The sequence below is a fragment of the Thalassobacillus sp. CUG 92003 genome (assembly GCF_013618635.1).
Lineage (GTDB): Bacteria > Bacillota > Bacilli > Bacillales > Halobacillaceae > CUG-92003.
The window spans coordinates 115,344-173,014 of the sequence record NZ_JABLSJ010000004.1 but is presented as its reverse complement, the minus strand read 5'-3'; the positions used below and the strand labels follow the sequence as shown (position 1 = coordinate 173,014).

The following is a 57,671-nucleotide window of genomic DNA, read 5'->3' as shown; positions in this document are numbered from 1 at the left end:
TTTTTTTACGTCACAGGCATTAGCGAAATTGGAGCAGATCATCGACCAATTCCGCGTTGATGAGTCGTTTGGGAATGCACGAACGGTACGAAACATTATCCTGCAAACGATTTTTAACAAGGGAGCAAAAGAATCAGACAGAGAGCCAAAACACTGGCTGGATCATATGCGAATCCAACCGAATGATCTTTTGATCGAACCTGCCTCTGAAAAAGAGGGTTCTTCACTCTCTCAATTGGATGACTTGATCGGTCTGCACAATGTTAAAGAAGAAGTCAAAAAACTGTCTTCATTTGTGGAGATTCAGCAGGCTCGAAAATCAAAAGGGCTCCCCGTGATGCCCATCGAACTCCATGCTGTATTTTCAGGTAACCCCGGAACAGGAAAATCAACGGTTGCCACCTTATATGCCGGAATCTTGAACGATTGTGGCTTACTGAAACGCGGCCACCTCATCATCGCTTCCAGAAGTGACCTGGTGGCAGGCTATACAGGACAAACTGCGATTAAAACGAAGAAAAAAATCCGTGAGGCACTGGGCGGTGTGCTTTTTATTGATGAAGCGTACGCCCTTTACAATGGAGGACGTGATGATTTCGGGATCGAAGCAATCGAAACGTTGGTTGATGAAATGTCGAAGCACCAGGAGAATCTTGTCGTGATCCTTGCCGGCTACCGGAAAAAAATGCAGGAGCTTATCAACCGCAATCCGGGCTTAAGTTCCCGATTTAAAAAGTATCTCCATTTCCCGGATTATACAGCCTCTGAGCTGCTTGAGATGAGCAAACTGCATGCAACACGTTATGGCTATTGGCTAGGTGAGGAGAGCCAGCAATTTTTGACCGAACGATTTGAAATGAATGCGATAGCGGGAAATGGACGTTTCGTCACGAATTTAGTAAACGAAGCGGTTCAGTACCAGGCGTTACGGCTTATGGAAGAGCAGGGTGAAGATCTGAATGAATTAACGAAACATGATCTTGCTCTAGCCTGGGATGCGATCAGGAGGGAGACATGAGATGAAGGTGACCGAAACCCCGATACAAGTTCGTTATCAAGAGACAGATCAAATGGGTGTGGTCTATCATGCAAACTATCTCGTTTGGTTTGAAATAGGACGCACCGCTTTTATTGAAGCGTTAGGTTTCCAATATCACGAAATAGAATCACAGGGGATTGTCTCCCCGGTAGTCGATGCTGATATTCATTTTGCCAAACCGATCAGATATGGCGAAGAAGTGCGGGTGAAGACATGGATAAAAGATTATGATGGTTTGCGTGTCACATATGGATACGCCATTTTAAATGAACAGGATGAAGCGACTGTGACAGGGAGTACGAAACATGTGATTGTAAAAAAAGCCAATTTCCGTCCGGTATCCATTAGACGAGCCTATCCTGATTGGCATCATGCGTATGTGCAAGCGATGGAGGCAGACGTATAATGGCTTTTGGGATAACACGTGCGGAATTACGTGACTGGCAAAAACGGGTGAAGTCGGGAGAGGTTGCGTTTCTGACACATTTTTGGCTGGATGAACGGTTTCCTGGCTGTGACACTGTAACAAAAGTGGGATGCAGTCAGCTGCCTGTTTTGAAACAATGGGGAGCGAAGTATGGATTAAAACCTGAATGGATTCATCACGACCCGCGCTATCCTCATTTTGATCTGTTTGGTTCAACACAAAGCAGAATTATGCGAGCGGAGGAACAGTGGGAGCAAATTGAACGATTCAACTTATAATCGTAAAGGCAGACAAATGAATGAGGCGGGATCTATTCTGATAAAACAAAAAAATGCCGAACAATTCACCTGATTGTTCGGCATTTTTTTGTTTTAAGGAAGGTTTATTAATCCCTCCATCCAAAACCTCCACTTTTTGCGTTCGGGGAAGTTTCCTCGCTTATGTACGATAGTCAACAGTGTATCACGTCGTTCCTGTCTCATTTAACCGCTGTATGGGGTGAACTAATTAACTTCTGCTGCGATGTTCTATAAGGGAGGTGTTTACTGGGTGTAAGCAACATGGTCCTCTATACAAGTTGCGTAAGCTTTTTCTGTAGTAGGGTCCGTTCACTAAAATGAAATGGGTTGGCTGGGAAATGACGAGACTCCCGTGGGAGAAGGAACTAGGGGAGACCCCGCAAGGAGTGTTAACGACTGAGGAGGCTTATCGTTCCCCACAGGAAAGCGAGTTATTTCCCAGCCAACCCAAACTCACATACACATAGGATCTAGATTATTACCATTGCTACGCATTATATTCAAAGTCAGGTTCTTCTAAGGTGTCATTATACACAACATGCATATCATAATCATCAAAATACCAAATATCTTTCGATTCGATAAAGAAGTAAACCTCATCTTGCGAGACTTCTACAGCTGGTTCATGAGGTTCATCGAGCATGATGCCTAATGAAAATCCCGATTTTAGACCCCCGCTGCCACCATAACGCACGTAAAAGCGGACTCCGGTCGGTTGTTGGGGGTTTAATTCATCTTTGAACCATTGTAAAGCTTGATCCGTTATCGTCAGATTCATCGTCTCACTCCTAACCGTTACTATGGTCATTGCTGCGACCGATTTAGCAGTGTTTCTCTACTGAGTGTGTTACCTTAACGTTCATCGATTAAACGTCCTGTGCTTCGATTGCTTGTAATCCGGTACGGGGTCAAAACCGCCGCGATGAAAAGGGTGACACTTGACGATACGTTTGATGAACAAATATATGCCCTTGAAAAATCCGAAGCGTCGCACTGCTATAAGGCCGTACTCTGAACACGTAGGTTGGAAGCGGCAGCTAGGCGGCGTGAAGGGGCTGATTGCTTTTCGATAAAACTGTATCAATAAAATGACCAGTTGTTTCACGCCTCATCCTCCTCTTACCTTTCTTGACTTTTATCGTAACTTAAAGAGGCCACAGCATCGTGTAAATGAATGGATTCTTCGTTACGACACGTGACTTGGAATTTTTCCACAAAGTCAAACTCATATAAGTCAGCAGCAACGAGCCGGACAATATCCTCGACAAATCGCGGGTTCTCGTAAGCTTGCTCTGTGACCATTTTCTCGTCAGGGCGTTTTAAGACCGGATGAATACGAGCGCTGGCATTGCTTTCAGCCGCTTCAAGCAGCGCTTTTTTCCAATCCAGATCGTTTTCATTATAGTCATCGGCCAGTTTGACATCCATTGTGACCATGCCCCGTTGGTTGTGAGCGCTGTATTCACTTATTTCTTTCGAGCATGGGCATAGGGTCGTAATTCTCCCAGCCAGTGACACGTTGAGATCAAAACCTTCTTCTTCATGATATTTCACGTTCATCGTAGCATCGGCATGATTCATGCCGGCCAAATCTGAATACGGCCCTTTACGTTCAAAGAACCAGGGGAAAGAGACGGTCACTTCCGCGTCCTTTTGTTTTAATCGTTCAGCCAATTCTTGCGTAAATGATTTCAACGTGACGATATCAAGGGCAAAACCTTCATTATGGTATTTGTCCAATTGCTCTGTGAAACGGCTCATATTCGTCCCTTTACTGCCTTGGCCAATCGACGAGGTGAACTCGAATGTGCCGATGGTTGTCTGAATTTCCGGTGTCATCTGGCTTCCGATCGTAATGGGATGTTTGACATTAGAAATGCCGACTGCATCTATATTAAAGAAAAAATCCATTTGTGCATTTTGTAAATCCGCCATATCGTCTTTATCGGAAGGTTTGGTACGTGGACCCGGGTCTACTGAACCGAACCTCTTATGACGTTCTTTTTTAGGGGGGAGTTGTTTGTTGTTGTGCAATTCAGTTTTATTCATAGCTAAGACTCCTTTCAAGCCGATTCGATAGCATCAGGCGATATTTCAAAGTATACAACATGCTATAAGAGATATACAATTTTATGCTCTCAGTGATCCGACCATAATATATGTTTTTATTTAACGTTATAGGTAGTGTAAACGATTGGTGACGAAACATGCTGAAAAAGGTGAGCGAACGGAATTTGGGCACGACGTTTTCGTGCATTATCGCAATCCATATCTGTGATCGTTGGATGGCACTCTCTAATGGCGAGCTCAATCAAAAAAGACAGGCTGGATGTGCCCGTCTTCCTTTTACATCCATGTGATTTTCGGTTCGGTCTTATTTACAATGCGTTTAATATTTGTGCGGTGACGATAAATGACGATAGCCGTCATCAATGATAGCACAAGCGTTAAACCATAATTTTGTTGGATAAGGGTCACTACGATGGTGACAAGCCCGGTTACCATAGAAGACAGTGATACATATTTGGACACGTACAGCATCAGGAAGAAGGTTGTCAGCATAATGGCGAACAATAAAGGGCTTACGCCTAATATGACGCCTCCTGATGTGGCAACCGCTTTGCCTCCTTTAAAGTTTGCGAAGACAGGATACATATGCCCGACTACAGCGAATAGCCCGATGATGAGTAAGTAAACATCGGCTCCGAAGAGTAACGGAAAGACAGTTGCAAGCGTTCCTTTCAGAATATCGGAACTGGTGACAATCAAGCCTGCCTTTATTCCGAGAACCCGGAATGTATTAGTGCCGCCTAAATTACCGCTTCCATGCTCGCGGATATCAATTCCATATGCTAATTTTCCTACCAGCAGACCTGATGGGATGGAGCCTATGAGATAAGCAACAATAGCAAAAATAATATAAGTCATGGATAAAAACTCCTTCAACGTCAGTTCCTTTATCTTATTCTATCATGAACCATTCTTCATAAGAACGCGTATGTTCATTTTTCTTTGATATCGTTTTTCATTGCGTGCTAAATTCGATAAGATACGAAAGGGAGGGATTATGATCGCGGCCGCAAGAAAACAACGCAAGGTGCTTATTTCCGTTTTTGTTTTGTTTCTCATAGCAGGCGGAATTGTGTTTTTATTGAGATATCCGTTTGCTTCAAATGAACAGATTGAATATTTTCCAGATGCGTACTCCATTCTATATAATGATGAACAAACAGAGGCTGTTGATGTACATAAAGCGGGAGAGCAGACGTATGTGCCCTTTTCGTTCGTTCAGAATCAGATAGATTCAACTATTTTGTATGATCAAGCTTCTTCTTCTGTCATCGTTACGCGAGAGCAAGCGGTGTATCAGGCTCCGTTAAATGACCGGCAGTTTTACAAAGATCATGAAGCTCGCAAGCTGGCATACCCAGCTGTGAAAACTAATGGTGAGACTAAGATGATTGCCCTCGATTGGATTTCGGACGTGTATGACCTTCAACTGAAGACTAATCAACAAACAGAGGTCATTCATCTGTTTTCTGATGGGTACGAACGGCAAAAAGGGATAATTAAAGAAGACGTACAGGCGGTCCACCGCAAACTACGCGAACAGCCGACAGTCTCTTCGCCTTATTACAAGGAACTCGAGACTGGAACGACGCTATTCATTTCAGGGCAAAAGGACAGCTATTACCACATCGTGACCGCATCAGGTGTCGCTGGGTATATCCCCACAAATGCAGTCATGCAGACGGATACCCAGAAAATTTCGGTGAACAACAAAAGTAACGCTAAACAGCAGGAGGTCACCACGTTCAATGAACCTTTCCACATGACATGGGATGCAATCTACCAGCCTGATGCTAATCCGGATGAAGTGAACGATTTGCCTGGTGTTGATGTGTTTGCCCCTACCTGGTTTACGTTAGCAAATGAACAAGGGAACGTGGCCGACATAGCATCCAAACGCTATGTAAAGTCTGCCCATGATAACGGGGATCACGTTTGGGCGCTTTTCTCGAATGATTTCGACCCCGATTTGACCACCGCTGTAATCGATCAATACCAGAAGCGGAAGCATATGATTCAACAATTGTTGGCGTATGCTGAGACGTATAATTTAGATGGCATCAATATTGATTTTGAGAATGTTTATCAAGAAGATGGGCGTTATGTCACACAATTTTTGCGAGAATTGACCCCATTAGCCCATGATGCGGGGCTGGTTATCTCAGTGGATACGACGTTCATTTCCGCTAGCGGGCAATGGTCTGGATTTTACGAACGGAAAGAAATAGCCGAGGTCGCGGACTATGTGATGGTCATGGCTTATGATGAACATTGGGCGAACGCCTCAGAAGCGGGTAGTGTAGCCAGTCTTCCGTGGGTGGAAAACAACCTTCAGAGGATTCTCGATGTCATACCGAACGAGAAACTTGTGCTGGGTGCACCTCTTTACACGCGCCTATGGACCATCGACGAATCACAAAACGGCCCCCCGCAAGTCAGTTCTCAGTCGATGTCGATGCAAGAGGCTGAACAATGGATGAAGGAGCATGATGTGACCAAGCAATTTGATGAAACGACAGGTCAGCATTACGTGGAGCATGAGGAAAATGGCACGCGCTATCAAATGTGGCTGGAAGACGCCCGATCTATAGAGTCGCGGGTAAATATGATGAAACAATATGATTTACAAGGCCTGGCTACGTGGAGCAAAGGATTTGGCCAACACGAGACTTTCCAAAACATCGAGACGTTTTTTGCTGAATAAGGTCTAATCAGTCCGTTCGGTCTAACCGGGCGGATTCATCCTATCAGCGTGCGTTCCTAAGAGTTTTTAAACGCCATATAAGGGGTATAGAGTGTTAGTTTGGCAAGAACAGGAGGAAGAAGATGATCACGTTTGCTGATATTTCGAAAACATTTCCAGATGGGACAGAGGCTTTGAAACACATTGATTTACAGGTCCGAGAAGGTGAAATGCTGACCTTAATCGGCCCCAGTGGCTGTGGTAAAACGACGTTGATGAAAATGGTGAACCGATTGATTGAACCATCGGACGGCACCATTTCGATACATAATAAAGATATAAGGGAATACAGCATCCATGAACTGCGTTGGAACATCGGATATGTATTACAGGAAATTGCTCTATTTCCGCATATGACAGTAGAAGAAAATATTTCGATTGTTCCGGAAATGAAGAAATGGAAGAAAAAAGAGCTTTCAGAACGGATCGATCACCTGATGGAGATGGTTGGGCTTGAGCCGGATACCCATAGGAAGCGAAAACCGAGTGAATTATCGGGTGGGCAGCAGCAACGTGTCGGCGTTATTAGAGCCCTGGCAGCGGACCCCGATATCATTTTAATGGATGAACCGTTCAGTGCGCTCGACCCGATCAGTAGGGAACAGCTGCAAAGCGATATTCGAGACTTGCAGCAAAAGATTAAAAAGACAATCGTGTTCGTTACGCATGATATGGATGAAGCGCTTGCCTTAGGGGACCGTGTCTGTTTAATGCGGGAAGGGGAAATCTTACAATTGGACACCCCGCAAAATTTAATCCTGCAGCCAGCTAATGCGTTTGTGAAAGATTTTATCGGTGAACGGAAATCACCATGGCAGACAGCAGTAGATGTCATGGTCGATCAAACGGAGGACCGGATTTTAACGCAAAAAGAAGGCGAGGAAGCTGCGTATCCGAGCACAGGGCTGTTTGTTCTGAGGAATGAACAGCAGCAATATGCAGGCGCGATTCAAGACGGACAAATGATCGAATTGCCTTCCCTTTCAAATGATATGACATTGAAAGAAGCAGCCGATGTGTTTGAGCAGCAAGATTTTTTTCTATTACCCGTGGTCAAAGGCGAGACGTTGATCGGAACACTCTCCTATAAAGATATTCTCCGCCATCTCAAAGCGAACATGAAAACAGACAATGGGGTGGTGAGCTCATGAGTGCGTTTATGCAAGTGTTTGAAGCAAGACAAAGTGAGCTCATGGTGAAAATATGGGAGCATTTTCAAATCTCCATTATTGCGCTGGTGATCGCAACGTTGATATCCGTTCCTGTAGCGCTTGTGCTGACACGCTATCAACGGGTTGCCGAGCCGATTATAGGTGTGGCCGCTATCACGCAAACCATTCCGAGCTTAGCTGTCCTGGCCTTTTTAATCCCGTTTTTCGGAATCGGTCAAACACCGGCTGTTATTGCCCTTACAGCTTATGGGTTGCTTCCGATCTTAAGAAACACATATACAGGGATCAAAGAGGTGGATCCTGCTTTGAAGGAAGCAGCGACCGGTATGGGAATGAACTCGTTTCGCAGGCTATCCAAAGTAGAGCTGCCGATCGCCATGCCTGTCATTATGGCAGGGATCCGCACCTCTATGGTGTTGATTGTTGGGACGACGACCATTGCAGCCTTGATAGGTGCCGGTGGATTAGGTGAATTAATTCTATTAGGACTTGACCGCGGCGGCGATATCAATTTGATTATACTGGGCGCGATACCGGCTGCTTTATTGGCGATTCTGCTGGATGTGATTTTGCGTATGTTTGAACGGACATCTGCTAAATCAGGTTTTCGATCCCTCGTATCGCTGCTTGTAATTGCGGCCTTGATTGCTGTCGGTCCTTTGGCTTTTCAAGGCGAAAAACGAGCTGATCTCGTACTGGGGGCCAAACTAGGTTCAGAACCCACAATTTTGATCAACATGTACAAGTTGTTGATCGAAGAAGAATCTGACTTAACGGTGAGCTTAGAGCCGAATCTCGGGAAGACCGATCTCGTGTTCAGCGCCCTTCAGCAGGGGAGCATTGACATTTACCCTGAATTTACGGGTACGGCTTTGGTTACATTATTAGAAGAACAGGCAGATAGCAATGAATCGCAGGCTGTTTATCAACAAGCACAAGAGGGGATGCAAGCGGAATACAATATGGCCTATCTTGAACCAATGGAATTTAACAACACGTATGCCATAGCTACTACCCAGAAGTTCGCAGAGCAGTACAATTTACAATCAATCGGTGATTTACAGACTATTCAAGATCAAGTGACAGCCGGATTTACGTTGGAGTTCCGCGATCGCGAAGATGGTTACCAAGGTATGAAAGAATTATACAATATCGAGTTAGGTACGGTAGAAACGATGGATCCTGGCCTTCGTCAAGGGGCAATTGAAAAAGGCAACGTGGATATCATTGATGCTTATGCCACGGCCAGTTACATGAATGAACTGAATCTGACCGTGTTAGATGATCCTAAAAACTTGTTCCCGCCATACCAGGGTGCACCGTTGATGCGTCAGGAAACGTTGGATGAACATCCAGAATTAAAAGAGATTTTGAATCAATTGGGTGGAAAAATATCCGGTGACGAGATGAGGGCAATGAATTACCAGGCTGATTATGAAGATGAAGATCCTGAAGACATTGCACGTGAATACCTTGTAGAAGAAGGCTTAATTGAAGGATAGGAGGCAGGTTATGCACATTCAGAATCCCGATAAGAACACAATCCGAAACGGGCTGCAGGCATCTAAAATCATCGCGGTTATCGGGTTGTCCGATAAACCACATCGGACATCCTATCAGATATCAAAGGCGATGCAGGAGGCAGGTTATCGCATCATTCCTGTTAACCCCAACGTTGATCAAGTGCTCGGGCAGCGCGCTTATCTCAGTTTGTTGGACGTCGAGGACCCGATCGATATTATCAATGTTTTCCGACGCTCAGAATTCCTGCCGGAGATTGCTAATGAAGCTAAAGCGATCGATGCCAAAATGTTTTGGGCTCAGCAAGGCGTGAGCAATGAAGAAGCCTGGGCAAATTTACAGGACTCTGGTATGATTGTAGTCATGGACATGTGCATTAAAGTTGCTCATTCCGTTTTAGATGTAAAATGAATTTCAAGGTAAAATCCCTGTCATGACAGGGATTTTTTCATGTGGGTCTGAACTGTATATTTGCTAAATCCTATAAACAAGCTAAAATAAGACAAGCGACGATTATGATGGAACGTTTACATATACGAACATTCGTTCTAATATAGAGAGTAGAATGTGTCGTATTTGAAAGGAGATAGAGGCGAAGATGGCAAAGCTAACTGAGCAATATTATTCTGATGATTCTATCCAGGTACTTGAAGGGCTTGAGGCCGTTAGAAAACGTCCCGGGATGTATATCGGGTCGACTGATCATCGCGGGCTGCACCATCTTATTTTTGAAATTGTCGATAACGCCGTAGATGAAGCGCTAGCCGGTTACGGATCCAGTCTATCTGTGGTGGTCCATAAAGATGGCAGCGTATCAATCAAGGACGAGGGGCGCGGAATGCCCACGGGGATCCATAGCTCTGGCAAACCAACACCGGAAGTCATTTTAACTGTATTGCACGCAGGAGGAAAATTCGGCCAGGGCGGTTATAAGTCGAGCGGCGGTCTTCACGGTGTCGGCGCGTCTGTGGTCAATGCTTTATCCGAATGGCTGGAAGTCACCATTTATCGTGACGGGCACATATTTAAACAGCGGTTTGAGAATGGCGGTGTGCCTGTTACGTCACTCGACCAAATCGGCACGACTCGTAAATCAGGCACGACGATACGCTTCAAACCTGATCCGGCTATCTTTTCTATGATCACCTTTAATTTTGAAACCTTGTCAGAACGATTGCGGGAAGCTGCATTTTTGCTGAAAGGATTTGAAATTAAGCTGACGGATGAACGGGAAAACCTGCACGACAGTTTCAAATACGATGACGGCATCGAATCCTTTGTCAGTTATTTGAATGAAGAAAAAGACACGCTTCATCCTGTTGTGTCGTTTGAGGGGAACCATGCTGGTATTGAAGTCGATTTTGCTTTTCAGTTCAACGATGGATTTGCCGAGAGCATGCTTTCCTTCGTCAATAATGTCAGAACGAAAGACGGCGGCACGCATGAATCTGGTTCCAAAACAGCCATCACGCGTGTTTTTAATGATTACGCTAGGAAAACGGCCCAATTGAAGGAAAAAGATAAAAACCTTGATGGTAGTGATATACGAGAAGGTTTTACGGCTATCATCTCGGTGCGAATTCCAGAGGATTTACTGCAGTTTGAGGGACAGACCAAGAGTAAGCTTGGTACGTCAGAAGCCAGATCGGCTGTAGATTCGATTGTTTCCGAACAACTTTCTTATTTTCTTGAAGAAAACCCGGATATCGCTGGGATGTTGATCCGAAAAGCCATCAAAGCGAAAGAAGCACGCGATGCTGCCCGTAAAGCTCGGGAAGAAGCGCGTACAGGAAAGAAAAAGAAACGTAAGGATACGATGTTAAGCGGCAAATTGACACCTGCCCAGTCAAAGGACTCCAAAAAGAATGAGTTGTATCTCGTAGAGGGCGACTCGGCGGGAGGGTCTGCCAAACAAGGCCGTGACCGCAAGTTTCAGGCTGTGCTGCCGCTTAGAGGGAAGGTCATCAATACAGAAAAAGCGAAACTTGCCGATATATTTAAAAACGAAGAAATTTCGACCATTATCCATACGATTGGAGCGGGTGTCGGCGGTGACTTTAACCTTGAAGATTGCAATTATAGCAAAATCATCATTATGACGGATGCCGATACGGATGGCGCTCACATCCAGGTATTGCTGCTCACCTTTTTTTACCGGTATATGAGACCACTGGTTGAAGAAGGTCGTGTATTCATCGCTCTGCCGCCTCTTTACAAAATTTCCAAAGGTAAAGGAAAAAAGGAGCAATCTGAATACGCCTGGGATGATGAAGGCATGAAAGAAGCGTGCCAACGATTTAAAAACGGCTATGCCGTTCAGAGATACAAAGGGTTAGGCGAAATGAATGCTGAACAACTCTGGGAGACAACCATGAGCCCGGAAACACGAACGTTGATCCGCGTTACGATTGACGATTTGGCTCAAGCGGAGCGTCGTGTCACCACGCTTATGGGCGATAAGGTTGAGCCTCGGAGAAAGTGGATAGAATCTCATGTCGCTTTCGGACTTGAAGACGCAGCTAATATACTAGAAAACGATAAAATTCAGACATAGAGGAGGACGCGCTTTTGGCTGAACAAGAACGTTATTTAGACTTGCCGCTTGAAGAGGTCATGGGGGACCGCTTCGGCCGTTATAGTAAATATATCATCCAGGATCGGGCGCTCCCGGACGTTCGTGACGGTCTTAAACCTGTACAACGGCGGATTCTTTACGCCATGCATCAAGAACGTAACACCTACGAAAAGCCGTACCGGAAATCGGCAAAAACGGTCGGAACGGTCATAGGTAACTACCACCCCCACGGGGATACCTCTGTTTATGACGCAATGGTCCGGTTAAGCCAGGATTGGAAAGTACGACATGGATTGGTAGAAATGCACGGCAACAATGGCAGTGTGGATGGCGATCCTCCTGCCGCCATGCGTTATACCGAAGCTCGTCTCGCGAGCATCTCAAGCGAGTTGCTCCAGAACATAGAGAAAGAAACGGTCGACTTTATACCGAATTTCGATGACACCATCGAAGAACCGGTCGTCTTACCGGCTAAATTCCCTAATCTGCTCGTCAATGGATCAACGGGAATATCTGCCGGATACGCGACGGATATTCCGCCTCATAATATAAGTGAAGTCATTGACGCCGTGATCATGAGTATTGATAAACCTGATGTATCGGTTGATGAATTGATGACGAAGATGAAGGGTCCGGATTTTCCGACAGGTGGCATTATTCAGGGCGTTGACGGCATCAAGAGTGCTTATGAGACAGGAAAAGGAAAAGTGGTAGTCAGAAGTCGGGCTGACATTGAGCAATTGCGCGGCAATAAAGCGCAGATTGTTATTGATGAAATTCCGTATGAGGTCAACAAAGCAAGCCTTGTCAAGAAAATGGACGAATTACGCATAGACCGCAAAGTGGAAGGGATTGCTGAAGTTAGAGACGAGACGGATCGGACAGGCATGCGCATTGTCATCGAGTTGAAGAAAGATGCCAATAGCGAAGGTGTACTGAATTACTTGTATAAAAATACCGATCTGCAAGTGACGTATCACTTCAATATGGTCGCGATTCATGGCCGGACCCCTAAACTGTTGAATCTGAAGATGATGATAGAATCTTATGTTGAGCATCAAAAAGAAGTGGTGACGAGACAATCGGTCTATGATTTGAATAAAGCTCAGGAGCGTGCCCACATTGTCGAAGGCTTAATTAAAGCTATTTCGATACTTGACGATGTAATTGCAACCATCAGAGCATCACAGGACAAACAGGATGCGAAAAACCGACTCGTTGAGCAGTATGAATTTACAGAAAAACAAGCAGAGGCCATTGTAACGCTGCAATTGTACCGCTTGACGAACACAGACATTACCGCCTTAGAAAAGGAAGCGGAAGAATTGAGAGAACGCATCGCCTATTTAGAAAAACTGCTTGGTGATGAAAATGAATTGCTTAAGGTGATCAAACGGGATTTGCGCAAAATCAAGAAGCAGTATCAAGACCCGAGACGAACCGAAATCGAAGCAGAAATATCTGAATTGAAAGTCGACCTCGAAGTGACTGTGGCCAGTGAAGATGTGCTGCTTTCTGTTACGCGAGACGGCTATATTAAAAGGACGAGCCTAAGGTCGTACGCAGCTTCAAACGGGGAGGGCTTCGCCATAAAAGACGGCGACCATCTGTTGAGGCTAGTTGAAATCAATACGACAGATACCTTGCTGCTATTTACGGATAAAGGGAACTATTTATATTTACCGGTGCATGAAATCCCTGATATCAGGTGGAAAGACTTAGGTCAGCATGTGGCGAACCTTATCCCGATCGATAAGGATGAGCGCTTAGTGAAAGCCATTCCGATACGCGAGTTTGATGAGTCGCGCTATTTATTGTTCTTTACGAAAAGAGGGACAGTCAAAAAAACAGAACTCGCTGCCTATTATGCCCAGCGTAATTCTAAGCCGTTAATGGCAATAAAATTGAAGTCTGACGATGAAGTAGTGGATGTGCATTTGACTTCTGGGCATTCAGATATATTTATTGCGTCCAACAAGGCGTTTGGTCTCTGGTATCATGAAAGCGAAGTCAATACGGTCGGTCAGCGTGCCGGCGGAGTTAAAGCCATTCAATTGAAAGAGGATGAGTATGTGGTATCCGGCCAAGTGTTCGATGATCTGGCTGACCCTTCAATTGTCATTACGACACACCGTGGTGCTGTGAAACGGATGAGGTTGAAGGAATTCGAGCAAACGTCGCGGGCTAAGCGGGGCGTCGTGATGCTAAGAGAGTTGAAAAAGCATCCGCACCGTCTTGTGGATATGCATGTGGTCACGCGTAACGAAACGGTCGTGCTGAAAACTGAAAAGGGCGAATTGGCAACTGTGGCGCCGATGAGCTTAAAAGCCAACGACCGCTATAGTAACGGCTCATATATTTTAGATGTCGACTCAAGTGGAGTGGTCGTCCATTCATGGCTGCAGCCGGAGTACGAAGCCCCTTTTCAAGTAACTGAAGAAGATCTGTAATCACTGATCATTCAATAAGAGGACAGCCAGCTGAAAAGAACGCTGAGAAAAACAGAATAAAACACAAAAATGCCGAATGATTCGCTGAAATGTTCGGTATTTTTGTGTTTTCTGGGAGGCGTGCCATGAACGCTCCGTCAAAATATGTCGTTTCATACGTGGGTATCAAAAAATGAAATCGCTTTCCTGTAATCATTTGTCTTTTCCAAAAAATATGATACTATTATGATAACTTGGAATTGAAAAAGGAGATGGTGGATGGAAGTGTCTGACCTTAGGGATACGATCATACGGACTTCACTGGATTTGTTTGATCATTACGGCTTTCATGGGGTGACCGTGAATCAACTCGTTCGCGAAGCCAAAACCTCAAAAGGAGGTTTTTATCACCATTTCACCTCAAAAGATGAATTGCTCTTTGTCATCCATGATACATTCATTACATATGTTCTGAAGGAGGCCAAGCAGGCAATCAACATTTATCAGTCACCGACTGATAAAATTCAATCCATCATACGAGCTTTCGTTAAGGTGTTTGATCTTTATAAACCCCATATTTCGGTGTTCTATCAGGAGAGCAACTATTTAAAGCCTGAATATGAAGAGCAAATCAAACGGAAACGTGATGAATTCAAAGAGCTTATCTTCCAGGTCATTAAGGAAGGGCAGCAGGAAGGCCATTTTCGCAAGGAGCTCCCGTGTGACATAACAGGGATGGCGATTCTTGGTATGGTCAACTGGATTTACAAGTGGTATCGGCGTGATGGAGAATATTCGATTGAAGAAATCGCTGACGTGTATGTCGATCTTGTCCTTCATTTTTTACTGCCCGTTCAAGAACCACAGGAGGATTGTTACCGAAAACAGTTATTGGAAACACCTTTTTTTTATTCGAATGCGTAACCGCTTTCATTTTTTATGCTTCATACCGACCAACCAGTCGGTTTCAAGCCAATAAAAGGGGGATTTATATGAACTTTGAATTGACAAAAGAACAGGAAATGACACGGAAAATGGTGCGTGATTTTGCGGTCGAGACCATCCAGCCCCGGGCAATTGATATCGACAAAAACGGCGAGTTTCCCGAAGATATTTTTAAAGAAATGGGTAAACTCGGATTGCTGGGCATCCCATTTCCAGAAGAATATGGAGGAGCCGGAGGCGATACGGTCACTTATGCGCTCGCAGCGGAAGAAATCGGCAGGGTCTGCGGCTCTACCGGGTTGAGTTATGCTGCTGCCGTATCACTTGGGGCTAGCCCGCTCTATTATTTCGGCACCGAAGAACAAAAACAGGAATATCTCGTGCCTTTGGCGAAAGGAGAAGCATTAGGATCGTTTGGATTGACCGAGCCCAACGCAGGATCCGATGCAGGCGGTACGAAAACCACGGCAAAGCTCGAAGGTGATCATTACGTCATTAACGGTGAGAAATGCTGGATTACGAATGCGGAATATGCCCGCTCGATTACCGTTACGGCCGTATCAGGCAAGCGGGAAGACGGCAAAAACATCATTTCTGCTTTTATCATTCCGCAAGATACTCCAGGAATGAGCATTAAGAGTGACTATGACAAAATGGGTGTACGTGGTTCTAACACGTCAGAGATTGTGTTGGAAGACGTCAAAGTTCCAAAAGAGAACATTTTAGGCGACCCTGAAGGCGGATTCAAGCAATTTCTTCACACGCTGGATGGCGGGAGAATTTCGATTGCGTCACTAGCTGTCGGAATTGCTCAAGCCTCGCTGGATCGCGCGCTTGAGTACGCTAAGGAACGTAAGCAGTTCGGGCAAGCAATCTCCAATTTCCAAGCGATTCAGTTCAAGCTGGCTGACATGGCCATGGAAGTTGAGCTCGCCAGAAACATGGTGTTGAAAGCAGCCTGGTTAAAGGACCAGGGCAAACCGTTTACGAAAGAGTCCGCTTATGCTAAATTATTTGCTTCAGAAACGGCCTTTCGTTCGGCCAACCAGGCGATTCAGATTCACGGGGGATACGGTTATATGCGGGAGTATGAAGTTGAGCGTTACTTACGGGATGCCAAATTGCTTGAAATAGGAGAAGGTACTTCGGAAATCCAACGCTTAGTGATTGCACGGCAATTAGGTTGCTAAATCCACTTTTAGGAGGTTCGTGATGTCTTTATTAGAAATGACAGTAGGTGAATTGTTAGAAGATAAGGCGAACAAATATCCAGATCACGAAGCATTTGTCTATCCTGAACATAATTTAAGAAAAACATACCGTGAGTTCAATGATATGGCTGATGATGCAGCCAAAGGATTGATGGCGCTCGGCATTGAGAAAGGCGAACATGTCGCAATTTGGTCGGATAATAAACCAGAATGGCTCGTAACCCAGTTTGCCACGGGGAAAATGGGCGCGGTACTTGTTACGGTGAACACTAATTACCGGGCACAGGAATTGGAATACCTTCTAAAACAGTCCGATGCTACGACGCTCATTTTATCAGAAACGTTCAAAGGCGCATCGTATATAGATATTCTAAAGGAAATCTGCCCTGAAATGGAGACGTCCGCTAAAGGCGATGTTTATTGTGAGCGCTTACCCATGCTGAAAAACATTATTGTCTTAAGCGACAACGCCTATAACGGGTGCTTCACCTGGCAGGAAATCATTAGAAACGGATCACAGGTCAGGGATGCACAGCTGCAGGAACGACATGCGGCGCTTTCTTATCAAGATGTAATCAACATGCAATACACCTCTGGCACGACAGGTTTTCCTAAAGGTGTCATGTTAAGTCACTACAATATCGTCAATAACGGCAATCAAGTGGCGGATTGTATGAAATTGACGCAAGAAGACCGTCTCTGTATCCCTGTTCCCTTCTTTCACTGTTTTGGGTGTGTACTCGGTACCATGGCTGCTGTTTCAAAAGGGGCCACTATGGTGATACTCGAGCAGTTTGATGCGAAAAAAGTGCTAAGAGCTGTGCAGGATGAGCAATGTACAGGTCTGCATGGCGTGCCGACCATGTTTATCGCAGAATTGAACGATCCAGATTTTGCCGAATTTAGCTCTGATCATTTGCGCACCGGAATCATGGCAGGATCAACGTGTCCGATGGAAGTGATGAAAAGTGTCATGGATAAAATGGGGGCAAATGAAATCACGATCGCCTATGGTCAAACAGAATCATCACCCGTGATCACTCAGACACGAACCGATGACCCTATTGAAGCTAGAGTCCGCACAGTGGGGAAAGCTCATCCTAACGTCGAAGTTAAAGTTGTTGATCCGGCAACAGGAAACGAAGCGGAAGCAGGTATCCCAGGGGAATTGTGTACACGCGGATACCTCGTCATGGCCGGGTATTACAAGAATGAAGAAGCGACTCAAGCGGCAATTGACGCCGAAGGATGGCTCCATACCGGTGACTTAGCGGTGATGGATGAAGCGGGCTATATCGAAATTACCGGTCGGATGAAAGACATGATTATTCGCGGAGGCGAAAATATTTACCCAAGGGAAATTGAAGAGTTTCTTTATCAGCACCCCGATATTCAAGACGTGCAAGTCATCGGCGTCCCCGATGCTAAGTATGGGGAAGAAATTCTAGCCTGGATTATTCCCAAAGAAGGCACATCTCCTTCTGAAGATGAGATCAGTGCCTTTTGTGAAGGTCAGATTTCTCATCATAAAATACCGAAATACATCAGGTTTACAGATGAATATCCGATGACGGCCAGCGGAAAAATTCAAAAATTCAAGCTGCGTGAGAGCGCGTTGCAGCTCATTCAATCCGACCAATAGGTATCAGTTTTAAAGGGGGAAGTGTGAACGGTGTTTAACAAAGTATTAATCGCCAATCGAGGGGAAATAGCAGCAAGGGTGATCCGAACATGTCAGAAACTCGGTATTGCTACAGTGGCCGTTTATTCTGAGGCAGATCAAGCATTGCCATTTGTTCAGTTAGCTGATGAAAGCTATTTAATCGGAAAGCCACGCGTGAATGAATCGTATTTGAATATAGACAAATTGATTAAAGCAGCCAAAGATACAGGGGCAGAGGCGATTCACCCAGGATACGGACTATTAAGTGAAAATGCCGAATTTGCCCGAGCTTGTCGCAAAGAAGGCATTGCGTTTATTGGGCCATCGGCAGACGTTATGGCCAAGATGGGGGATAAAGTTGAAGCAAGACGCGTCATGACTGATGCAGGCGTGCCGGTGGTGCCAGGAACGGAAGAAGCCGTTCAGGATATTGCGGAAGCGAAGGCGTTCGCCCAGGATTATGGTTATCCAATTATGGTGAAAGCGGCAGCAGGGGGCGGCGGAATTGGCATGCAAGCCGTCTATAACGATGAAGAGTTGGCCAAGGCGTATGAAAGTAATGCCAAACGTGCCCAAACCTTTTTTGGCAATGGCGCCTTGTTTGTTGAGAAGCTCATTACCAATCCGCGCCATATCGAAATTCAAGTGCTGGCGGATGAACATGGTCACGCTATCCACTTATTTGAGCGGGAATGCTCGATTCAACGCCGCCATCAAAAAGTAGTGGAGGAAGCCCCTTCGCCATTTTTGCAGGAAAAGACTCGCAAGCAGATGGGTGAAACAGCACTGAAAGCGGTGCACGCTTTGGGATACAGCAATGCCGGCACGATCGAGTTTTTAGTGGATGAGGATGAACAATACTATTTCATCGAGATGAATACCAGATTGCAAGTTGAGCATCCTGTCACAGAAGAAATTACTGGGGTGGATCTCGTCGAGCAGCAATTAAGAATTGCTGCTGGTGAAGAGCTGTCCCTTCGTCAAGATGATATACGTATTCAGGGTCATGCGATTGAAGTAAGGATTTACGCAGAGGATCCGAATACATTCTTTCCATCCCCTGGGCAGATAACGAAACTTTTATTGCCTGAAGGTGAGGGAATCCGGCATGAATTGGCCGTAAATGAAACGAGCCAAGTCACGCCATTTTATGACCCCATGATTGCTAAGTTAGTCGTGTCTGCTGAATCAAGGGAAGCAGCAATTGAAAAAATGACAAAAGCGCTGCACGGCTATGAAATCGAAGGCATCAAGTCGAACTTGATGATGTTAAAACGGATCATCACCCACGAGCAATTTAAAGCGGGTCACACTCAAACATCATTTATCGAAAACTACTATTTACCTACGATCACGAATCAATAAAGGAGGAAAAGGTATGAGTGAAGTAACAGCATCAATGGCAGGAAGCGTTTGGAAGATTAACGTTCTAGAAGGAGATCAGGTGACGAGCGGTCAGGATATTGTCATTTTAGAATCGATGAAAATGGAGATCCCGCTTCCGGCAGAATCGGACGGAACGTTGAAAGAATTGAAAGTGAAAGAAGGCGATTTCGTCAACGAAGGCGATACAATTGCGATTATTGAATAAAACAGGAGAGATAGCATGAACAGTTTACCGAATGCCGTGACCATTAAAGAAGTCGGTCCGCGAGACGGGCTGCAAAACGAGCAGGAAAACGTGAGCACGGCGGATAAAATTGCCTGGATCAATCAACTGTCACGCTCAGGTTATTCTTATATTGAAGTCAGTTCGTTTGTTCACCCTAAATGGATTCCGCAGCTGGCAGACGCCAAAGAGGTAGCTGAGTCGATCGAGCGGTATCCGGGGGTGACGTATGCGGCTTTAACACCCAACATGAAGGGATTAGAGCGCGCGATTGAAGCCGATATCGACGAAGTGTCTATCTTTATGTCGGCAAGTGATACGCATAACAGGAAAAATATTAATAAATCGATTGCAGACACGTATCCCATCTTGCAGGAAGTCGTTGATGAAGCCAAACAAGCCGGCAAAACAGTTCGCGGCTATGTTTCGACTGTATTCGGCTGCCCATATGAAGGACACGTTCCGGTTTCGCAGGTTATCGATGTGTGTCAGCGGTTACTCAACATGGGCATCGATGAATTATCGTTAGGCGATACGATAGGGGTTGCCAACCCTAAGCAGGTAGATTCGGCACTTTCGCAAATTCAACAGGAACTCTCATTTGATCATTTAGCCATGCATTTTCATAACACACGCGGGATGGCCCTTGCTAATGTACTGGTCTCCTTAGAACATGGCATTACGACATTTGACGGGGCGCTCGGCGGGCTGGGAGGCTGTCCTTATGCTAAAGGCGCCTCGGGCAACCTGGCTACGGATGACCTGGTGCACATGTTTCATGAAATGGGACTCGATACAGGCATCTCCATGGAAGGGCTGATGGAGGCAGGCGGGTTTATCCAGTCTAAGCTGGGGAAAGCTTTGCCGAGTCATCACATGCAAATTCAAAATCGAAATCAGTGAATCGGAGGGTTGAAAAGTGGCGGTTGAGGATGTCGTACTTGAACGACTATCAGATTATACGATGAAACTGACATTGAACCGTGAGCACGCTGCGAATGCGTTGTCTCGTGATATGCTGGACTCACTTAACGTAAAAATCGATGAACTTGAAAAGGATGAACAGCTGCGCGCCTTGATTATTACAGGGAGCGGTGAAAAGGCATTTTGTGCTGGAGCTGATTTGAAAGAGCGATCCGGGATGAGTGAGCATGAGGTAGTCAAAACAGTGGAATGGATCGGCCAAACGATTTCCCGGATTGAAAAGCTGCCGATGCCCACGATTGCCATGATCAACGGAGTGGCGTTTGGCGGCGGCCTGGAACTCGCCTTAGCTTGTGACATCCGTATGATGAACGAATCGGCGAAACTCGGATTGACGGAAACATCTTTAGGGATCATACCCGGTGCAGGAGGCACACAACGATTGTCCCGCTTAATCGGATTGGGCAAAGCGAAAGAATTGATTTTCACAGCCAAGCCTGTAACAGCTAAGCAAGCTTTTTCCATCGGACTTGTCGAATATACCTTTCCGCCTGAAGTCCTTGCTGAGGAAACAGAAAAGCTTGCGTTTACAATCGGGAAAAATGCCCCTATTGCCTTAAGACAAGCTAAAAAAGCCATTCAGTATGGGGCTCAAAGTGATTTGGATACAGCTCTGAATATAGAACGATTGTGCTATCAAGCAACGATACCGACGCAGGATCGATTAGAAGGAATAAACGCGTTCAAAGAAAAACGAACGCCGGTTTATCGCGGCGAATAAAACAGGAGGGGTTTTAGTGACACTAGATCGAACATTAGAAGAACGTTCAGAACGCATCGCTAAAGGCGGCGGTGAAAAATATCAGCAAAAGAATGAGGCGAAAGGCAAATTATTTGTACGGGAGCGCCTGAGGCAATTATTTGATGATGACATCGATATTGAAGATGCATTTTTCGCCAATTGCATGGATGAGTCGTTACCATCCGATGGTGTTGTGACAGGCGTAGGAAAGATAAACGGCCAAAATGTTTGCGTTATGGCCAATGACTCGACTGTCAAAGCTGGGTCGTGGGGGGCACGAACCGTAGAGAAAATCATCCGGATACAAGAAACTGCACTGAAATTAGAAATACCCATGCTTTATCTCGTTGATTCCGCTGGTGCTAGAATTACAGATCAAGTTGAGATGTTTCCGAACAGACGCGGGGCCGGCCGGATTTTCCAGAATCAAATTAAGCTCTCGGGACGCGTTCCGCAAGTCTGCTTATTATTCGGTCCATCAGCTGCAGGTGGTGCATACATACCCGCATTTTGCGATATCGTCGTAATGGTAGATGGGAACGCCTCCATGTATTTAGGCTCTCCGCGTATGGCTGAAAAAGTGATCGGTGAAAAAGTAAGCCTGGAAGAAATGGGCGGCGCAAAAATGCACTGTTCTGAATCAGGCTGCGGAGATGTCCTCGTTAGCGATGAACATGAAGCAATTGATTTTGCCAGACGCTATTTAACGTATTTTCCAGCCAATTTCAGAACGCGCCCGCCAGAAAATCCTGTTCAAGATCCTGCTGAGTTTGAGAAGACGCTGGGCGATCTCATCCCTGAAAATCAAAATGCGCCATTTGATATGTATCAACTCATCGAACGCATCATTGATGAAGACTCATTCTGTGAGATTAAGAAACTATTTGCCCCAGAGATTATTACCGGCCTTGCCAGAATCGATGGGCAGTCGGTTGGCATCATAGCCAATCAACCTCGTGCTAAGGGTGGCGTGCTGTTTCCGGATTCAGCCGATAAAGCAGCAAAGTTCATGCAATTGTGTGATGCCTTTAATATCCCGTTGTTATTCCTTGCTGATATTCCAGGTTTCATGATTGGGACCCGTGTAGAAAAAGCAGGGATTATCCGCCACGGCGCCAAGATGCTATCAGCCATGAGTGAAGCGACAGTGCCTAAAATTTCAGTCATTGTCCGCAAAGCTTACGGGGCAGGTCTCTATGCTATGGCAGGACCAGCGTTTGAACCGGATTGCTGTTTAGCTTTGCCAAGCGCTCAAATTGCTGTAATGGGACCTGAAGCTGCGGTGAATGCGGTGTATGCGAATCGGATAGCTGAATTGTCTGAAGAAGAACGACCTGCGTTTATCAAAGAAAAACATGAAGAATATAAAGAAAATATTGATATTTACCGCTTGGCTTCAGAAATGGTGATAGATGATATCGTTCAACCTGATCGCTTGCGAAACGAGTTAAGTAATCGTTTCGAGGTCTATCGTTCTAAAAATGTGCAATTTACAGAAAGAAAACATGGGGTCTATCCAGTTTAATGAAATGATTGGGCAAGAAATTCGAACTTGAGGATTGAGAGGTTCGTTATCGTATAAAGGATGGGGTGGCTTTGAAACAACTCGCTTTCCTGCGGGGACCCTGCAAGTCTCCTCGCTCGCTTCGCTCCCTGTGGGGTCTTGCCGAGCTCCTTCTCCCGCTATTAACTGGGAATTTACTTACCATGTTAGAGAGTTGACCTGCGGTATTTGACCTATCCAGCTCCGTCGTCTAGCGGCTAGAGAGACTTCCTTCGCTTCTGTACGATAAGTCAACATCGAATCACGTCGTTCTTCGTGTTTCCTTTATCTCCTCCAGCTCAGTCCAGTCCATACGCCGCTGATCGAGACGCCTCCGCTTTCAGAGGGGAGTCTCGTCGTTTCAAAGCCCCCCCGTTTGAGATGGAATCGAACGAACCAATGTCTAAAGGAATGCCCCTTATCTATGCTAGAGAAGGAAGCATTGGAAACGTTAAATCAATGCTGCTCATGAGCGTAGTCAAAACACATGCGAGAACAGCACGAGCCGAAGATCCCGCAGCAAAGCGGAGTGTTTTGACGGAGCAGTTATGGAATGCCTTCCTTGAAACAAAAAAAGTTCCGAACAATTTCGTTGAGATTGTTCGGAACTTTTTTTGTTTTATTCAGATTTGTCCCAGCCTCGTTCAGGTGTTATGAAGAAATATGAGAAGAGCGGCCGTGCTCGCGAATTTCTTCAACGGCTTCGGGGTTCTCTAATGCGCTTAGATCGCCGGCATCCTTATTGAGGTATGCTGTCTTAATGGCTCGGCGCATAACCTTGGCATTTCTCGTTTTAGGCAAATCGCTGACTGCAAATAATTTAGAGGGAGCTAGCGCTTTCCCTAATTTATGATCGAGGTGCTGTTTTATCTCTGATTTCAAATTCTCCGTCATCGTGACATCAGACCGGAGTACAATGAAACCCACGGCATCCTCTCCTTTAACTTCATGGGGAATACCGATGACACCTGATTCTACAACGGAAGGATGGTCCACGAGGACGGACTCCACTTCGGCAGGCCCGAGTCGTTTACCGGCCACATTCAGCACATCATCAGAGCGCCCGGTAATCGTATAATAGCCATCATCATCCTGTACTACCCAGTCTCCATGGACCCAGGTATCTTTAAAACGGTTCCAGTATGTTTGTTCATAACGGTCATTTTCTTTATAGAATCCTTGTGTCATGCCGACCCAGGGCTGGCGAAGTACTAGTTCTCCGACATCATGCCGCAATGATTCACCATGTTCATCGAATATGGCAACATCCATCCCCGGCAGTGCTGCATTGAACGTAACCGGTTCGATAGGCTTAACGAGAACATTACCGAATATTCCACCGGAAATCTCTGTCCCGCCTGAGTAATTAAAAATGGGGACACGGGAATGACCGATATGTTCGAATAACCAATACCAAGGCTCAGGGTTCCAGGGTTCTCCTGTCGAACCGATCAATTTCAAGCTCGAGAGGTCGTGTTTCTCCGGCCAGCTCTCACCGTGCTTCATCATGGCCCTGATCAATGTTGGTGATATGCCGAGATGCGTGACGTGATAGGTGTCAACGAGCTGCCACAATCGGTCTGGTTCCGGATAGTCAGGCGTTCCTTCAAACATGACGATCGAAGCACCATTAACCAGCCCGCCATAGACGAGAAATGGTCCCATCATCCACCCCATATCGGTGTACCAAAAGAGTGTATCGTCTGACGTTACATCCATACAGATTCCAGCGTCAAAAGCTGATTTAACTGGGAAGCCGTCGTGGGAATGAACGGCGCCTTTCGGTTTCCCGGTAGTTCCTGATGTGTAAATGATCATGAATGGGTCATAACCGAGTGTCTTCACCGTTTCAAACTCATCATTTTGAGCTATCATATTTTCCCAGGTCACATCGCGCTCGTCGTTCCAGTTGACATCTTGCTTTGTACGTTCCACCATCACGACGTGTTCAAGGGAAGGGGCCTGATCAGCGGCTAGATCAGCTTCGTTCTTCATTGGATTTTCTTTGCCTCGTCTATAAAACCCGTCGACAGTTATCAGCACTTTAGCATCGGCCGCCTTAATGCGGGTGGCAACAGCATCCGCTTTATAGCCTGAAAAAGCCGGGGAAAACACAGCGCCTATTTTTGAGACGGCTAACATGGCGATCAGTGTTTCCGGAAGCATCGGCATATAAATGGTGACCACATCGCCTTTTTGCACCCCTAGATTCCTCAAGCCATTTGCCGCTTGATTAACGTCCTCATATAATTGTCGGAACGTGAACTGGCGGCGATCGCCATTATCTCCCTCCCAAAATAAAGCCGTGTGATGCTGTTTCTCATCACTTAGCGCCCACTTATCTAGGGCGTTATGAACAACATTCATTTTGCCTCCTACAAACCAGTGAGGATATTGAATGCCTTTTGATAAATCCAGTGTTTCCTCATAGTCTTCATACCATTCGATGCCGATCTCTTTCACGGCTTCATGCCAAAACCATTCGATGTCTGTGATGGACTCTTTTTGAAATTGATCATAATCATGGAAACCAAGCTTTCTCATCCATTGATATAAGCGCGTTTGATTTTTAAAGGACTCGCTTGGTATCCAAGCAGCTTCATAATCTGACAACAAACATCCTCCTCTTATGACACGGATTTTCTTCTGTTCCGCTTCCATTATATCGTACTTCGGGGTAAGTTTGAATGGATGAAACCGATTCCATTTCCTTAGTAACAGGATGTTGCTTGAGATTAATAGTCTTTTTGGGGTAGACTATATTCGGAGTATGCTCTTTACATCTGTTCGAGGTGATTCGATAAAAAGTGACTTTAACAAACATTTTACAAACAATACTTTTTTTCATTACCACGAATACAGAAAAGAATGTTATCCTATAAAGGAATGAATATCAGCAACTCATGTTCTAGGAGGTAAATTTATGCGCATTATAGTAGCAGGAGGCGATGGATTTTGCGGTTGGCCAACCGCTTTATATCTATCCAAGCAAGGACACGACGTAACAATTGTAGATAACCTGGCACGTAGAAAGATTGATAATGAATTACATTCCAACTCGGTAACGCCTATAGCATCTCTAGAGGATCGCGTAGCTAAGTGGAAAGAAAAAACAGGGAAGACGATCAAGACATTCATTGGCGATTTGAATCACTATGATTTCCTTTGCGAAGTATTCCGCCAAGTTGAACCTGAGGCATTCGTCCATTTCGCTGAACAACGTTCCGCCCCATATAGCATGATTGATCGCGAACATGCTGTGTACACACAGTCGAATAATGTTATCGGTAATTTGAATGTCTTGTATGCCATTAAAGAATTGGCACCGGAGTGTCACTTAATCAAGTTAGGTACCATGGGAGAGTATGGCACACCGAATATTGACATTGAAGAAGGTTATTTAGAAGTCGAGCATAAAGGACGGAAAGATGTCGTCCCTTACCCGAAACAACCCGGTTCCTTTTACCACTTGTCTAAAGTCCATGACAGCCACAACATCATGTTTGCCTGTAAAGTATGGGGCATCAGAGCGACAGATTTAAATCAAGGTGTCGTTTATGGCTTACATACGGAGGAAACAGAAATGGACGAGCAGCTTGTCAACCGCGTCGATTACGATGGGGTTTATGGCACAGCATTGAACCGGTTCATCACTCAGGCGGCAATCGGCCATGATCTCACAGTCTATGGATCGGGTGGACAGACGAGGGCCTTTCTGAATATTGAAGATACCGTCCGTTGTGTAGAAATTGCTGCCGAAAACCCGGCTGATCGCGGAGAGTTCCGCGTCTTCAACCAGTTTACTGAATGGTTTTCTGTGCAAGAACTAGCGGAAAAGGTGCAAAAAGTAGCCGCTGAAGAGAATTTCAATGTAGAACTCTCTCATCTTGATAATCCTCGTGTAGAAGCTGAGGATCATTACTATCATGCAGTGAACACAAAACTGCGCGATTTAGGATTGGAACCTCATCTCTTGACGGATGAAGTGCTACGTGATATTTTACGCACAGTCGTAGCACATAAAGACCGTATTATTAAGGATAACGTGTTACCATCAATTTCTTGGAAGTAAGGAGCCCTTTGTTTTGAAAATCGCAATCATTACGGAAACATTTCTACCATCTACTGACGGAGTTGTGACGCGACTGAAAGAGGCTATATCCCATCTGTTAAAACAAGAGCATGAAGTTGTTGTCATAGCTCCCGATTTAGGTGTCACGGAATACCAGGGTGCGATTGTCGAGGGTGTAAAAACCACCAAGATGCCTTTTTATCGATCGCGGGAGTTTTCGATGCCGCAGAAAAAAGTAAAAGCATTGTTGCAGAAGCATGACCCTGACTTGGTACATGTGGTGAATCCGGCATTGGTAGGCGTTGCAGGCGTTTATTACGCTGACAAGCTGAATTACCCTTTGATTGCTTCTTATCATACGCATGTGCCAAAGTATTTGGATTACTATCGTCTTTACCCATTCAAACCGCTTGTCTGGTGGTATTTCAGGAAACTCCATAACTATGCCGACGTCAATTTATGTACCTCTAAAGCGATTCAAGGAGAGTTACAAGCGAAACGTTTCCATAACGTAAATTTATGGGATCGCGGTGTCGCCATAGAAAAGTACCATCCAGATTATCAAAATGCAGATATGCGTGAATGGTTAAGCGGTGGTAAACCTGAAAATAAATTACTAGTGTTCGTTGGTCGTCTCGCCCCTGAAAAGGAAATTCATAAGATAAAACCATTGCTGAAAGAACGCGATGATATTTCTCTGGCTATAGTGGGCGATGGACCAGTTCGTGGCCAGCTTGAAGATGAATTTGAAGGAACCAACACTGTGTTCACTGGATTCATACACGGAGAACAACTTTCTCAAGCTTTTTCCTCCGGCGATGCCTTCATCTTTCCATCGATTACGGAAACTCTAGGCCTTGTTATTCTTGAAGCGATGGCTTCCGGACTTCCTGTTATTGCTGCCAAAAGCGGCCCGACAATGGAGCAGGTCGAAGATGGACGTACCGGTCTCTTATTTGAAAATGAAGACACGGCAAGCATGATTGATGCGATTAATAGGTTGGAAGATCAGGAATTATACGATCATCTTAGTAAAGAGGCACGACTTGAAGCTGAAAAGTTCAGTTGGCAGCGACCATCTGAGCAAATCTTAGACTATTACCATCAAACCTTAGAAGTTTACAGTCAACGAAATGTTAAGACAACAAAAAAGCGTAAAGTAAAAGCCACAGAGTAGTTACAAACTCTGTGGCTTTTACTTGTAGCGATGCACATTAAAATAACTCTTACATCTACTTAGTAGCAACTCCGAACAAAAAAATATAAAATTCATGTCACTAAGTCAAAACCATTTAGATATGAAAATCTGCAATGTAAGATATAAACGCTTTTTCTTTAGAGTGTAAATACTTATACAAAACATATGTTTCTGCTTTAGGTAACGATTCAAAGGGGAGAGGCGCCTCAAGAAGTCTGCCTTCTTCAACATCTCTTCGAATAATGGAGTGAGGGAGAAACGATACGCCCATCCCTTCTAGTATGAAGCGCTTAGCAATATGAGATTGGGTGACACGGATCATCTTATACGTGTCTACTTCCCGGGCGATGGTATGTTTCAACGATTGCCAGTAACCGGGATGATTGTCTGTAAAGATGGGGGAGCGCTGCAGCAACTCTAACGGATCAATAGGAGGTGCTGATTCTGCATCATATCCATCATGTGAGCACACTAGAGAAATTCGTTCTTCATGGACTTTTTCATTACATACACTGGGAATGGCAGAAGGCAAACAAGACAGACCGACATCCACAGCTCGACCGTCGATAGCAGAAGCAATCTGCGAGGATTCTATCACCTGAATGGATAACTCTAATTCGGGATGTTGTTTCATAAATTTCCGCAAAATACTTGGAAAAACGGTTTCTGCCAAAAGTGGGGAAATGGCCACTGTCAAACTATCCGTATATCCCTGTTTGTAACGAGCCATTTTATCGAGCACATTTTGGTGATGACTTAAAATCGCAATAGCTTCAGGATAAAATTTTCGCCCAAACTCACTTAAAGCAATATTACGTCCCGTTCTTTCAAATAAAGGCTGACCCAATTCCTCTTCGATTTGTCTAATTTGAAACGTTACTGTCGGTTGCGTAACAAAAAGCTGTTCAGCGACCATGCGATAATTTTCTGATTCAGCAGCTAATACAAATGTTCTGAGCCCATTCATATTCATCGTAGACCACCATCCATAAAAAATATTTATTAATAGCTAATAAAATATTAAATTTTCATTATTATAAATCGAATTTATAATAAAGACAACATTAAAGGAGGGGTCTCGTTGTATAAACCAGGATTGAAAGATGTTGTGGCAATTGAAACGAAACTGAGTAACGTAGAAGGGGAGGAAGGTCGTTTACAATACAGACGTCATAATGTAAAAGAATTGGCTGATCGTTATACGTTTGAAGAAGTAGCTTACTATTTATTAAACGGGCATTTACCAAGTAAAGAGGAGTATTATGAATTTGATCAGTCGCTGCGAAAACATCGAAACCTTTCTGATGCATCATTCAATTTGTTAAAACAGTTGCCCGAGCATTTATCGATGATGGGCGTGATGAGAACGATGGTCTCGTCACTGGAAATAGCAAGCAGTAAATGGCCATACGAAAAACAATCAGCAATTCAGCTCATAGCGAAGCTTCCCACCATAATAACGCACCGTGTGGATATGTTAAACGGTCATCAACCAATAAATCCCCGCAATGACTTAACGCATGTCGAAAATTTTCTTTATATGATAGCAGGACATGAAAAGTCTAATGACGAAGTTAAAATGCTTGAAACGTATTTAATTCTGACAATGGAACACGGCCTCAATGCATCAACCTTTGCCGCAAGAGTGACCGCATCAACTCAAAGTGACTTTCACTCAGCCATTACTTCAGCGATCGGTGCGATGAAGGGGCCATTACACGGAGGAGCGCCATCAGGCGTCATTGACTTATTAGATGAAATTGCCACAAAAGACAATGCAGTTAACATAATAAAACGGAAGTTAACAAACGGCGAACGAATTATGGGATTTGGACACAGGGTTTACCAAACACAAGATCCGAGGGCTGAAACGTTGAAAAACATGCTCACACAGATGGAACATACACCTGACTGGGTTGATTTAGCATTACACGTTGAAACTGAGACAATCAACTTGTTAAAGGAATATAAGCCAGATAAGCATTTATATACGAATGTCGAATATTACGCTGCAGCTGTATTAAAGTCGTTGCAGATTCAACCTGACATGTTTACGGCATTATTCAGTTCGAGCCGTATTGTAGGTTGGAGTGCACACATACTAGAGCAAGCTGAAAACAATACAATATTCCGGCCGTTAGCAAAATATATAGATTAAATAAAAAACTGAGCCACAGAAAACACATAAGTAAATGTGGCTCAGTTTTTTGTTTTGTCTCAATAAGTTAAGTATACTCAGTATTTGAGACAGCGCTATAAACTTTTCTTAAACTTCCTATAATATATATTATGTAAACTAAGAAATGCACGCAATTAAACCTTCATAAACGTCTCGTATTATTCCCCCACACCTTTATCAACATGACTTATTTTCATTTTTTATTCCAAATACACCGGTCTATTCTTTTACTGGCCTCCATTATAAACCATACTAAGAAACAATCTGTATCTGATGAGCGAAATGGAATCTTCATTATGCGTGATCACGACTGATTGATATTTTACAGCAGCAAACGCACGCTGTCGTGCAAACCTTTCTAAATACTGGAAGTTTGGCCTTACCACAGTATGCGATAAATAAGCTGATTGAAACGCGCCTGGTCTACGTTTCCGGTTGAGTGATTCAATCATTTTCTCAGCTGATAAAATTCCGATTCCATGGCCAAAGTACAGGCCATCTCCAAGTACGACAGCATTTTCCCCTCTCCACTGGGATGCTCTCGGATCAAAATCAGGGTTTTCAAAATAGACGACATCTCCTGGTAAAAATGCCGATGTTTGTATGGGGGATAACCCTAAATCTGTATCCGCGTGCCAGCTGTAAATATAGAGATTGGGGAATATACGATTAAAAGTGGCTTCACCAAAGACGTTTAAGGCGGCATGATAATAGATGATGAGCATGGCTCCTGCACATTCAAATCCATAGTCTGAACCGTTTGTATAGATGTCCCGAATTGCGGCGGAAGGTCTCGCGTCTGCACGAAGCTGAATGCCGCCAAATTCATTCATTGTCCAATACCTTGGGTTAACGTAGGTTTCAGCGAAGGTCGCAAAACTGACCCCGCTTTGCTCCATTTGTCTGGCACTTGAAACAATGTTCTTACGCAGCTTTAATTCAAATGCCAAAGACTCCATTGAGCGATACGTATACATATAAGGCGAATTCACCATCAACTGAATGATCATGGATTCTATACTGCCTGCAGGCCAATTGCCGCTTTCTTGTAAAGGCGATCCGGCTACGTGTATCATTACTCCACCTCACTTAAATTAATCTTCCTCTACTGACAGTTTATTCAAATGAGATGCTATACTTGTTAAAAATAAGTGGCGTAATGTCAATCTTCCTGCAACGGAAATGCCCCGATGCGTAATAAATCGCAACGGGGCAACCAATTGTTAGTCTGAGTCTTACTTTATTGTGACTCATCTTCCTCTTCACTTTCGTAAAACAAGGTCACGTCCCTTGTTTCGGTTCGCCGTTTATATACCCGATTAACATAATCTTTCGTGATGGCAGCTATTTCCTTGTGTAAAAACAGCACCGGGATGATATTAGCCAGTAGGACGAATGCTAACAATAGATCCAGAAACTGCCATACAAATTTCAACCCGCCTATCGCTCCGATAAATACAGCGATTATATAAACAACCCGCATCACTTTGGCAGCTTTCAGATTAAAGAGATACTCGGCTTGTTTTTCTCCGTAAAAGATGAGGATTCCGAGGGTCGTCACGACAAAAAATAGCAAGAAGACCGAAATGAATGCGCCTCCAAATGTATCACCGAACACCGTCCCTACTGCCACACTGATCATGTTGGAAGCATTCTCCTGCGCTGTGTCTTTCCATGCTCCCGTCACGAGCACAGTTAAACCGGAAATTGTACATATGACAATCGTATCAACAAAAACACTGAATATCCCCCACATCGCTTGACGAGTAGGATGATTCGTCCGGGCAGCAGCATGAGCAATGGGGGCTGTACCTAGACCGGCTTCGTTTGAATAAAGGCCGCGAGCTGTTCCCCAGCGAATGGCTTCACCGACTGCTGCTCCAGCAAATCCGCCTGCAGCAGAAACCGGGGTGAACGCGCTGCTGAAAATCAAGCCAAACACAGCTGGCAATTGGTCCGCGTGTACCAAAATGACGTATAGACAAACGCCAATATAAATCAGCACCATGCCTGGTACCATTTTGTCCGTAACCCTGGCGATGCGTTTGATCCCGCCGAAAATAACAATGGCGATTAATACGCTCATAATCGCGCCTGTTAAATAGGTCGACAAGCCGAATGCTTGCTCGGTTTGCGTGGAAATCGAGTTCGATTGGACCATTGTACTCGGAATCAGTTCAATCATGAGAAAGAAAGCGAAGGCAGAAGCGACCCATTTCCACCCCAGCGCTTTCTTTATGTAATATTGCGGGCCGCCCACCCATATCCCTTTCTCATTCGTTTCCCGATATTTCAAGCTTAACAGAATCTCAGAGTATTTCGTCGCCATTCCGATTAATGCTACAACCCACATCCAGAATAATGCCCCTGGACCACCTAAGGATATGGCTAACGGCACACCGACGATATTTGTTGCTCCTGCTGTTGACGCAAGAGCTGAAGTGAAAGCTTGAAATGGTGTGATCGTTCCTTTGGATTGTGTTTTTTTAAATATTTGTCCAATCGTTTGGTGCAAAACATGGCCGAAAAACCGGAATTGAAAAAAACCAATTCGATACGTTAAAAAAATACCTCCAAAAATCAAGAGAACTGACAATGGATAGGTCCATAAAAAATTGGAAACAGCTGCAAGATTCTCTTCTATCGTTGCCCACATGTCTTGCAAATACAGTACCTCCTTCACATTGAGTAGTTACCCTTACTTTCCCGCTCTGGGTGAAATTAAAACGAGGCTATAGTATTATCATGCTTACGGATTTTCTGGACGCGTTAGATGACATAATTGATGATGATAGCCCTGAACAGGCATAATACAAGCCCTGTTTCCCATTGGGAATAGAGCTTTTAATGGACTTAAGTCACATATGCTTCGAAGGCTTTCATGCTGGTATAAGCACCTTTACTCTCGTTTGAAACCACAACTAAATTGGTTTCTGTTTCGTATTTCGTTACGGCCTCTCCCTGGATCTCCATCCACATACCATATCCATAGGCGGTGCCATCTTTCACCTGAACGTGAGGCGTCAGTATGTAATTAGTCAACGTCTCATTTAATAGTTCATGGTGAAGCAATGCATCCCAAAAACGTATCATATCAGGAGCTGTGACGAACCCTCCTCCTTTCACAGGAATCGCATAAATGTTCGTTTTCCATGACCCATCTTCATAATCTATGTAACCATTTGCCGTGTTCACAGGAAGAGAATCTAAAGCGAAGTACCCGGAATCACGCATACCTGCCCGATCAAAAACATGCGTTTCAACGTACTCAGTAAAGCTCAATCCTGATTGTTGTTCAATAATCAAACCTAGTACAATATATGCTGCATTATTGTAATGAAACGCCGCAGACTATACATAGGTGTACGTTCCCACAATTGTTCAAAATCATCCATGGTTGCTTCGTTGAAATAATCCGGCATACCCGATGTGTGCGTAAGCAAATGGTGAATGGTTACATCTTCATTTCCAAACGGGAATATGTGATCCAAGCAGTCTTTCAATTTTGTATTAATCTGTAGTGAACCATTTTCAACTAATTGGCAAATGGCAACTGATGTGAACAGTTTACATCCTGATGCAATTCCAAACCGTGTTGCTTGGTTGTTTAGCCTTTCATCTGCCCGATCGGCAAATCCATATGCTGCGTAAGCCTCCCCTCCACCGTTTTGCTTTATACCTACAACGCCTGAAAACGATTTTTTGTCAGAAGCTGACTTCATTATGTGATTTATATCATCTTTCTTCAATTTTTCCCTTCCTTTCTAGTTGACCTCTTCTGAAAATTTGATCATCTTCCTGTTCTCAAGGCTTACATAGTTTATCGAAGTGCTCGAACAGGTAAAGGGACGAATAGACGTAACAGTTTTAGATGCAGGGAGGAGATGTTTATGACTGATCGTCAGCATAACGCCACACACACATACGCCTCACGAAATGTTTGGACAGGATTCCTGTTTGGGGTCGGATTCGTCGCTTTTATCGATGAAATGGTCTTTCATCAGCTCTTGCATTGGCATCATTTCTATGACCAATCCACGACAGATGTCGGGCTCATTTCAGATGGTTTTTTTCATGCCTTCAGCTGGTTCGCTACAGTAGGGGCATTCTTTTTGTTTGCTGATCTTAGAAGGCGGCGAGCTTTTTGGCCGCTGAAAACACTAGGGGGCACTTTGCTTGGTGCAGGGGCATTCCAATTATATGATGGTCTCATCCAGCATAAAGTCATGCGTTTGCATCAGATTCGGTATGTACCGGATGTGCTTCCCTATGATTTAGTTTGGAATATTTCAGCAGCCGTCATGATTATGGCAGGTCTATTACTCATTAAACGTACAAGGGTTCGCCATGACTAACGCTGTTATGTCGGCTTTGATAGGAGCAATTGGCGGGCTAGCCATTTTATCTTACGTCATAGCAGCAACCTTTTCGAGTCGCCGCTATGCCAAATGGCCATTTTATCGCAAGTTTTTTTGGGCGATGGGCATCCTATGTGCTTGTTTTTCGGTTACGGGCCCACTAGCTGAGCAGGCCCATATGAATTTCACAGCACATATGTGGGCGCATTTATTGCTTGGGATGCTCGCCCCCCTTCTCATGGCACTTGCTGCGCCTGTTACGCTTGTCTTAAGAACGTTGCGCGTCCATCAGGCACGCCGTTTGACACGTGTATTAAGGAGTCACATAGTAGGCGTATTCACTCATCCCATCGTGGCATCGCTGCTTAATATCGGAGGTCTATGGGTGCTTTACACAACCGAGCTGTATCATTACATGCAAGAAAATATGCTCGCGCATGTTTTAGTTCATCTGCATGTATTTATCGCCGGTTATTTGTTTACTATTTCGTTTCTTTATATTGACCCGACGCCTCATCGGTATAGTTATCTGTATCGAGCGATCATTTTCATATTTGCTTTAGCGGGGCACGGTATCCTATCGAAATTCATTTATGCGCATCCTCCCGATGGTGTCCCCGTGGACGAAGCACAATCGGCCAGCAAGCTCATGTACTATGGCGGTGATGCAATTGACCTCGTCATTATTGTTCTCATGTGCTTACACTGGTACCAATCCACTCGGCCGCAACTCGCCCACTATGATGGAAAGGATGCAGCTATCCTTAAGCATCAGTCTTCATCTTTTACATCAATGTCGTCCGGCAAAGGTTCATTGAAATAAGCTTGGACCATTGCGTGATAGGTTTCCATTTGTTCAAAGTAATGCTCGAATTGGTCAGTGTTAATCAAAACTTGCTTACCATCATCCACTGAACGGATTTTATTTTCAAGCATAAGTTTTTGAACGTATGCTTCCGGCAAATCTAAATACGCGGCAGCTTCTTTGACAGTAAGATACATGCTCCTTCCCTCCTTTCGCTGCGTATAACTGTATGTGTTAATAGTTTATCATGGGAATAGAAGGAACGCAGGTGGAAATGAGCATATGATAAAACAAAGAAGCGTCAACGTGTTAGACTAGGCCTAACCAACCAGATGTTCCAAGAGGAGAGATGGCCATGTTTCAAGCCATTAAACGATTATTCATGCCCGAAAAGTGTGGCATGTGCAAAAAAAATGCCAACGAGCCGAGGTATTATTTAGATGACAATGGGAACAAAATAGCTGTTTGCTTCAAATGCATTCCTCATGCAGAGAGGCGGGCATTAAGAAAAATATAACCAGTAAGAGAGACGTGACGCTGTTAAAAGCTCATGTCTCTTTTTTTATATCAACATAATACAGCCAATTAAAGGTCATACTACTAAATAATCGGAGGAGTGTGCGTTTACTATGGTCATAAATATATTATTTGGTGCGGTGATTCCCTGGATTCTTACTGCCTTATTATTTCTCAGAAAACCAGCGCTCGTCATATTGTTGTTTCCTTTAGGAGCAATGATCGCTTTTGGATTGAATGATTGGGGCTTTCGGGTTTTTTGGCTTGTCAGTCCGTTTCATGATAATCCATCGTTACCTGCGCTTCCTTTTAACTTAGGATATTTTCCCATGCTTGCCTGTTATTTTGGCTATTTCAATTACATCAGGTTGTTGGAGACGAAAATGTTAATCGTTGTGTTCTCCCTTATTACAACTTCGCTGGAATTTATGGCGCTCTTAGTTGATAAAGTTCACTTCTATAACCAGTGGAACATTTTTTACTCGCTTCTCGTTTACTTATTAGGATTCAGTGTTGTTGTTATTTATGTAAAGCTTTTGAAAAAATATAACATTGCTGATTACACATCTTAGCCTTCCTCACTTTTTTCATTTCAAATTGGAAATGGTTCACTTACATGAAGTTCGCGAATTGATACACAATATAAAAGGCTTCTCAAAAAGCCAATTTGAAAAGGAGTGGACCTAGTATGCACAAAAGAAATGTACAATGGATCCCGATGGTAGCTTCAATTGGTATTGGTGCAGCAACGTATAGTATGATGACAGGCCGAGGCGGTCAATTACAGCATATGCTTCCGCAAGCGATGCAAAATATGACAAATCAAATGCCTGGTCAGAATAACCAAATGAACAGCTAATCCCCTTTTTAATAATAGAGAGCCGTCAAGTCTTCTCTGAGAAGCTGACGGCTCTCTTATTTAATTTGATTCATAAACCATGCGGTCGATGCCTTTATTTGGTATATTGAATGTGATTTCAAGCTCTCCATATTTGTATTGCTGACACGTTGCTGATTCATAGCAGCTTCCTTCGGTTTGGGCGTCAGGTTTGCCGTACATATCTCTCATTTGTTGTTCATTTGTTGGGAGCAGTTGTTGCCAATTTTCGCTCGTTACATTATAAGGTCTTGCGTCTATAGTGATAACAGTCTCGTCATCCAGTGTTAAATACATAATAGGGGCTCCGCCGTCATGATATGCCAGGGTTTGGTTTCCTTGTTGACCCGTTGTTTCATTTGTTGGTTCGCCTAATCGTTCTACAACTTCCTCTCTTGTCATGCCCAGTTTAATTTGGGCAACTGCAAATTGACTTTCTGTCGTTTGAATTATTTCTTCTTCATAAAAATTCATCAGCTGCTCCGGTTCAGTTGCTTTAAAAACCATTTCGTCAGTGTTAAATACAAGAGCAACCGGCGCATGATCCAGATTGTAACGCTCCTTCACCCCTGAATGGAACGACTCGAAATTATTACGGATAAACGTTTGATCCATGTCACCCGCTAACTGCTCCCGCGTCTCTGTCCATTCTTCACGTTGATCCGTGGAACCATCAAACAGATAAAGCACAGAATACCGTGAATCATCTTCAGATAAATAGGTAGCGATGTGCTCGTCGGTCGTTTCATCCATCGAATCAGCGTCAGGAACAGTTGGCGTCGTGCCGCCTGGTTCCCCGTTATGGGAAAGGAAATTAATATTAGTGAAACCGGCAAACCCAATGAATATGCAGAGGACGGCGGCTCCGAAGGAACTCATGCCAGCCTGCATCCACTGTTTGCTTGACCACTTACGCTTCCTTTTTGATTGTTCGAGCACGCGTTGTTTCAAACGCTCACGATCGACGTTCACATCTTTCAGGGTTGTGGCTTTCATTGATTTGCGCAAATGCAAGAGTTTGTCTTCAATGTTCATCCAACCCCTCCTCTTCATACATATTCCGCAACATATTTCTGCCTCTATTCAATCGGGTTTTGATAGTATTCTGATTCAATTTCAAAATGTCGCTCATTTCTTTCACTTTCATGTCTTCAAAATCATACATGAAAATAACTTCTTTGAACTTAGTCGGCAACGCTAATACTTTATCTGCTAGTTGCTGGTCTTCCATCTTTGCAAACGTGATGGCTTCCGGATCTTTTGTCGTAACACCGAAATCATCCTGATTGCGTTCCTCGTTCATTAGAAAGCGCTTTAAGGTTTTCTTCCTCAGCTGGTCTTTGCATTTATTGATGGTAATGCGATATGTCCATGTTTTAATGGATGACTGATTGCGGAAATGTTCGATTTTGTTATAACACGTCAAAAACACATCCTGCATTAATTCTTCTGCAAGCTGCTGTTCCTTAACGTAACTAAAGGCAAGCCATAATATGGATTGGCTATATTCAGCTATCATTTGTTCTAAAAATGCTTCTCTTCTTGCTTCATCCTGGCTGATGACATGCAGATTATAATCGTCTAGTTGGATCGCCATAACAAACACCCCAACCCCCTTTTCACTTCTTAGACGCAATCAAAGCAGCTAAGGTTCCTATAATTCCATACAAATATTGATTGTGCATGCTTCGTTTCAGAAAAGCGTTCTAAGTTCCTGGAATACGACGTTTAGAGATACTATGAGTCCTATATGCATGAGTGTTTGGGTTGGCTGGGTAATAACTCGCTTTTCTGTGGGGGAGCGTCAAGCCTCCTCTGTCGTTAACACTCCTTGCGGGGTCTCGACTAGTTCCTTCTCCTACGGGAGTCTCGCCATTTCCCAGCCAACCCATTTACTTTAGTGAACGGACCCTTCTATATAAGTGAAGCTGGTTTATTTAGCATTTTTTTCGTGTATGAAATGACAGTATATTTTTATGTTTAAAAAGAGCATTCATATATCAACAACGTATAAATTGATGTATATAGAAGGTCTTACTTGTGTTTTAAAGTAAATCGACTATGCGCGCACGCCACCTGGAAAACGAATCGTTTCCCGCACCCCTTAAATTCTCCTAAACGCAATAACTGGGAAAAGACACTTTGCTTTCCTCGGACGATGAGGATGTGCCGGTAGAAGGCGGCGTGTTTTGACGGTGTGGTCTTTGAACGCATTCCTTAAAACACAAAAATTCCGAACAATTTAAGCGAAATCATTCGGAATTTTTGTTGTTTTATTCAGTTTTGTTTCCACCTCTTAAACGGAACTTTCTGGAGACAGTTCCTCGGCAAGAGGTTGATATTTTTCATATATCGGATAAGCATTGGTGTACCATAATTGAATGCATGGCCCTAAAAATATAATGGGTGCAATCGTTCCTAAACCAATCGGTCCGCCGATAAGAAACGCGAACGTTCCCATCATAATGCCAATAAGGGTCTGCCCCATTCTCAGGCTTAAATTGAAACGATGACTCACTGCCAAGAATAGCTGATCCACCGGAGCTCTAGGCAATTGGGGCAAGATATAAATCGCAACCCCTAGACCGACGAGTATAACACCGGCCGCTAGCATAAGCACTTGCCACACAAAAGGGGCTCCTGCTAAATTTAGTCCGCCAAATACAACTTCCAACCAAAAGTCCAATACGATCGCTTCTAAAACAACGGGCAGCACCGCTCTGAATTCAGGTGCTTGTTTCATTAAACGCCCATTTATAAAAATAATGATAAATTGCGCTGTTCCATACCAAAAACCGACTGTATAACCTAACTTTTCGGACACCCCGATAAAAAATGAGGTCCAAAACCCTGCGCCTAAGGTAGCGTTAATAATTAATGCTACGCCTAGGAAATTAATTAATATACCGAGAAGGTAAACCGAAGCTCGATAAAGCATACGATCTCCTCCCTTCCTCTAAAATGTCGGAAAAATGATTGGAGGGTGTAACACTCTTTCAAATTTCTGACGACATTTTATTAGCGATTGCTGTTTGCGTCAATCCATTCAACTCGCTTACGGGAGAACGCTGCGAGTGAGGGGGCATTTCGATTTTTTTATATATCCTATTCCTGCATCTGCAAACAAAGCGTTGCCTGGAGGGCTTAACGTCTTCATCATGTTAAATTGTAATTTTTTCCTATTATGAAATTAATTCCTAAGCGGATACTACCACTATACTAAATGTGAAAAAGTGGTGTTTCCCATTCTTTTTAATCTGATCGTAGGTTTTATCATTCCTTGGTCAATTGCGATCCTAGTTTGCAGAAAGGTTCCTATATTATTTTTGACTGTCGCACCCTTTATGTCATTATTATCGGTGACCCTTAACCAAATCGGTATGGAATGGGGGTTCTGGACCCTTTATCCTGAAGCCGATTTATTAATTTTCAACTCCATTTATATCGACTTTGGTTACAATCCATCAGCCGCCATTCTGTTTATTTACATGATATATGTTAAGAAATTGAAGCGGTATGCCGTGTACTTAGGATTTATACTATTTTTAAACGGGGCGGAAATACTTGCTCAGCATTTTGAAAAAGTTGTATATAGTAACGATTGGAATATATTCTACACGTTTCTCGCCTATGTCATTGGACTGATTGTGTTAGATCTATATTATTTCTTGCTGACGAGGTCGATTAGCAAACGTAACCTCTCATAAACATAAAAACCTTATCAGCACTTCGAGACTTCTGTGTATGCGGATGCTGGCTGGGAAAACGGATCGCTTTCCGTGGGCATGGGGTGCTCTTGGGACCGGAACGCCCTTACCTGGCTTCACTGAGATGTGACAGAGATTTTAATTGAACAGATGAAGATAGTCTTCATAGCCTTCACGTTTCATATCTTCTTTTGGGATAAATTCCATAGCTGCAGAATTCATGCAATAACGCAGGCCAGTTGGTTCTGGCCCATCTTCAAACACATGGCCTAGATGAGAGTCAGCTTCTTTGCTTTTGACCTCCGTCCGACTGCCCAGTAAGCCGGCGTCTTTTTTAGTTACAATATTTTCTTTTACAAGAGGTTTTGTGAAACTGGGCCACCCTGTGCCGGATTTAAATTGATCTGTCGAGCTAAAGAGTACTTCTCCGGATAGGATATCGACATATATGCCATCCTGTTTATTATCCCAATAAGGGTTATCAAAAGCTGTTTCGGTGCCATTTTGCTGCGTGACCTTATATTGGATCGGTGTGAGCGTATCTTTTAGTTCTGCTTGTGAGTAGGTAACCGTTTCTTTTCCTTTACTAATGGTGATCGGACCCTCCTGTTCGTCTCCTGAGAGCTTTTGATAGGTCATGGGGGCTACCAAAACAATGATAACGATGACTATACCAATCGCGATATACGTCATTATTTTCAATTGAGTCTCCCCTCCCTCCCTTTTATCCAACCATTTGCTTCAAGTATAGCCATTCAAACAGCTCCGTTCAAAACATAGGCTTATGAATCCAGCCATTGTTAAGACAAAGAGAGGAACCAAAGTAAATGCTTTGCACTTTGTTACGATAGTGTGCCGTTCAGAGCCATTCAACTTCAACATTTTTATTTACTTAAGCATCGTTTTACCTTCGTTTTGCCGAACTCTGTCTTCTTTCATTAGTTTTCCTAGAGCTCGCTTAAACGAGGCTTTACTCATATTGAACGCTTCTCTAATGTCCTCAGGATCACTTTTATCATCAAATGACATCGATCCTCCATGTTTTTCAAGGTATGCTACAAGCTGCTCAGCATCCTCTAATTGTTTTTCTTGTTTTAGAGGTAGCAGTGAGATATTAATCGTTCCATCCTCTTTGACGGCAATCACCCTACCTTCGATGGTTTCTCCCAGTCTAGGTTCTTGCTTCCGTTCCGTCGGATGAATGAACCCGCGATAGCCTTCTTCTGTAAGAATAAATGAGCCAGCTTTCGTGGCGCGATAAACCCGCCCGGTTGTCCATTCATTCAATAATGAAGTTGGCGCGGCTAAGAGATCGTTTTGCACCTCATGTTCTGTAATGGGCTCAGCCAATAGTCGTCCTTTCTTATCCCGTTCTAGACTGACGAACAACCAGTCTCCCTGACTTGGCCACACCCTCGATATCATAGGCAGGGAATCCTTAGATACCAGAATATCCTTCTCTATACCAATATGGACGAAGACCCCCAAGTGAGGTACCACCTCCGTCACTTCTGCCCATCCAAATGCATCTAATCGAATGTCTGGGATGGTGCGGGTTGCGATAACCTCTCCGTTTCGGTCCTGGTAAAGAAACACGTCAATTGTTTGATCAATTTCGATGACATGATCGCCATTGTTTTCATTTGGTAATTTATACGATGTATCAGAGCCGGCAAGAATGAAACCTTCTGTTATCTTTTTAAGTACCGTCACCTTTTGCACCGTGCCTGTTTTCAACGCTGACATTGCTATCCCTTCTTTCTGCGTTAACGTTATGCATTAAGCGTGCCCTGCGTAAAAAAATAGTAAACCCTATGGTCAGGATTTACTATTCTAAAACGCCTTAATTCAATGAATATTCATTAGCATACGTTTGTTTATTCTGCTCCCATTCAGACTGAGGAATCTCTGTAACCGTTTCGCCATTTGAATTATAAACAATGACTTTATCGTTCCTTTTTTCAGTCGTGTATTCATTTCCTTCATTGCCCGAGGTGTCATTGCTCATAGTAAGCTGCTCATTTCCTTCATTGCCCGAGGTGTCATTGCTCATAGTAAGCTGCTCATTTTCTTCAGTTTGAGAAGACTGCTCGGAAGCATTCAAGTTGTTTTCGCTCGTGTTATTAGTATTAGTTTCGGAGTTTTCCATATCGTTTAGAAAGCTGTTAATTTGGAATTGTTCCAAATCATCAAGTCTTTCCATTTGTTTAAATTCTGTCATAAAAACCATTGCTAAAAATAGTAGGGCAAATGGCAGTACGGCTCTAATAAATCGTTTCAATTCATGGCACCTCCTTAATTGCTGCTTTCAGACTGCTTGATAATGGCTCGTCCTGATCTTCTCGGGTCTGCTCCACCATACAATCTATCTTCGGCTTTATCCATGATGAGTGTCTGAACACCGCCGTATAGGGAAGATCGTTCATTGAGATACACATTATACCCTCTTGATTCAAGCTCGCTCACGACCTCCTGGTCAGCCTGTTCTTCTAAGAAAATGCTATCATCCTCTATATAAAATCTCGGTTGTTCAAGTGTATTTTCCAATGGTTCATCAAAAATTAAATGTTTCGTCAGCACCTGAGAGAGGATCATAGGAATGCGTGAACCTCCGGGTGACCCGAGTCCCATTGTCCGATCTTCACTTCTCAGGATGGTGGGGCTCATAAAGCTCCGGGGACTCTTACCTATTTCGATGCTATTTGGCGAATCTTCATCAGCACTGAAGTTCTTAAGCTGATCATTCAGAAAGAACCCGCCGACTTCCTGACCTGAGCCAAAGAAGTTACTTAAGGTATGGGTAGCGGAAACCATTTGACCATTCTCATCTACCACGACAAAGTGAGTCGTATCCGTATGCTCTTCGTCAGCCGCCATAGAATCGTCCACTTCATAATTCTGCGATAATTCGTCCATCGATATATCGTCAGCTAGCTGCGTTGTGAATTCTTGACTCGTCAGTTGGTCTTTAGGCACATCAATGAAATTGGGATCGCCAATCGTGTCCAGACGGTTGTCGTAAGCCCGTTTGGATATTTCCCCGATTAAATGCATGTAATCGGCATTACTGCTTTGTGACGAAGCAATATCCAGGGTCTCTGCCATCTGTAGTGATTGAATCAACGTGGTTCCAGACAGGGGTGGTGGAGCTGAATAAACATCCATGCCTGCAAACGTACCATGTGAAGGTTCACCCACCTCTACTTGAAAGTTACCTAAATCTGACTGTTCTAAACCCTGAATATTTTGAGCAAGTTGCTTCCCTATACTACCGGAGTATAAAGCTGAAGAACCTTCAGACTGGATTTTTTTCAAATTGTCAGCGAGCTCCTGCTGCACAATCACATCATTGGGTTGCACGGCTTCACCTTCAGGGAAAAATGTTTCAAGTTCGCTTATTCGCATGCGGTGTGCGGCACCTTCGAGCCGGTTGGTCAAGTGTTTGTCCACTTTGAACCCTTCTTCAGCCTTCTCAATGGCGGGTTGAATTAATTCCGACATCTCCATCGTGCCATAATCTTCGTGAACGGCCTCCATTCCTTTGACAATACCAGGAACACCGAAATTATTGTCCGGAATACCGGATTTCGGCACCGTTTCCCGATATTGATAAGAAACAGGTTCACTATTTTCGCCTCCCGGCATAACGAGCATACCGCCACCGCCGCCGATTCCGGATCCGTAGGGCTCTACTACGCCAAGCATATATGATACGGCAATCGCCGCATCAACAGCACTTCCGCCTTGATCCAACACATCGATCCCGGCTTGTGTAGCTAATGGATGGGACGAACTTACCCCGTACCCTTGGGTCGTTTCAACCGGTTCTTCACTCGATTGTTCAACTTCTTCATATTCAGTTCTGTCACTTTCAAATTTACCTTCGACATAGTAGACAAAACCTAACCCAATGGCTACGATAGCTGCAAGGACATAGATAATATTTTTATGTTCCACAACCTATTCCCCCTTCTCCAATACATCTGAGTGATCCACTTCAACAATTAATTTACCGTCTTCTTTGTTGAAGTATTCTTGAGGTTGCCCTCGTGTCAACTGTTTAAATATTTTGTACCTGTTATAGATATTGTTAGTAGGAGTAGGTTGCGCTTCTCTAATGCGAGTCGGTGTTATTTCAAAGCGACCGGTTCCATCTTCAAGTAAGTCATATTTAACAAGCGCGCTGTCTCGCGTTCGTGACCAACCTTGATCAAAAATGAAATTCCCAAGACTGTAGAATATGACAGAATCATTATAGACTTCAACTGGAGACAGGACATGAGGGTGGTGGCCGACCAGGATATCTGCTCCGGCGTCTGCTATCGCATGTCCGATTTTTTCCTGGCGAGGATGGGGTTCGTTATCATACTCAGCTCCCCAGTGCATATGGACAATGACCAAATCAGCTTGTTGCTTTGCTTCACTCACTTTTTGCAAAAACACTTCCGGATCGGCCAATGCTATACCAGGACGAAATTCAAACGCTTCAAACCCTTCAACGTACACATCCGAATAGCCGAGGGTTGCGACAGTGATGCCGTTATGTTCAGATAACTTTATCTGATTTGCTTCCTCAGCGTTCTCTCCTGCTCCGACGTACTCTAATCCTTCATCGTTAAAAACTTCTAATGTATCCATCATGCCTTGTGGGCCATAATCCATCGTGTGGTTATTGGCTAACGACACATTCGTAAAATTCGACTCTACAAGCTCTTTCACTTTTGCTCGATCTGTTTTTAATTGAATTGCTTTTTCAATAGGTTCGTAGTTTTCTTTGTCTTGTGTGAGTACAGGATTTTCAAAATTGCCCGTTACATAATCGGAAGCTTCAAAATAAGGTCGGACATGTTCTAACAGATAATCCTCCCCATAGGCTTCAGGCACTTCTTTCGTGAAACGCCCAAACATCATGTCTCCGACGAACGAGGCGGTAAATTCAGAGTCGTCCTGTGTATCTACCTTAGGAACATCAGGTGAATAAAATTGGTTGAAACCAAAAATGAACAAGAGAAGGATAACAAGTGTAACCACTGCATATTTATCGCTTGAACGTTTATTCGCTTTAATTTTCTTTACAATTTTCTCTTTGAACGTTAATTTTCGAGGCATGTCATTATCATCCTAAATCAAGTAATAGATGGTCATGATCAAAAATGTCAGACCACTTAGTAAGAACGTACTGATGCCTGTAATGAACAGGCCCTGATTTTGCATCGAATTAGCCATCAATCCTGGGACGATAATTCCAATTCCTCGTAACTCCATTATTTCAAAGGGCATCACAGGATAGAAAAAATCAAAAATGAGTTTCAAAACGATGCCAGTCGTAAGCATGGCAGCAAACTTCCGACGCCCGTATAAAATAGTGAATTTTGAAACCCCATAATGGACAATGATAAATGTTAAAATACTGATGACAAAAACGACAGCCAAAAAGATCGGCTGATCAAATACCAGGGCAAGATAGCCAGGTACAACCAGCCCGGCAGGTAAAACCCCAGTCTTCTCAGCAAAAATCAAACTTAGAATAACACCTAATACAAGTGATATGTATAAATCAGATCCAAACATACTTCCTTCCTCCTAGCTAATACTTTGCGTCGATTTAAGGTGATCAAGCTCATCAATGAGAGATTCAGCAGCTCCGTGGAAATTTCCTACCCCGTAAATCACCCGATCAGGCATAATAGGGAGTAATGCTTCCACAACGCTTGCTTGCGTATATCCCTCATAATCTAGTAAATGCTCCACTTCAATGGTTCCGTTTGAGCAAGCTTCTTTGATAGCCTGGGTGTGTTCTCCAATCAATACGAGATAGTGAGTTGGTAGAAAAGGAAGTACGTCTCTTGCAAATTGTTCAGTACGTTCCACACGATCCTCCCGGCAGTTCATGATAATGATGGGTTCGGATGTAGGGTAATTCAATCCTTCAACCCTGTTCCAAATATTTATTGTGGATGTCGCGTCATTGGCTGCAAAGCCGTTTACAAAATAGGCTGAAGAATGGTCAATGTCGAGTTTCTGCACACGCATGGCCCCTGGGTCCGGCTGTGCCTTCAACATTCCTCTTAAAGCCGTGCTTTCGTCTATATCTAAAGCTTCGGCTACTGCCAAGGCTAAAGACGCGTTATCTGGAAAAACCATATAATCAAATTGTTGCAAATAGGCTTCATCTATTTTATCGTTATCTGCCATTATGACTTTTGTCCTTCTCTTACGAGCAATGTCAGAGAAGTATTCGACAAAAGGACCATCAACTAAAATCAGGTGCCCTCTATAGGGAATCGTTGAAGCGAGTGCTTCTGCAACTTCATCGATTGTCGGCCCCATGACTTCCATATGGTCTTCTAGGACATTCGCGATGATACCGATATTCGCTTGCAGCATTTTATTTTGGAAAACAATCTGGTAATCAGGATTGACGGCCATGCATTCACTCACGAGTGAATCAGCCCCGCGATCGGCAGCTTCTTTGGCAATAATGCGTTGTTCCCGGATATTAGGACCTTCAGGCCGGCGTAGGATAGCCCTTTCCTCGGGCGTGTCCCAGTAAATCAGACGGGCTGAAGTACCAGTTGTTTTTCCGACAACTTTATAGTCGGCTTCCTTTAATATTCCTGTAATTAACCGAGTAACTGTTGATTTTCCGCGTATCCCGTTTACATTCACCCTGACTGGCAAGGCGTTCAATGTTTTTTGGTGTTGGCGCCATTCATATATCCCTACAACGAGAATAAATATCACAGCAGCCGGGATTAGGTACATAGTCATTTCCATCCTTTTACATTATACTGAAAAACTATATTGATCGTTTTTCATCATTCAATCGTCTGTTCAAATATTGCAAACAGACTCCCATATAAATATTAACAGGGGATGTCGTATATTGAAACAGTCAATTTAGCGAAATATGGATTTTCGTGAGGGAATTTGAGGTTTTTTATTATATATTAGGTACAAGGTAAGACGTAAGTTTATATCCATTCTAATGATTTGGCCTTAATTAACATATCCCTGCAGAATTTAAACGTTGGCGACCACCTCTACCTTAATGCGGTCAGGATCTTCAAAGTATAAAGCATAATAATCATCGCCTCCAGCGTAGGGATGAGCATCCTGATAAAGGATCGGAACATTCATTTCGACTAGACGCTCAGTGATTTTATCGACGTGTGCTTTGGAAGATGCATTGAAGGCTAGATGGTTCAAGCCGATACGTTTCCGGTGATAGCCTGCCGCCACATATTCTTTTTCAGCTTGTACAAATACTATGTAAGTTCCCTCATGAATCCAACTGATACCTTCCGGCCACTGCTGATAGATTTGATAGCCTAATTCCTGCAGCAGCCAATTCCAAAATTGAGCTGATGCTGATAGATTCGAAACGTATATCTCGATATGGTGAAGCGCCATGGAATTCCTCCTTTTATCGCTCGATTATCTGAAGGCCTCTGCCAATAATCGATAAGACTTTATTTTCTCGTTTGGATCATGGATATTTGTGATGACTAAAAACTCGTCCGTCTGATACAACTCACTTAAACGTTCTAACGCTTGTTTGACTTGTTCAGGTGTTCCGACAATTGCACGTCTTCGATTATGCCCATCTCGCCCGCCGTAAATGTATGCTGTTTAACCTCCTTTACAGACGGCACTCTCGTATCTATACCCTTTTCAACTTGAATTAACCATTTATCTTGACTCAAAGCCAACTCTTCTGCTTTCTCTTTCGTTTCAGCGCACACGACAAACACGCAGACATTTACTGCAGGTTGTTCGTTTTGTTCACTTGGCGTAAACGTCTCAAAATATGTACGAAGTGTTTCACTGGCATGATCAGGATTGATAAAATGACCGAACGTAAAATTTGTTCCACGTCTCCCCGCATGCCTTGCCCCTCTTTCTGAGAGACCAAGCACCCATAATTCGGGATTTTGGCTTGGAAAAGGCATGGCTTTCACTCCGTAGGCAGCATGGTCGTGTGGCAACGTATTATACATAAATCCTTGTAAATCTTTAATTTGGCGAGTAAACGCACTCAGTGGTTTTTGACAGCCATCTGTTAAAGCGAGCCTTGTTTGTTGAGAACCTCCCGGAGAACGACCAAGGCCTAAATCAATCCTTTCAGGAAACATGGCCGCAAGCATTCTGAAGGTTTCTGCTACTTTCAAGGGGCTGTATTGCGGGAGCAGTACGCCGCCTGAACCGACCCGGATGGTTGCTGTTTCTGAAGCAATGCGAGCAATGAGAATTTCCGGAGACGGAGATGCGAGACCATTCGCATTATGATGTTCAGCTATCCAAAAGCGGTGATAGCCAAGTTCCTCCGCTTTTTTCGCTAATGTTAGCGTGTTTTCCAACGCTTCTACTGAAGTCGATCCGGTCGAAATAGGCGCTTGATCTAATATGCTAAGTCTCATATTCTTTTTCTTTCATCAATCGGGATTTAATGTTTGGATAATTAGACCGATAATGGAGTTAAGTTACATACACAATGCATCGGATTTTTCTAATCGATTTAACGATACACGTCATTCATGATCTTATTAAGTATGGCAATTTGTTCATCGAATAAGATTTTATACTTTTTCTTCAAAACTTCGAATTCTTCTCTGCCATTGTCAGTCAGATAATACCAATAGACTTTCTGACGCTTTTTATCATGGGATTTATAATCTTCTTGCCTTCTCAATAGACCTTCTTCAGTCATGTCATGAAGTGTGTCTAATAAAGTTGACGGAGCCGGCACCCAGTTCTTCGTTAGTTTTTGAAATTCTGTTTTAAAATGTTCACTGATCATAGGTGCGTTCATTTGCAGCAGATGCATGATATAAAATTTAGTGAACTGAGCAGCACTCATGTTGAGAGCAAATTTTTTGGGGTTGTTTTTATGTGACATGTTTCATCTCCTTTTATTAGGATATATTTTCATTTTACTATAAACAGGGTCTACTATCATTTAGAAGTTATGATGAGGGAAAGCTTTGGATTATGAAGGTTTCTGCTACTTTCAATAGTCTGTTGAGTGTCTTATTGCAAATGATTTGTTTTATTGTTCGGAGTTGCTACTAAGTAGGTGTAAGTAATTCTGTAGTAAATATAAAGCTCGCCACAGCGTTTTTACAGGACATCGCTTAATGATGGCCACACAAAAAACCTGGAAAAGGTTCCAGGTTTTTTGTGCTCATCCCTATTGCGTTCGGAATCCTTATGAAAAATGCTAATTGTACGTCTGCTCCAAAAGAGCTATCCGATTGGAAGCAAAGCAATTTTACCAAAGTTTTTGCTTTCTTGTTGATATTCGAAAGCCTTATGCACATCAGCAAAAACAAATGTCTCGTCAAGCTCCGGCCGGATTCTGTGTTGATTGACAAGCCTCAACATTTCGCGGTACTCTTCGGCACATCCCATTGTGGAACCTAGTAAGTTGTATTGTCCGTAGAAAAATTTGCGTATATTGATGTTGACCTCATCTTCCGTAGTGGCGCCAAAGGTGACAACGGTTCCGCCTTTTCGAATCACACCCAAGGATTTATCGAACGTGGCTCCCCCGATGCTTTCAACTAATGTATCAATCGTTTCATGCTGTAATTCGCGGGACCAATCAGAAGCTGTATCGATTGCTACATCTGCCCCTAACTTTAATGCCTGTTCTTGTTTTTCTTTACTCCGTGAGGTGACGATAACACGTGCCCCTGCGAGTTTAGCGAATTTCAGCGCAAAGACCATAACACCACTGCCTATGCCAGGAAGCATTACCGTTTGGCCGGCTTTAATCTTGGCACGGGTAAACAAGACGCGATAAGCAGTTAATCCAGCTAAAGATAACACCCCTGCTTCTTCCCAACTCAAATGAGGCGGTTTTGGTTCTACATTCTTCGCAGGCATGGTCACCACCTCTGCAAATGTCCCGTGTCCGGGAAGGCCGACAATTTCAAATCCTTCTGGAGGCGCAGAACTATTATGCTCCCAGCCCAAGCCTGGATTTATGATCACTTCATCTCCTGGTTTGACTTGGGTGACGTGTTCACCGACATGTTCAATTATCCCTGCCCCATCAGAGCCTAGTATAAGCGGGGGTTGATCTGTTTTGTGTCTGAACGGCACCATCAGGTCTCGCCTATTCATTCCAGCTGCTTTGATCCGGATCTGCACGTCATGCTTCCCTGGTTCTCCAGTCTCAACTTCCTGATGATTCAATCCTTCAAATCCTTCTTTACCTTCATGTACAATTGCTTTCATTTTGTTACGTCTCCTTTCTGATTGAATCCTGAATTCGATCTGATATGATTGATAATTTTTCAATCGTGTTGATATCTTCCTCATAGAGTGGAATACGGATTAACATCTTATCGGGAAATGTCTGGTCAATTTCATGCAAGTAATCTGCTTCCTGTTCTCTCCGCTGTGCTAAAAAACGGCCATCCGCATGTTCTGGCAGCACTTTATTGACAATCAAGGTATGGGCATGGATATCATGCTGTTTCAATTGGTCGACCGCCTTCTTCGTTTCGAGGATGGCGAGCCGTTCTGGATTCAACACAAATATGAATCCTGTTTGCGATTGATCAAGGAGGATGTCTCTGACGGATTGGAACTTCTTTTTTCGTTCCATTAACACATCATAAATCGGATCTTCCACAGGCTCCCCATCATTCAATAGCTGCGTATAATTTTCGTTGGTTTTCTTTCGCCGTTCAAGCATCCCGTCCATCCACACCCCCATCAGTTCAGGAAGTGACAATAATCGGATGGTATGCCCCGTAGGTGCCGTGTCAAAAATGATATGGTCGAAATCATCGCTTTCTTCCAAAACGATCGAGACAATTTTATCAAACATAGCTGCTTCTTCGGCACCGGGGCTGGCACTGGCCATGTCAATTTGTCTATGTACTTCCTCCACCATATGGGACTTGACCATCCCTTTCATATTATCTTTAACTGAGTCGATGTATCGTTTCGATTCTTCAGCAGGATCTATTTCCACTCCCCACAATGACTCCGCCAATTTTACCTTGCCCTGCTTCATGGTGTGGTGAAAAATATCACCCAGGTTATGAGCCGGGTCCGTCGAAACGATTAAGCACGTCCGTTGTTGTTGCGCAATTGCCAAAGCCAGAGCGGCAGCTGAAGTTGATTTACCCACACCGCCTTTCCCACCTACAAACATTATCTTTTTGGAACGAAAACTGCTCATGCTACTCCCTCCTTCCTCGATGAATCAGCAACACCGAATCCCATCAAGGGGTGACTTTTCCATTCCCATCCGCAAATGCCAGTCGTGAAATTTTTCAATAATATACGGATACAGCTCGAGGGTGTAATAAAATGCCGGATTAGGAATGCCAAGCATATCCGAATAGACAAGTAAAAGAAACAGGTCGTCTTCATCTCTTAATTCTCTGGCAATTTCAGTACGATGCGGCACACTTAACATTTCATCATACAATTCCACTAAACGCTTTATAGAAAACTTACGCTCCACCATGCTTTACCTCCTTGTCATCCCTCCTAGTGCTACTTCTATCTTATCACAGTCTTACAATCCAAATTAATGTCGTACTTGGTTTTGAATGTGTAAGCGACTGAAACATCAGTCATGGAACGCCTCCCTGAAATGCAAAAGCCCGAACGCGAAATCGTTCGGGCTTTTGCATTTGATTCAGTTTTGTTCCAGCCTCTTTACTTCTTTAAGCACTCATATCCATATCTTTGTTACCTTTACCCGATAAAGTTGAGATGGCCGTAATCAAAATCCAAATGGCGAACACGAGTATGATAGCACCAAATGTGAATAATAACCAGCTTGCTTCTGCTTCGCCGACTCCTGACCATTCAAAGACAACCTGATTAATCATTGCCCAAAGCGTCATTGTCAACAAGAAGACCATCGGCAAAAACGCTGGTAAGAAATTCCTGCCTTGGCGCTTCAACCATATGGAAATCAACATCAAGCTGATACCTGCTAATAACTGATTGGATGTACCAAATAATGGCCAAAGCAGATAGCCGCCGGAACCAAAGCCTCTTGGTCCTTCAGGAATAAGGGTCAAGGCCGCACTCGATACAACCGCTATCGTCGTGGCAACATGCATTTTAGTGATCGGTTTAATGTTATATTCGCTGCCAAGTTCTGCGATAATGTACCGCATTAAACGAACTGAAGAGTCTAATGTCGTGGCCGCAAAGCTGACAATGATAACAGAAACGATCGTTGACGCAACTTGCGCCGGCATGCCTAAACCTGTCGCGAGTTGGGCCGCACCTTCGATAAACACACCAAGCCCGGCTGCACTAGATTCCGTAAAACTGCTGTACGTATTGGTGAAATCACCCGTCGTCGGGAAGAATGTGACGACTGCTATGATCGCAACCAGAGCCAGCGCCCCCTCACCTACAGCACCGAAATATCCGACAAAGCGAGCGTCTGTTTCTTTATTAAGTTGTTTCGATGAAGTACCCGAAGATACAAGTCCGTGAAAACCGGAAATGGCCCCGCATGCAATCGTTATGAAGAGCAGCGGAAACCAGGATGTTTCTGCTGTTGTGTTCGTCACAGGTGCAGTCACTTCAGGGTTTGTTACTAACAGACCCGCATATAACAACAGCAGCCCAACGACCAGCTGATGGGAGTTAATATAATCCCGGGGCTGGAGTAATTTCCATACCGGAAGTGTAGAGGCAATATAGACGTAAACCATAAGAATCACGATCCAGACGAGAAACGCCATAGAAGTTGCATTCAAACCAAATGGTGTCGAAGCTCCTTCGCCTCCAAAATAACTCACGAGATCAATTTGCAAGACGGGCACATAACTGGCCAAAACGGCCGCTGCATACATAGTAGCTAAAGCAGCCAGAGAAGGAAGCAGCATGGTTCCCTTCCGTTTGTAAACCGTGTAGCCGATCCATATGGCTAACGGAATCTGAATAAATACCGATACGACGCTTGCTGGATAAGAAATAAATAAGTTTGCAATCACCCAGGCAAATACAGCATTGACCATTAATACGAGCAACAGAATGATGAATAAAAATAAGATCTTTGCTCTTTGGCCGATAAGTTTATGTGCCAAAGTCCCGACCGATTGACCTTTGTTCCTGACTGACAATACTAATGTGCCGAAATCGTGTACCCCTGCTGCGAACACGGTCCCTAGCAACACCCATAGTAATGCAGGGAGCCACCCCCAATAAACAGCAATAGCCGGTCCGACAATCGGCGCTGCCCCGGCCACAGACGTAAAGTGGTGTCCCCATAACACAAATTTGTTAGTTGGAACAAAATCGACCCCATCTTCCATCTGATGGGCTGGTGTTTTGTAGGAAGCATCCAATTTATAAATTTTTTCAGCCACAAATTTTGAGTAGTAACGATAGCCAAGGAAAAAAACGATCATCCCGGCTAGTGCTAACCAAATACCACTCATGCCATAACCCCTCCTTTATAGAACTATACTTGTAAGCCCTTACAGTATACTACGAAAAAACAACATGATAAAAGTATTTTCTGATATTTCAAAATTATGTTAATCATCAAGGCTCGGCTATCTATGGAAGTGGGTTGATTTATAAAGCGTTTTTTCTAGAAGACCCGATCATTAAGCTCTTTTACCATGACCAATACGATCTCGAAACTTAAATTTGCGAATAGGGCACATGATAGACAGACATAAAAAAACTGTCCCTTTTTCATAAGAGACAGTTTTTATAATTAATCAAGTACTTTTACATTTACTTCTTTTCTACCCCAGTTAAGCGCTTCTTGTTTCGAAGGGATAAAGACATCAATTTTCTGACCATTGATGGCTCCGCCGGTGTCACCTGCAACCGCACGGCCATATCCTTCTACATAAACTTCACTGCCGAGTGGGATGACATCAGGATCGACGGCAATAACTTTCTTATCCGGATTGGCGTTCAAGTCAATACCGGTGCGCGTCACGCCAGAGCACCCTGTGCAATTTGCTGTATAGGCAGTAGCCGTTGCTGTAAATTCTTTTGCGACATCTTCATTGTTTTGCTCTGAGTCTGAAGAATTATCATTAGACGTTTCTTTACTAGCGCTTTGTTCGCTAGAGTTGGAATTATTGGAACCGGAATTGTTAGAAGGAGCTGTTGTTTCTTTAGCAGCGTTTCCTTTTACAGCCAAGTCCTGTCCTGGATGAATCAGGTTAGAACTCAAGTTGTTCCAGCTCTTAAGGTTGTCCACTGTTACAGAGTAGTCTTGAGAAATCCCCCATAGCGTATCCCCAGATTTTACTGTGTAAGTGGATTGTCCTTCATTGGACTGTGTTTGTTGGTCATTTTCTGCTGAGACGGTGAGGCGGTCATTCGGATATATAGTGTTAGATGAAAGATTATTCCATTGTTTTAGTTGTTTTACAGATGTGTCGTTTTCTTGTGAGATGCCCCAAAGAGTGTCTCCTTTGTTGACGACATAATCTTCCGCATGTGCCTGTGCAGCAAAGGCACCTGATATCGCCATCGCAGCAGTAAATGATAGAACTGTTTTCTTCATGAGAAAACCTCCTTGGTAGTTGTTTTTCACTGACAACTCCTAATCTACCACATGCACAGAAAATTTTAAGAACAAACAGCTAACATTCATATTTCATTCGTAATATTAATATCTCGCTGAGATTACAATAAGGGCATTATGTCTCATTTACGGTAAATAATGGGAATCAATACGCTTATAAATATTCCATTTTATCCTATTAATGAACTTGAGTGATGCAAATGATGCGTATGTAAACAGCAAAAAACAAGTTTCGCTATATTTTTTGTTGCTTGCCTTATTTAATTGTGAAAATGGCCAATCATAGAAGACGTAACGAAGCTTTTATTTTGGGGGCCACAGAGCTTTAGAGAAAATAATCATAGAGGTTGGGCAGACTCTCAGCTTATGGAGAAACCCCTGTTTTTCGCATGCTTTTTCCCTGCCGCCAGGAATTTTTTTACTCCTTCACCTAGCTCACTCTTTCTAGAGGGAGGACCATCTTTTTCATGTTTCGGCAGGCAATTATCTTCAGAATAGTAGGGACGTAAGTTTTCGGGGATAAAGGAGAAATTATGTATTGGTCTATTTTTCACTTTTTGATGTTTTTTTCTTGATTGAAACAAAAAATCCGTCGAAATAGATTCTTTTATAGGATAACAAATGACGACAGTGAAAAATGGAAGAAATCAAAAAAAAATCAGGCTGCCGAGACGTTCTCGACAGCCTGAAAGTCTTCCCTACTGGACAGACTCTTTTCATTAACCCAACTGTTGCAATTGCTGTTGAACTTTAGGGTCATTAAGGTATTCATCATAACTCATCTCTTTATCTATGATGCCTTGCGGTGTTAACTCAATGATACGGTTGGCAATCGTTTGAATAAATTCATGGTCATGAGAAGCGAATATAATCGAGCCTTTGAAATTAATCAAGCCTTTATTCAACGCTGTGATCGATTCGAGATCAAGGTGGTTGGTCGGCTCATCAAGCAATAAGACATTAGCGCCACTCAACATCATTTTAGATAACATGCAACGTACTTTTTCGCCTCCGGATAGAACGTTCGCTTTTTTCAAGGCTTCTTCGCCTGAAAACAGCATCCTTCCTAAGAACCCGCGAAGGAACGTTTCCGTTTGATCATCTGGTGAATATTGACGCAGCCAATCAACTAGATTAAGCTCGACGCCATTAAAGAAGGATGAGTTATCTTTAGGGAAGTAGCTTTGCGATGTTGTGACGCCCCATTTATACGTCCCTTCATCTGGTTCCATTTCGCCCATCAGGATTTGGAACAACGTCGTCTTAGCTACTTCATTTTTGCCGACAAGGGCCACTTTATCATCCTTGTTCAACGTGAAACTCACATTATCGAGTACCTTCACCCCGTCGATTGTTTTGGATAAATTCTGCACAGTAAGAAGGTCGTTCCCAATTTCACGATCTGCCTTGAATGCAATATAAGGGTAACGTCGGGAAGAAGGTTGAATATCATCTAATGTTATTTTATCCAACAACTTCTTACGGGACGTGGCTTGTTTGGATTTCGAAGCATTAGCACTAAACCGCGCGATGAATTCCTTTAAATCATTAATTTTTTCTTCTTTTTTCTTATTTTGTTCCTGGGCCATTTTCATGGCAAGCTGACTGGATTCATACCAGAAATCATAATTGCCTACATAAATTTGAATTTTACCGTAATCCAAGTCTGCTATATGCGTGCAGACATTGTTCAAAAAGTGACGGTCGTGAGACACCACAATGACCGTGTTCTCAAAGTCAATCAAAAAGTCTTCCAGCCATTGGATCGCCTTAATATCCAAGTGGTTGGTAGGCTCGTCTAGAAGCAGTACATCAGGGTTGCCAAATAACGCTTGAGCCAGGAGAACTTTAACTTTCTCCGCTCCGGCTAAATCTTTCAACTCTTTCGCATGAAGATCTTCACTGACCCCTAAGCCTTTCAATAACCGAGCCGCTTCTGATTCAGCTTCCCAGCCATTCATCTCAGCAAACTCCGCTTCAAGTTCAGCCGCTTTCATGCCGTCTTCTTCAGTAAATTCCGACTTCATATAAATTTCATTCTTCTCTTGCATCACTTCATAAAGCCTCGTGTGTCCCATGATGACCACATCAAGAACTTGAAACTCATCATATTCGAAATGATTCTGTTTCAACACAGCGAGTCGTTGATCTTTTTTCAGGGAAACTTCCCCCGTTTGCGGTTCCGTTTCACCGCTTAAAATATCCAAAAAAGTAGATTTCCCCGCCCCATTTGCTCCGATCAGACCATAGCAATTACCAGGGGTGAATTTTATATTGACGTCTTCGAATAATTTCTGATCACCGTATCGAAGACTGACATTATTGACGTTTAGCATACTCTTCCTCCAGTTTCAATAAAAGATTATCATTAGAATTATATCATTGTTATGCCCGTTTAGATATGATTCAAATCATATTCTCACAGTCCAATAAAAAATCACGCTC

The 57,671-nt window shown here is 43.7% G+C and carries 52 protein-coding genes and 2 pseudogenes (1 of these 54 only partly in view); 25 read left to right on the top strand and 29 right to left on the bottom strand.

Annotated features, from left to right (window positions below):
• The 3 genes in view from HOP45_RS07690 to HOP45_RS07680 are tightly spaced (at most 1 nt apart) and all read left to right on the top strand, a layout consistent with a single transcriptional unit that may run on beyond the window.
• Positions 1 to 1,018: the 3' portion of an AAA family ATPase gene (locus tag HOP45_RS07690; RefSeq protein ID WP_181348552.1), read on the top strand. 1,241 nt of this gene lie to the left of the window's left edge; only the last 1,018 of its 2,259 coding nucleotides appear in the window; the start codon falls outside the window, past its left edge; its stop codon occupies positions 1,016 to 1,018.
• A gap of 1 nt (position 1,019) precedes the next feature.
• Positions 1,020 to 1,445 carry an acyl-CoA thioesterase gene (locus HOP45_RS07685; protein ID WP_181348550.1) on the top strand — a complete coding sequence of 142 codons (426 nt, stop codon included), beginning with the start codon at positions 1,020 to 1,022 and terminating at the stop codon, positions 1,443 to 1,445.
• Positions 1,445 to 1,744: a hypothetical protein gene (locus HOP45_RS07680; protein ID WP_181348548.1), complete on the top strand. Its 300-nt coding sequence runs from the start codon at positions 1,445 to 1,447 to the stop codon at positions 1,742 to 1,744. The genes HOP45_RS07685 and HOP45_RS07680 overlap by 1 nt, the downstream gene beginning before the upstream one ends.
• Before the next feature lie 508 nt (positions 1,745 to 2,252).
• Here the strand turns inward: HOP45_RS07680 and HOP45_RS07675 are convergent.
• The 4 genes from HOP45_RS07675 to plsY all read right to left on the bottom strand — a co-directional run bounded on the left by HOP45_RS07675 (position 2,253) and on the right by plsY (position 4,693).
• Complete coding sequence (locus HOP45_RS07675; protein ID WP_181348546.1) at positions 2,253 to 2,543, bottom strand: HesB/YadR/YfhF family protein; 291 nt, start codon at positions 2,541 to 2,543, stop codon at positions 2,253 to 2,255.
• A gap of 81 nt (positions 2,544 to 2,624) precedes the next feature.
• Positions 2,625 to 2,870 carry a membrane protein insertion efficiency factor YidD gene (gene yidD / locus HOP45_RS07670; RefSeq protein ID WP_181348544.1) on the bottom strand — a complete coding sequence of 82 codons (246 nt, stop codon included), beginning with the start codon at positions 2,868 to 2,870 and terminating at the stop codon, positions 2,625 to 2,627.
• 14 nt (positions 2,871 to 2,884) lie between these two features.
• Positions 2,885 to 3,814: a GTP cyclohydrolase FolE2 gene (gene folE2, locus HOP45_RS07665; RefSeq protein ID WP_181348542.1), complete on the bottom strand. Its 930-nt coding sequence runs from the start codon at positions 3,812 to 3,814 to the stop codon at positions 2,885 to 2,887.
• A 297-nt stretch (positions 3,815 to 4,111) separates the two neighbouring features.
• Entirely contained in the window at positions 4,112 to 4,693 is a 582-nt protein-coding gene (gene plsY, locus HOP45_RS07660) for a glycerol-3-phosphate 1-O-acyltransferase PlsY (RefSeq protein WP_181348541.1), read from the bottom strand.
• A 139-nt stretch (positions 4,694 to 4,832) separates the two neighbouring features.
• Between plsY and HOP45_RS07655 the strand changes: the two genes are divergently transcribed.
• From HOP45_RS07655 to HOP45_RS07590, 14 genes are all read left to right on the top strand, one after another.
• Positions 4,833 to 6,539, top strand: a complete 1,707-nt coding sequence (locus tag HOP45_RS07655; protein WP_181348539.1) for a glycosyl hydrolase family 18 protein — start codon at positions 4,833 to 4,835, stop codon at positions 6,537 to 6,539.
• A 122-nt stretch (positions 6,540 to 6,661) separates the two neighbouring features.
• On the top strand, positions 6,662 to 7,729 hold the full coding sequence (locus HOP45_RS07650) for an ABC transporter ATP-binding protein (RefSeq protein ID WP_181348537.1): 1,068 nt from the start codon (positions 6,662 to 6,664) through the stop codon (positions 7,727 to 7,729).
• Positions 7,726 to 9,252 carry an ABC transporter permease/substrate-binding protein gene (locus HOP45_RS07645; protein ID WP_181348536.1) on the top strand — a complete coding sequence of 509 codons (1,527 nt, stop codon included), beginning with the start codon at positions 7,726 to 7,728 and terminating at the stop codon, positions 9,250 to 9,252. The genes HOP45_RS07650 and HOP45_RS07645 overlap by 4 nt, the downstream gene beginning before the upstream one ends.
• Positions 9,253 to 9,268: 16 nt before the next feature.
• A complete protein-coding gene (locus tag HOP45_RS07640) occupies positions 9,269 to 9,682 on the top strand; it encodes a CoA-binding protein (RefSeq protein WP_181348890.1) in 414 nt (137 codons plus the stop codon).
• 187 nt (positions 9,683 to 9,869) lie between these two features.
• Positions 9,870 to 11,825 (top strand): DNA topoisomerase IV subunit B, encoded by a 1,956-nt coding sequence (parE, locus tag HOP45_RS07635; RefSeq protein WP_181348534.1) that lies wholly within the window; start codon positions 9,870 to 9,872, stop codon positions 11,823 to 11,825.
• 14 nt (positions 11,826 to 11,839) lie between these two features.
• Positions 11,840 to 14,296 carry a DNA topoisomerase IV subunit A gene (gene parC / locus HOP45_RS07630; RefSeq protein ID WP_181348532.1) on the top strand — a complete coding sequence of 819 codons (2,457 nt, stop codon included), beginning with the start codon at positions 11,840 to 11,842 and terminating at the stop codon, positions 14,294 to 14,296.
• Between the two features lie 258 nt (positions 14,297 to 14,554).
• On the top strand, positions 14,555 to 15,199 hold the full coding sequence (locus HOP45_RS07625) for a TetR/AcrR family transcriptional regulator (RefSeq protein WP_181348531.1): 645 nt from the start codon (positions 14,555 to 14,557) through the stop codon (positions 15,197 to 15,199).
• Between the two features lie 68 nt (positions 15,200 to 15,267).
• Entirely contained in the window at positions 15,268 to 16,410 is a 1,143-nt protein-coding gene (locus tag HOP45_RS07620) for an acyl-CoA dehydrogenase (protein ID WP_181348529.1), read from the top strand.
• 22 nt (positions 16,411 to 16,432) lie between these two features.
• Positions 16,433 to 18,073 carry an AMP-binding protein gene (locus tag HOP45_RS07615; RefSeq protein ID WP_181348526.1) on the top strand — a complete coding sequence of 547 codons (1,641 nt, stop codon included), beginning with the start codon at positions 16,433 to 16,435 and terminating at the stop codon, positions 18,071 to 18,073.
• Positions 18,074 to 18,103: 30 nt separating this feature from the next.
• The gene (locus tag HOP45_RS07610) at positions 18,104 to 19,459 is read left to right on the top strand and encodes an acetyl-CoA carboxylase biotin carboxylase subunit (RefSeq protein ID WP_181348523.1); all 1,356 of its coding nucleotides are present in this window, start codon (positions 18,104 to 18,106) and stop codon (positions 19,457 to 19,459) included.
• A gap of 13 nt (positions 19,460 to 19,472) precedes the next feature.
• Positions 19,473 to 19,685, top strand: a complete 213-nt coding sequence (locus HOP45_RS07605) for an acetyl-CoA carboxylase biotin carboxyl carrier protein subunit (RefSeq protein WP_181348521.1) — start codon at positions 19,473 to 19,475, stop codon at positions 19,683 to 19,685.
• Positions 19,686 to 19,700: 15 nt separating this feature from the next.
• The gene (locus HOP45_RS07600; protein ID WP_181348518.1) at positions 19,701 to 20,606 is read left to right on the top strand and encodes a hydroxymethylglutaryl-CoA lyase; all 906 of its coding nucleotides are present in this window, start codon (positions 19,701 to 19,703) and stop codon (positions 20,604 to 20,606) included.
• A 61-nt stretch (positions 20,607 to 20,667) separates the two neighbouring features.
• Entirely contained in the window at positions 20,668 to 21,408 is a 741-nt protein-coding gene (locus HOP45_RS07595; protein ID WP_181348889.1) for an enoyl-CoA hydratase-related protein, read from the top strand.
• A gap of 16 nt (positions 21,409 to 21,424) precedes the next feature.
• Entirely contained in the window at positions 21,425 to 22,954 is a 1,530-nt protein-coding gene (locus HOP45_RS07590; RefSeq protein WP_181348515.1) for an acyl-CoA carboxylase subunit beta, read from the top strand.
• A gap of 669 nt (positions 22,955 to 23,623) precedes the next feature.
• On the opposite strand, the gene HOP45_RS07585 is transcribed toward HOP45_RS07590, so the two are convergent.
• Positions 23,624 to 25,585 (bottom strand): AMP-binding protein, encoded by a 1,962-nt coding sequence (locus HOP45_RS07585; RefSeq protein ID WP_255437541.1) that lies wholly within the window; start codon positions 25,583 to 25,585, stop codon positions 23,624 to 23,626.
• Positions 25,586 to 25,895: 310 nt separating this feature from the next.
• On the opposite strand from HOP45_RS07585, the gene HOP45_RS07580 reads away from it, so the two are divergent.
• Together HOP45_RS07580 and HOP45_RS07575 are read left to right on the top strand one after the other, a co-directional pair.
• Positions 25,896 to 27,044 (top strand): NAD-dependent epimerase/dehydratase family protein, encoded by a 1,149-nt coding sequence (locus HOP45_RS07580; protein WP_181348511.1) that lies wholly within the window; start codon positions 25,896 to 25,898, stop codon positions 27,042 to 27,044.
• Positions 27,045 to 27,057: 13 nt separating this feature from the next.
• Complete coding sequence (locus HOP45_RS07575; RefSeq protein WP_181348507.1) at positions 27,058 to 28,221, top strand: glycosyltransferase family 4 protein; 1,164 nt, start codon at positions 27,058 to 27,060, stop codon at positions 28,219 to 28,221.
• Positions 28,222 to 28,336: 115 nt separating this feature from the next.
• Here HOP45_RS07575 and HOP45_RS07570 read toward each other — a convergent pair whose 3' ends face one another.
• Entirely contained in the window at positions 28,337 to 29,215 is an 879-nt protein-coding gene (locus tag HOP45_RS07570) for a LysR family transcriptional regulator (RefSeq protein WP_181348504.1), read from the bottom strand.
• Between the two features lie 108 nt (positions 29,216 to 29,323).
• Here HOP45_RS07570 and HOP45_RS07565 point away from each other — a divergent pair, with 108 nt between their 5' ends.
• Positions 29,324 to 30,400 (top strand): citrate/2-methylcitrate synthase, encoded by a 1,077-nt coding sequence (locus HOP45_RS07565; protein WP_181348502.1) that lies wholly within the window; start codon positions 29,324 to 29,326, stop codon positions 30,398 to 30,400.
• Positions 30,401 to 30,648: 248 nt separating this feature from the next.
• Here HOP45_RS07565 and HOP45_RS07560 read toward each other — a convergent pair whose 3' ends face one another.
• The 3 genes and pseudogenes from HOP45_RS07560 to HOP45_RS21005 form a co-directional block, all read right to left on the bottom strand.
• The gene (locus HOP45_RS07560) at positions 30,649 to 31,497 is read right to left on the bottom strand and encodes a protein-glutamine gamma-glutamyltransferase (RefSeq protein WP_181348498.1); all 849 of its coding nucleotides are present in this window, start codon (positions 31,495 to 31,497) and stop codon (positions 30,649 to 30,651) included.
• Positions 31,498 to 31,661: 164 nt separating this feature from the next.
• Positions 31,662 to 33,077, bottom strand: coding sequence for an alanine/glycine:cation symporter family protein (locus HOP45_RS07555; RefSeq protein ID WP_370457988.1), 1,416 nt, complete (start codon positions 33,075 to 33,077; stop codon positions 31,662 to 31,664).
• A gap of 197 nt (positions 33,078 to 33,274) precedes the next feature.
• Positions 33,275 to 34,143, bottom strand: a pseudogene (locus HOP45_RS21005) (serine hydrolase domain-containing protein).
• Positions 34,144 to 34,311: 168 nt separating this feature from the next.
• Between HOP45_RS21005 and HOP45_RS07545 the strand changes: the two are divergent.
• Positions 34,312 to 34,776, top strand: a complete 465-nt coding sequence (locus HOP45_RS07545) for a DUF2243 domain-containing protein (RefSeq protein WP_181348493.1) — start codon at positions 34,312 to 34,314, stop codon at positions 34,774 to 34,776.
• Positions 34,769 to 35,602 (top strand): cytochrome c oxidase assembly protein, encoded by an 834-nt coding sequence (locus tag HOP45_RS07540; protein ID WP_181348490.1) that lies wholly within the window; start codon positions 34,769 to 34,771, stop codon positions 35,600 to 35,602. The genes HOP45_RS07545 and HOP45_RS07540 overlap by 8 nt, the downstream gene beginning before the upstream one ends.
• On the opposite strand, the gene HOP45_RS07535 is transcribed toward HOP45_RS07540, so the two are convergent.
• Positions 35,551 to 35,781 (bottom strand): excisionase family DNA-binding protein, encoded by a 231-nt coding sequence (locus HOP45_RS07535; RefSeq protein ID WP_181348487.1) that lies wholly within the window; start codon positions 35,779 to 35,781, stop codon positions 35,551 to 35,553. The two genes, HOP45_RS07540 and HOP45_RS07535, sit on opposite strands and share 52 nt — an antisense overlap.
• Before the next feature lie 432 nt (positions 35,782 to 36,213).
• Between HOP45_RS07535 and HOP45_RS07530 the strand changes: the two genes are divergently transcribed.
• Both HOP45_RS07530 and HOP45_RS07525 read left to right on the top strand, forming a co-directional pair.
• The gene (locus tag HOP45_RS07530) at positions 36,214 to 36,672 is read left to right on the top strand and encodes a hypothetical protein (protein ID WP_181348486.1); all 459 of its coding nucleotides are present in this window, start codon (positions 36,214 to 36,216) and stop codon (positions 36,670 to 36,672) included.
• A 116-nt stretch (positions 36,673 to 36,788) separates the two neighbouring features.
• On the top strand, positions 36,789 to 36,959 hold the full coding sequence (locus HOP45_RS07525; RefSeq protein WP_181348483.1) for a hypothetical protein: 171 nt from the start codon (positions 36,789 to 36,791) through the stop codon (positions 36,957 to 36,959).
• 60 nt (positions 36,960 to 37,019) lie between these two features.
• On the opposite strand, the gene HOP45_RS07520 is transcribed toward HOP45_RS07525, so the two are convergent.
• From HOP45_RS07520 to HOP45_RS07510, 3 genes are all read right to left on the bottom strand, one after another.
• Complete coding sequence (locus tag HOP45_RS07520; RefSeq protein ID WP_181348481.1) at positions 37,020 to 38,012, bottom strand: hypothetical protein; 993 nt, start codon at positions 38,010 to 38,012, stop codon at positions 37,020 to 37,022.
• A complete protein-coding gene (locus tag HOP45_RS07515) occupies positions 38,002 to 38,574 on the bottom strand; it encodes a sigma-70 family RNA polymerase sigma factor (protein WP_181348478.1) in 573 nt (190 codons plus the stop codon). Before HOP45_RS07515 ends, HOP45_RS07520 begins: the two co-directional genes overlap by 11 nt.
• 699 nt (positions 38,575 to 39,273) lie before the next feature.
• Complete coding sequence (locus HOP45_RS07510; RefSeq protein ID WP_181348476.1) at positions 39,274 to 39,915, bottom strand: YczE/YyaS/YitT family protein; 642 nt, start codon at positions 39,913 to 39,915, stop codon at positions 39,274 to 39,276.
• A 295-nt stretch (positions 39,916 to 40,210) separates the two neighbouring features.
• Here HOP45_RS07510 and HOP45_RS07505 point away from each other — a divergent pair, with 295 nt between their 5' ends.
• On the top strand, positions 40,211 to 40,684 hold the full coding sequence (locus HOP45_RS07505; RefSeq protein WP_370457977.1) for a CBO0543 family protein: 474 nt from the start codon (positions 40,211 to 40,213) through the stop codon (positions 40,682 to 40,684).
• A 138-nt stretch (positions 40,685 to 40,822) separates the two neighbouring features.
• On the opposite strand, the gene msrB is transcribed toward HOP45_RS07505, so the two are convergent.
• The 16 genes and pseudogenes from msrB to HOP45_RS07425 form a co-directional block, all read right to left on the bottom strand.
• On the bottom strand, positions 40,823 to 41,377 hold the full coding sequence (gene msrB / locus HOP45_RS07500) for a peptide-methionine (R)-S-oxide reductase MsrB (protein WP_181348888.1): 555 nt from the start codon (positions 41,375 to 41,377) through the stop codon (positions 40,823 to 40,825).
• 195 nt (positions 41,378 to 41,572) lie between these two features.
• Positions 41,573 to 42,430 carry a CvfB family protein gene (locus HOP45_RS07495; protein ID WP_181348472.1) on the bottom strand — a complete coding sequence of 286 codons (858 nt, stop codon included), beginning with the start codon at positions 42,428 to 42,430 and terminating at the stop codon, positions 41,573 to 41,575.
• A gap of 97 nt (positions 42,431 to 42,527) precedes the next feature.
• On the bottom strand, positions 42,528 to 42,965 hold the full coding sequence (locus HOP45_RS07490) for a hypothetical protein (protein ID WP_181348471.1): 438 nt from the start codon (positions 42,963 to 42,965) through the stop codon (positions 42,528 to 42,530).
• Between the two features lie 14 nt (positions 42,966 to 42,979).
• Positions 42,980 to 44,641, bottom strand: a complete 1,662-nt coding sequence (locus HOP45_RS07485; RefSeq protein ID WP_181348469.1) for a gamma-glutamyltransferase family protein — start codon at positions 44,639 to 44,641, stop codon at positions 42,980 to 42,982.
• A gap of 3 nt (positions 44,642 to 44,644) precedes the next feature.
• A complete protein-coding gene (locus tag HOP45_RS07480; protein ID WP_181348468.1) occupies positions 44,645 to 45,793 on the bottom strand; it encodes a CapA family protein in 1,149 nt (382 codons plus the stop codon).
• Between the two features lie 12 nt (positions 45,794 to 45,805).
• Entirely contained in the window at positions 45,806 to 46,255 is a 450-nt protein-coding gene (gene pgsC, locus HOP45_RS07475; RefSeq protein WP_181348465.1) for a poly-gamma-glutamate biosynthesis protein PgsC, read from the bottom strand.
• A gap of 12 nt (positions 46,256 to 46,267) precedes the next feature.
• Complete coding sequence (gene pgsB, locus HOP45_RS07470; RefSeq protein ID WP_181348463.1) at positions 46,268 to 47,449, bottom strand: poly-gamma-glutamate synthase PgsB; 1,182 nt, start codon at positions 47,447 to 47,449, stop codon at positions 46,268 to 46,270.
• A gap of 258 nt (positions 47,450 to 47,707) precedes the next feature.
• Positions 47,708 to 48,097, bottom strand: coding sequence for a VOC family protein (locus tag HOP45_RS07465; protein WP_181348461.1), 390 nt, complete (start codon positions 48,095 to 48,097; stop codon positions 47,708 to 47,710).
• A 24-nt stretch (positions 48,098 to 48,121) separates the two neighbouring features.
• Positions 48,122 to 49,104: pseudogene (locus HOP45_RS07460) on the bottom strand (LLM class flavin-dependent oxidoreductase).
• Between the two features lie 98 nt (positions 49,105 to 49,202).
• Positions 49,203 to 49,583: a helix-turn-helix transcriptional regulator gene (locus tag HOP45_RS07455; RefSeq protein ID WP_181348458.1), complete on the bottom strand. Its 381-nt coding sequence runs from the start codon at positions 49,581 to 49,583 to the stop codon at positions 49,203 to 49,205.
• Positions 49,584 to 49,930: 347 nt separating this feature from the next.
• The gene (locus HOP45_RS07450; RefSeq protein ID WP_181348455.1) at positions 49,931 to 50,926 is read right to left on the bottom strand and encodes a zinc-binding dehydrogenase; all 996 of its coding nucleotides are present in this window, start codon (positions 50,924 to 50,926) and stop codon (positions 49,931 to 49,933) included.
• Between the two features lie 4 nt (positions 50,927 to 50,930).
• Positions 50,931 to 51,881 carry an ArsA family ATPase gene (locus HOP45_RS07445; protein WP_181348454.1) on the bottom strand — a complete coding sequence of 317 codons (951 nt, stop codon included), beginning with the start codon at positions 51,879 to 51,881 and terminating at the stop codon, positions 50,931 to 50,933.
• 24 nt (positions 51,882 to 51,905) lie between these two features.
• The gene (locus tag HOP45_RS07440; RefSeq protein ID WP_181348451.1) at positions 51,906 to 52,172 is read right to left on the bottom strand and encodes a cory-CC-star protein; all 267 of its coding nucleotides are present in this window, start codon (positions 52,170 to 52,172) and stop codon (positions 51,906 to 51,908) included.
• A gap of 202 nt (positions 52,173 to 52,374) precedes the next feature.
• Positions 52,375 to 54,114 (bottom strand): carbon starvation CstA family protein, encoded by a 1,740-nt coding sequence (locus HOP45_RS07435; RefSeq protein WP_181348450.1) that lies wholly within the window; start codon positions 54,112 to 54,114, stop codon positions 52,375 to 52,377.
• Positions 54,115 to 54,398: 284 nt separating this feature from the next.
• Positions 54,399 to 55,205 (bottom strand): 3D domain-containing protein, encoded by an 807-nt coding sequence (locus HOP45_RS07430; RefSeq protein ID WP_181348446.1) that lies wholly within the window; start codon positions 55,203 to 55,205, stop codon positions 54,399 to 54,401.
• A gap of 740 nt (positions 55,206 to 55,945) precedes the next feature.
• Positions 55,946 to 57,562 carry an ABC-F family ATP-binding cassette domain-containing protein gene (locus HOP45_RS07425; protein ID WP_181348443.1) on the bottom strand — a complete coding sequence of 539 codons (1,617 nt, stop codon included), beginning with the start codon at positions 57,560 to 57,562 and terminating at the stop codon, positions 55,946 to 55,948.
• Between the last annotated feature and the right edge of the window lie 109 nt (positions 57,563 to 57,671).

Excerpts from the sequence above, each read along its gene's own strand:
- HOP45_RS07685 (WP_181348550.1), top strand. The coding sequence starts at position 1,020 with ATGAAGGTGACCGAAACCCCGATACAAGTTCGTTATCAAGAGACAGAT.
- HOP45_RS07680 (WP_181348548.1), top strand. The coding sequence starts at position 1,445 with ATGGCTTTTGGGATAACACGTGCGGAATTACGTGACTGGCAAAAACGG.
- HOP45_RS07675 (WP_181348546.1), bottom strand. The coding sequence starts at position 2,543 with ATGAATCTGACGATAACGGATCAAGCTTTACAATGGTTCAAAGATGAA.
- folE2 (WP_181348542.1), bottom strand. The coding sequence starts at position 3,814 with ATGAATAAAACTGAATTGCACAACAACAAACAACTCCCCCCTAAAAAA.
- plsY (WP_181348541.1), bottom strand. The coding sequence starts at position 4,693 with ATGACTTATATTATTTTTGCTATTGTTGCTTATCTCATAGGCTCCATC.
- HOP45_RS07655 (WP_181348539.1), top strand. The coding sequence starts at position 4,833 with ATGATCGCGGCCGCAAGAAAACAACGCAAGGTGCTTATTTCCGTTTTT.
- HOP45_RS07650 (WP_181348537.1), top strand. The coding sequence starts at position 6,662 with ATGATCACGTTTGCTGATATTTCGAAAACATTTCCAGATGGGACAGAG.
- HOP45_RS07645 (WP_181348536.1), top strand. The coding sequence starts at position 7,726 with ATGAGTGCGTTTATGCAAGTGTTTGAAGCAAGACAAAGTGAGCTCATG.
- parE (WP_181348534.1), top strand. The coding sequence starts at position 9,870 with ATGGCAAAGCTAACTGAGCAATATTATTCTGATGATTCTATCCAGGTA.
- HOP45_RS07625 (WP_181348531.1), top strand. The coding sequence starts at position 14,555 with ATGGAAGTGTCTGACCTTAGGGATACGATCATACGGACTTCACTGGAT.
- HOP45_RS07620 (WP_181348529.1), top strand. The coding sequence starts at position 15,268 with ATGAACTTTGAATTGACAAAAGAACAGGAAATGACACGGAAAATGGTG.
- HOP45_RS07615 (WP_181348526.1), top strand. The coding sequence starts at position 16,433 with ATGTCTTTATTAGAAATGACAGTAGGTGAATTGTTAGAAGATAAGGCG.
- HOP45_RS07605 (WP_181348521.1), top strand. The coding sequence starts at position 19,473 with ATGAGTGAAGTAACAGCATCAATGGCAGGAAGCGTTTGGAAGATTAAC.
- HOP45_RS07600 (WP_181348518.1), top strand. The coding sequence starts at position 19,701 with ATGAACAGTTTACCGAATGCCGTGACCATTAAAGAAGTCGGTCCGCGA.
- HOP45_RS07595 (WP_181348889.1), top strand. The coding sequence starts at position 20,668 with ATGAAACTGACATTGAACCGTGAGCACGCTGCGAATGCGTTGTCTCGT.
- HOP45_RS07580 (WP_181348511.1), top strand. The coding sequence starts at position 25,896 with ATGCGCATTATAGTAGCAGGAGGCGATGGATTTTGCGGTTGGCCAACC.
- HOP45_RS07570 (WP_181348504.1), bottom strand. The coding sequence starts at position 29,215 with ATGAATATGAATGGGCTCAGAACATTTGTATTAGCTGCTGAATCAGAA.
- HOP45_RS07560 (WP_181348498.1), bottom strand. The coding sequence starts at position 31,497 with ATGATACACGTAGCCGGATCGCCTTTACAAGAAAGCGGCAATTGGCCT.
- HOP45_RS07555 (WP_370457988.1), bottom strand. The coding sequence starts at position 33,077 with ATGTGGGCAACGATAGAAGAGAATCTTGCAGCTGTTTCCAATTTTTTA.
- HOP45_RS07545 (WP_181348493.1), top strand. The coding sequence starts at position 34,312 with ATGACTGATCGTCAGCATAACGCCACACACACATACGCCTCACGAAAT.
- HOP45_RS07540 (WP_181348490.1), top strand. The coding sequence starts at position 34,769 with ATGACTAACGCTGTTATGTCGGCTTTGATAGGAGCAATTGGCGGGCTA.
- HOP45_RS07535 (WP_181348487.1), bottom strand. The coding sequence starts at position 35,781 with ATGTATCTTACTGTCAAAGAAGCTGCCGCGTATTTAGATTTGCCGGAA.
- HOP45_RS07530 (WP_181348486.1), top strand. The coding sequence starts at position 36,214 with ATGGTCATAAATATATTATTTGGTGCGGTGATTCCCTGGATTCTTACT.
- HOP45_RS07525 (WP_181348483.1), top strand. The coding sequence starts at position 36,789 with ATGCACAAAAGAAATGTACAATGGATCCCGATGGTAGCTTCAATTGGT.
- HOP45_RS07520 (WP_181348481.1), bottom strand. The coding sequence starts at position 38,012 with ATGAACATTGAAGACAAACTCTTGCATTTGCGCAAATCAATGAAAGCC.
- HOP45_RS07515 (WP_181348478.1), bottom strand. The coding sequence starts at position 38,574 with ATGGCGATCCAACTAGACGATTATAATCTGCATGTCATCAGCCAGGAT.
- HOP45_RS07510 (WP_181348476.1), bottom strand. The coding sequence starts at position 39,915 with ATGCTTTATCGAGCTTCGGTTTACCTTCTCGGTATATTAATTAATTTC.
- msrB (WP_181348888.1), bottom strand. The coding sequence starts at position 41,377 with ATGACGTATATCGCGATTGGTATAGTCATCGTTATCATTGTTTTGGTA.
- HOP45_RS07495 (WP_181348472.1), bottom strand. The coding sequence starts at position 42,430 with ATGTCAGCGTTGAAAACAGGCACGGTGCAAAAGGTGACGGTACTTAAA.
- HOP45_RS07480 (WP_181348468.1), bottom strand. The coding sequence starts at position 45,793 with ATGCCTCGAAAATTAACGTTCAAAGAGAAAATTGTAAAGAAAATTAAA.
- pgsC (WP_181348465.1), bottom strand. The coding sequence starts at position 46,255 with ATGTTTGGATCTGATTTATACATATCACTTGTATTAGGTGTTATTCTA.
- pgsB (WP_181348463.1), bottom strand. The coding sequence starts at position 47,449 with ATGTACCTAATCCCGGCTGCTGTGATATTTATTCTCGTTGTAGGGATA.
- HOP45_RS07465 (WP_181348461.1), bottom strand. The coding sequence starts at position 48,097 with ATGGCGCTTCACCATATCGAGATATACGTTTCGAATCTATCAGCATCA.
- HOP45_RS07455 (WP_181348458.1), bottom strand. The coding sequence starts at position 49,583 with ATGTCACATAAAAACAACCCCAAAAAATTTGCTCTCAACATGAGTGCT.
- HOP45_RS07450 (WP_181348455.1), bottom strand. The coding sequence starts at position 50,926 with ATGAAAGCAATTGTACATGAAGGTAAAGAAGGATTTGAAGGATTGAAT.
- HOP45_RS07445 (WP_181348454.1), bottom strand. The coding sequence starts at position 51,881 with ATGAGCAGTTTTCGTTCCAAAAAGATAATGTTTGTAGGTGGGAAAGGC.
- HOP45_RS07440 (WP_181348451.1), bottom strand. The coding sequence starts at position 52,172 with ATGGTGGAGCGTAAGTTTTCTATAAAGCGTTTAGTGGAATTGTATGAT.
- HOP45_RS07435 (WP_181348450.1), bottom strand. The coding sequence starts at position 54,114 with ATGAGTGGTATTTGGTTAGCACTAGCCGGGATGATCGTTTTTTTCCTT.
- HOP45_RS07430 (WP_181348446.1), bottom strand. The coding sequence starts at position 55,205 with ATGAAGAAAACAGTTCTATCATTTACTGCTGCGATGGCGATATCAGGT.
- HOP45_RS07425 (WP_181348443.1), bottom strand. The coding sequence starts at position 57,562 with ATGCTAAACGTCAATAATGTCAGTCTTCGATACGGTGATCAGAAATTA.